Origin of the sequence: Streptomyces sp. NPDC050564, assembly GCF_044457265.1 — a bacterium.
Lineage (GTDB): Bacteria > Actinomycetota > Actinomycetes > Streptomycetales > Streptomycetaceae > Streptomyces.
On the sequence record NZ_JBITGS010000030.1, the window covers coordinates 1 to 57,395 of the forward strand.

Annotated in this window: 47 protein-coding genes and 3 pseudogenes (1 of these 50 running past the window's edge); 22 read left to right on the forward strand and 28 right to left on the reverse strand. The window is 69.0% G+C overall.

Annotated elements, in window-relative coordinates; genetic code table 11:
• The 3 genes from ACIBK0_RS36975 to ACIBK0_RS36985 all read right to left on the reverse strand — a co-directional run.
• The coding region (locus tag ACIBK0_RS36975; protein ID WP_399089667.1) for a transposase at positions 1-812 on the reverse strand (812 nt) is incomplete at its 3' end.
• A 455-nt stretch (positions 813-1,267) separates the two neighbouring features.
• The gene (locus ACIBK0_RS36980) at positions 1,268-3,223 is read right to left on the reverse strand and encodes a collagenase (protein ID WP_399089670.1); all 1,956 of its coding nucleotides are present in this window, start codon (positions 3,221-3,223) and stop codon (positions 1,268-1,270) included.
• 216 nt (positions 3,224-3,439) lie between these two features.
• Complete coding sequence (locus ACIBK0_RS36985) at positions 3,440-4,399, reverse strand: LysR family transcriptional regulator (protein WP_399089674.1); 960 nt, start codon at positions 4,397-4,399, stop codon at positions 3,440-3,442.
• Between the two features lie 639 nt (positions 4,400-5,038).
• Between ACIBK0_RS36985 and ACIBK0_RS36990 the strand changes: the two genes are divergently transcribed.
• Together ACIBK0_RS36990 and ACIBK0_RS36995 are read left to right on the forward strand one after the other, a co-directional pair.
• Positions 5,039-5,335, forward strand: coding sequence for a hypothetical protein (locus ACIBK0_RS36990; protein ID WP_399089677.1), 297 nt, complete (start codon positions 5,039-5,041; stop codon positions 5,333-5,335).
• Between the two features lie 379 nt (positions 5,336-5,714).
• Complete coding sequence (locus ACIBK0_RS36995; protein ID WP_399089680.1) at positions 5,715-5,996, forward strand: hypothetical protein; 282 nt, start codon at positions 5,715-5,717, stop codon at positions 5,994-5,996.
• A 123-nt stretch (positions 5,997-6,119) separates the two neighbouring features.
• On the opposite strand, the gene ACIBK0_RS37000 is transcribed toward ACIBK0_RS36995, so the two are convergent.
• Complete coding sequence (locus tag ACIBK0_RS37000; protein ID WP_399089683.1) at positions 6,120-7,664, reverse strand: glycoside hydrolase family 32 protein; 1,545 nt, start codon at positions 7,662-7,664, stop codon at positions 6,120-6,122.
• Positions 7,665-7,832: 168 nt separating this feature from the next.
• Here ACIBK0_RS37000 and ACIBK0_RS37005 point away from each other — a divergent pair, with 168 nt between their 5' ends.
• The 4 genes from ACIBK0_RS37005 to ACIBK0_RS37020 are packed head-to-tail and all read left to right on the forward strand — an operon-like array spanning position 7,833 to position 12,446.
• Positions 7,833-9,242, forward strand: a complete 1,410-nt coding sequence (locus ACIBK0_RS37005; RefSeq protein ID WP_399089686.1) for an extracellular solute-binding protein — start codon at positions 7,833-7,835, stop codon at positions 9,240-9,242.
• The gene (locus ACIBK0_RS37010) at positions 9,239-10,189 is read left to right on the forward strand and encodes a carbohydrate ABC transporter permease (protein WP_399089689.1); all 951 of its coding nucleotides are present in this window, start codon (positions 9,239-9,241) and stop codon (positions 10,187-10,189) included. Before ACIBK0_RS37005 ends, ACIBK0_RS37010 begins: the two co-directional genes overlap by 4 nt.
• A gap of 14 nt (positions 10,190-10,203) precedes the next feature.
• Complete coding sequence (locus ACIBK0_RS37015; RefSeq protein ID WP_399089692.1) at positions 10,204-11,058, forward strand: carbohydrate ABC transporter permease; 855 nt, start codon at positions 10,204-10,206, stop codon at positions 11,056-11,058.
• Entirely contained in the window at positions 11,055-12,446 is a 1,392-nt protein-coding gene (locus ACIBK0_RS37020; protein WP_399089696.1) for a glycoside hydrolase family 32 protein, read from the forward strand. Before ACIBK0_RS37015 ends, ACIBK0_RS37020 begins: the two co-directional genes overlap by 4 nt.
• On the opposite strand, the gene ACIBK0_RS37025 is transcribed toward ACIBK0_RS37020, so the two are convergent.
• The 3 genes from ACIBK0_RS37025 to ACIBK0_RS37035 form a co-directional block, all read right to left on the reverse strand.
• Positions 12,409-13,473 carry a LacI family DNA-binding transcriptional regulator gene (locus ACIBK0_RS37025; protein WP_399089699.1) on the reverse strand — a complete coding sequence of 355 codons (1,065 nt, stop codon included), beginning with the start codon at positions 13,471-13,473 and terminating at the stop codon, positions 12,409-12,411. The two genes, ACIBK0_RS37020 and ACIBK0_RS37025, sit on opposite strands and share 38 nt — an antisense overlap.
• A gap of 207 nt (positions 13,474-13,680) precedes the next feature.
• On the reverse strand, positions 13,681-13,947 hold the full coding sequence (locus tag ACIBK0_RS37030) for a hypothetical protein (RefSeq protein WP_399089702.1): 267 nt from the start codon (positions 13,945-13,947) through the stop codon (positions 13,681-13,683).
• A gap of 11 nt (positions 13,948-13,958) precedes the next feature.
• Positions 13,959-14,417, reverse strand: a complete 459-nt coding sequence (locus ACIBK0_RS37035; protein WP_399089705.1) for a MarR family winged helix-turn-helix transcriptional regulator — start codon at positions 14,415-14,417, stop codon at positions 13,959-13,961.
• Between the two features lie 124 nt (positions 14,418-14,541).
• Here ACIBK0_RS37035 and argG point away from each other — a divergent pair, with 124 nt between their 5' ends.
• The 4 genes from argG to ACIBK0_RS37055 all read left to right on the forward strand — a co-directional run bounded on the left by argG (position 14,542) and on the right by ACIBK0_RS37055 (position 20,388).
• Positions 14,542-15,987 carry an argininosuccinate synthase gene (gene argG, locus ACIBK0_RS37040; RefSeq protein ID WP_399089708.1) on the forward strand — a complete coding sequence of 482 codons (1,446 nt, stop codon included), beginning with the start codon at positions 14,542-14,544 and terminating at the stop codon, positions 15,985-15,987.
• Positions 15,988-16,127: 140 nt separating this feature from the next.
• A complete protein-coding gene (locus ACIBK0_RS37045) occupies positions 16,128-16,613 on the forward strand; it encodes a hypothetical protein (RefSeq protein ID WP_399089711.1) in 486 nt (161 codons plus the stop codon).
• Between the two features lie 326 nt (positions 16,614-16,939).
• Positions 16,940-18,859, forward strand: coding sequence for a glycoside hydrolase family 5 protein (locus ACIBK0_RS37050; protein ID WP_399089714.1), 1,920 nt, complete (start codon positions 16,940-16,942; stop codon positions 18,857-18,859).
• 743 nt (positions 18,860-19,602) lie between these two features.
• The gene (locus tag ACIBK0_RS37055; protein WP_399089718.1) at positions 19,603-20,388 is read left to right on the forward strand and encodes a CAP domain-containing protein; all 786 of its coding nucleotides are present in this window, start codon (positions 19,603-19,605) and stop codon (positions 20,386-20,388) included.
• A gap of 126 nt (positions 20,389-20,514) precedes the next feature.
• Here ACIBK0_RS37055 and ACIBK0_RS37060 read toward each other — a convergent pair whose 3' ends face one another.
• The 4 genes from ACIBK0_RS37060 to ACIBK0_RS37075 all read right to left on the reverse strand — a co-directional run bounded on the left by ACIBK0_RS37060 (position 20,515) and on the right by ACIBK0_RS37075 (position 25,391).
• Positions 20,515-21,276: an SDR family oxidoreductase gene (locus ACIBK0_RS37060; RefSeq protein WP_399089721.1), complete on the reverse strand. Its 762-nt coding sequence runs from the start codon at positions 21,274-21,276 to the stop codon at positions 20,515-20,517.
• A 252-nt stretch (positions 21,277-21,528) separates the two neighbouring features.
• Positions 21,529-23,169, reverse strand: a complete 1,641-nt coding sequence (pgm, locus tag ACIBK0_RS37065; RefSeq protein WP_399089724.1) for a phosphoglucomutase (alpha-D-glucose-1,6-bisphosphate-dependent) — start codon at positions 23,167-23,169, stop codon at positions 21,529-21,531.
• A 101-nt stretch (positions 23,170-23,270) separates the two neighbouring features.
• The gene (locus tag ACIBK0_RS37070) at positions 23,271-24,533 is read right to left on the reverse strand and encodes a PP2C family protein-serine/threonine phosphatase (RefSeq protein WP_399089727.1); all 1,263 of its coding nucleotides are present in this window, start codon (positions 24,531-24,533) and stop codon (positions 23,271-23,273) included.
• Positions 24,534-24,632: 99 nt separating this feature from the next.
• Entirely contained in the window at positions 24,633-25,391 is a 759-nt protein-coding gene (locus tag ACIBK0_RS37075) for an IclR family transcriptional regulator (protein ID WP_399089730.1), read from the reverse strand.
• A 533-nt stretch (positions 25,392-25,924) separates the two neighbouring features.
• On the opposite strand from ACIBK0_RS37075, the gene ACIBK0_RS37080 reads away from it, so the two are divergent.
• Positions 25,925-27,010, forward strand: coding sequence for a PP2C family protein-serine/threonine phosphatase (locus ACIBK0_RS37080; protein WP_399089734.1), 1,086 nt, complete (start codon positions 25,925-25,927; stop codon positions 27,008-27,010).
• On the opposite strand, the gene ACIBK0_RS37085 is transcribed toward ACIBK0_RS37080, so the two are convergent.
• Together ACIBK0_RS37085 and ACIBK0_RS37090 are read right to left on the reverse strand one after the other, a co-directional pair.
• Positions 27,007-28,017: a serine/threonine-protein kinase gene (locus tag ACIBK0_RS37085; RefSeq protein WP_399089737.1), complete on the reverse strand. Its 1,011-nt coding sequence runs from the start codon at positions 28,015-28,017 to the stop codon at positions 27,007-27,009. The genes ACIBK0_RS37080 and ACIBK0_RS37085 overlap by 4 nt on opposite strands.
• A 140-nt stretch (positions 28,018-28,157) precedes the next feature.
• Positions 28,158-28,601 (reverse strand): hypothetical protein, encoded by a 444-nt coding sequence (locus ACIBK0_RS37090; protein WP_399089740.1) that lies wholly within the window; start codon positions 28,599-28,601, stop codon positions 28,158-28,160.
• A 395-nt stretch (positions 28,602-28,996) separates the two neighbouring features.
• Between ACIBK0_RS37090 and ACIBK0_RS37095 the strand changes: the two genes are divergently transcribed.
• On the forward strand, positions 28,997-30,676 hold the full coding sequence (locus tag ACIBK0_RS37095) for a multicopper oxidase family protein (RefSeq protein ID WP_399089743.1): 1,680 nt from the start codon (positions 28,997-28,999) through the stop codon (positions 30,674-30,676).
• Positions 30,677-31,407: 731 nt separating this feature from the next.
• Here the strand turns inward: ACIBK0_RS37095 and ACIBK0_RS37100 are convergent.
• Both ACIBK0_RS37100 and ACIBK0_RS37105 read right to left on the reverse strand, forming a co-directional pair.
• A complete protein-coding gene (locus ACIBK0_RS37100; protein ID WP_399090011.1) occupies positions 31,408-31,767 on the reverse strand; it encodes a hypothetical protein in 360 nt (119 codons plus the stop codon).
• 229 nt (positions 31,768-31,996) lie between these two features.
• A pseudogene (locus ACIBK0_RS37105) lies at positions 31,997-32,654 on the reverse strand (DUF427 domain-containing protein); the annotation flags it as partial.
• A gap of 263 nt (positions 32,655-32,917) precedes the next feature.
• Here ACIBK0_RS37105 and ACIBK0_RS37110 point away from each other — a divergent pair.
• Positions 32,918-34,978, forward strand: a complete 2,061-nt coding sequence (locus ACIBK0_RS37110; RefSeq protein ID WP_399089746.1) for a SpoIIE family protein phosphatase — start codon at positions 32,918-32,920, stop codon at positions 34,976-34,978.
• 9 nt (positions 34,979-34,987) lie between these two features.
• Here the strand turns inward: ACIBK0_RS37110 and ACIBK0_RS37115 are convergent, their stop codons facing one another.
• Together ACIBK0_RS37115 and ACIBK0_RS37120 are read right to left on the reverse strand one after the other, a co-directional pair.
• Positions 34,988-35,230: a hypothetical protein gene (locus ACIBK0_RS37115; protein ID WP_399089749.1), complete on the reverse strand. Its 243-nt coding sequence runs from the start codon at positions 35,228-35,230 to the stop codon at positions 34,988-34,990.
• A gap of 211 nt (positions 35,231-35,441) precedes the next feature.
• Entirely contained in the window at positions 35,442-35,624 is a 183-nt protein-coding gene (locus ACIBK0_RS37120) for a hypothetical protein (RefSeq protein WP_399089752.1), read from the reverse strand.
• Between the two features lie 341 nt (positions 35,625-35,965).
• Between ACIBK0_RS37120 and ACIBK0_RS37125 the strand changes: the two genes are divergently transcribed.
• On the forward strand, positions 35,966-36,469 hold the full coding sequence (locus ACIBK0_RS37125) for a hypothetical protein (protein WP_399089755.1): 504 nt from the start codon (positions 35,966-35,968) through the stop codon (positions 36,467-36,469).
• A complete protein-coding gene (locus tag ACIBK0_RS37130; RefSeq protein WP_399089758.1) occupies positions 36,439-37,857 on the forward strand; it encodes a hypothetical protein in 1,419 nt (472 codons plus the stop codon). The genes ACIBK0_RS37125 and ACIBK0_RS37130 overlap by 31 nt, the downstream gene beginning before the upstream one ends.
• Positions 37,858-37,886: 29 nt before the next feature.
• On the opposite strand, the gene ACIBK0_RS37135 is transcribed toward ACIBK0_RS37130, so the two are convergent.
• Positions 37,887-39,083, reverse strand: coding sequence for an RNA-guided endonuclease InsQ/TnpB family protein (locus tag ACIBK0_RS37135; protein ID WP_399089761.1), 1,197 nt, complete (start codon positions 39,081-39,083; stop codon positions 37,887-37,889).
• 155 nt (positions 39,084-39,238) lie between these two features.
• Between ACIBK0_RS37135 and ACIBK0_RS37140 the strand changes: the two genes are divergently transcribed.
• Genes ACIBK0_RS37140 through ACIBK0_RS37150 form a run of 3 tightly spaced genes read left to right on the forward strand, consistent with a single transcriptional unit; the run spans position 39,239 to position 44,627 of the window.
• Positions 39,239-40,693 carry a VWA domain-containing protein gene (locus ACIBK0_RS37140; RefSeq protein ID WP_399089764.1) on the forward strand — a complete coding sequence of 485 codons (1,455 nt, stop codon included), beginning with the start codon at positions 39,239-39,241 and terminating at the stop codon, positions 40,691-40,693.
• A 23-nt stretch (positions 40,694-40,716) separates the two neighbouring features.
• Positions 40,717-41,829 carry an AAA family ATPase gene (locus tag ACIBK0_RS37145; protein WP_399089767.1) on the forward strand — a complete coding sequence of 371 codons (1,113 nt, stop codon included), beginning with the start codon at positions 40,717-40,719 and terminating at the stop codon, positions 41,827-41,829.
• On the forward strand, positions 41,826-44,627 hold the full coding sequence (locus tag ACIBK0_RS37150; RefSeq protein WP_399089770.1) for a hypothetical protein: 2,802 nt from the start codon (positions 41,826-41,828) through the stop codon (positions 44,625-44,627). The genes ACIBK0_RS37145 and ACIBK0_RS37150 overlap by 4 nt, the downstream gene beginning before the upstream one ends.
• Before the next feature lie 370 nt (positions 44,628-44,997).
• On the opposite strand, the gene ACIBK0_RS37155 is transcribed toward ACIBK0_RS37150, so the two are convergent.
• Entirely contained in the window at positions 44,998-45,177 is a 180-nt protein-coding gene (locus tag ACIBK0_RS37155; RefSeq protein WP_399089773.1) for a hypothetical protein, read from the reverse strand.
• Between the two features lie 263 nt (positions 45,178-45,440).
• Here ACIBK0_RS37155 and ACIBK0_RS37160 point away from each other — a divergent pair, with 263 nt between their 5' ends.
• Positions 45,441-46,502 (forward strand): alpha/beta fold hydrolase, encoded by a 1,062-nt coding sequence (locus tag ACIBK0_RS37160; RefSeq protein ID WP_399089776.1) that lies wholly within the window; start codon positions 45,441-45,443, stop codon positions 46,500-46,502.
• Between the two features lie 138 nt (positions 46,503-46,640).
• On the opposite strand, the pseudogene ACIBK0_RS37165 reads toward ACIBK0_RS37160, so the two are convergent.
• The 4 genes and pseudogenes from ACIBK0_RS37165 to ACIBK0_RS37180 all read right to left on the reverse strand — a co-directional run.
• A pseudogene (locus ACIBK0_RS37165) lies at positions 46,641-46,836 on the reverse strand (ABATE domain-containing protein); the annotation flags it as partial.
• A gap of 162 nt (positions 46,837-46,998) precedes the next feature.
• Positions 46,999-47,604, reverse strand: coding sequence for a GPP34 family phosphoprotein (locus ACIBK0_RS37170; protein WP_399089779.1), 606 nt, complete (start codon positions 47,602-47,604; stop codon positions 46,999-47,001).
• Positions 47,605-47,742: 138 nt separating this feature from the next.
• Entirely contained in the window at positions 47,743-48,912 is a 1,170-nt protein-coding gene (locus ACIBK0_RS37175) for a YbfB/YjiJ family MFS transporter (protein ID WP_399089992.1), read from the reverse strand.
• 379 nt (positions 48,913-49,291) lie between these two features.
• Entirely contained in the window at positions 49,292-49,594 is a 303-nt protein-coding gene (locus ACIBK0_RS37180) for a muconolactone Delta-isomerase family protein (RefSeq protein ID WP_399089782.1), read from the reverse strand.
• Positions 49,595-50,017: 423 nt separating this feature from the next.
• Here ACIBK0_RS37180 and ACIBK0_RS37185 point away from each other — a divergent pair, with 423 nt between their 5' ends.
• Positions 50,018-50,941, forward strand: coding sequence for a LysR family transcriptional regulator (locus ACIBK0_RS37185; protein WP_399089785.1), 924 nt, complete (start codon positions 50,018-50,020; stop codon positions 50,939-50,941).
• Between the two features lie 201 nt (positions 50,942-51,142).
• Here the strand turns inward: ACIBK0_RS37185 and ACIBK0_RS37190 are convergent.
• The 3 genes and pseudogenes from ACIBK0_RS37190 to ACIBK0_RS37200 all read right to left on the reverse strand — a co-directional run.
• A pseudogene (locus tag ACIBK0_RS37190) lies at positions 51,143-51,494 on the reverse strand (RNA-guided endonuclease TnpB family protein); the annotation flags it as partial.
• Positions 51,495-51,678: 184 nt separating this feature from the next.
• On the reverse strand, positions 51,679-52,878 hold the full coding sequence (locus ACIBK0_RS37195; protein ID WP_399089788.1) for a beta-1,3-glucanase family protein: 1,200 nt from the start codon (positions 52,876-52,878) through the stop codon (positions 51,679-51,681).
• Positions 52,879-53,177: 299 nt separating this feature from the next.
• The gene (locus ACIBK0_RS37200; RefSeq protein WP_399089791.1) at positions 53,178-54,977 is read right to left on the reverse strand and encodes a M48 family metalloprotease; all 1,800 of its coding nucleotides are present in this window, start codon (positions 54,975-54,977) and stop codon (positions 53,178-53,180) included.
• On the opposite strand from ACIBK0_RS37200, the gene ACIBK0_RS37205 reads away from it, so the two are divergent.
• Complete coding sequence (locus ACIBK0_RS37205; protein WP_399089794.1) at positions 54,976-55,110, forward strand: hypothetical protein; 135 nt, start codon at positions 54,976-54,978, stop codon at positions 55,108-55,110. The genes ACIBK0_RS37200 and ACIBK0_RS37205 overlap by 2 nt on opposite strands.
• A gap of 9 nt (positions 55,111-55,119) precedes the next feature.
• Here ACIBK0_RS37205 and ACIBK0_RS37210 read toward each other — a convergent pair whose 3' ends face one another.
• Complete coding sequence (locus ACIBK0_RS37210) at positions 55,120-55,956, reverse strand: hypothetical protein (protein ID WP_399089797.1); 837 nt, start codon at positions 55,954-55,956, stop codon at positions 55,120-55,122.
• 67 nt (positions 55,957-56,023) lie between these two features.
• Positions 56,024-56,896 (reverse strand): hypothetical protein, encoded by an 873-nt coding sequence (locus ACIBK0_RS37215; RefSeq protein WP_399089800.1) that lies wholly within the window; start codon positions 56,894-56,896, stop codon positions 56,024-56,026.
• A 207-nt stretch (positions 56,897-57,103) separates the two neighbouring features.
• Here ACIBK0_RS37215 and ACIBK0_RS37220 point away from each other — a divergent pair, with 207 nt between their 5' ends.
• Positions 57,104-57,395: the start of a response regulator transcription factor gene (locus ACIBK0_RS37220; protein ID WP_399089803.1), read on the forward strand. It continues 413 nt past the right edge of the window; only the first 292 of its 705 coding nucleotides appear in the window; it begins with the start codon at positions 57,104-57,106; the stop codon falls past the right edge of the window.

The following is a 57,395-nucleotide window of genomic DNA, read 5'->3' on the forward strand; positions in this document are numbered from 1 at the left end:
CGACCGGTGCGTTGGGCGACGGACACGATCTCCTTGCTGATCCGGTGGTTCACATCCGTGGCATGGCGGCGCTCGGTGTGTGCGCGGCGGGCGAGACGGCGGGTGGCCGAGCGCGTGCGCTTGGCCTGGAGCTCAGCGCGTTTGCGGGCCTGCCAGCGCCGGTAGCGCGACAGCCGCCGCCCCTGGTGGTTGGTGCCATCGCTGGTGGTGGCCAGGTTCACGATGCCCCGGTCCACCCCGATGAAGTCCACCGGCTCATACACCTTGGGCTCAGGGATGTCGCAGGTGGCGATCAGGAACCACTTGCCGCCCTGCCGTACGAGGTCGCTTTCGCCCTTGCGGTGGGCGACGAGCGTCTTGAGCTGGTCGGGTGAGCAGGCGAACCGGATACCCTTCATCCGCCCGTCCACGGTCCAGATGGAGACGGTGCGCGCGTCGTACTGCCACGACAGGCAGCGGTCGTCGAACGGCTGAGCCGCCTGCGGACGGAAGACGATCGGCGAGCCGACGGCCTTGCGGTACCGCTTCGAGGTAGGCGGACCAAGCCTTCCGGCCCGCAGGTTGGCCTGCAGGGTCGCGTAGGCGTCGATTACCTTCTTCACCGCTCGCACCGGCGGCTGCGCGGACAGCCCGAAGGTCGCCTTCAGGTCCGTATACACCTGCCTCTGCAGACCGTTGCGGTCCTTCAGGCCCTGGGCGAAGGCAACGGAAGAGGCCTGCGTAGCGGCCCGGTTGCAGGCGCGCAGGGTCGCCTCGAGCCCCGACGCCTGCACCGGCGTCGGCAGCAGCTTCACGCGCACCACCAACTTCACAAAACCGGACTGTAGTACGACATCCGTACACGCGGCCGCAGTTCACTCAGCAATCACCATGACCGGTGACCAGCGAGACAGACGTTCGCATTCCTCGGCTCCGCCGGGCAGCCCTGCGAGCGCTCCGCGCCCGTCAAGAGCAGACGCGGCGACGCTCCGCGTCGCAGCCACTGGAGGCGATTCCTCCCCGGCGTAAACGCCGGGGCATCCTCGCCAGAATCAGGTGAAATGAACGCATCACCCTGCAGAACCGTCGTCCGCCTGTCCCCTTCGAGCACGGCCAGAGCCCATCGAACGGTACTCGCTTCACGCATACGTCCAGGTCCCGCCAGACCGGCGGCCTGGCGGGACCGTGTCGTCGTTGGCCATGACAGGCCGCATCCGCTGGGTGATGCGCGGCTGCTGGAGTCGATCGGCCTGGCGGGCGGCCAACGCGTTGGACGGAGTTCGCCCTGTCAGCGGCCGCCGCCTGCTGCCGGCTCGGCGCAGGCGCCTGCGGCGCACGCGATGAGCCAGGCGTCGAAGTCGGCGTCGTAGCGGGTGCCGATGCCGGAGTTGTAGACGGCGTAGCCGCCCGTGTAGTCGCCGACTCGGAAGTGGGCGAGCATGCGTTGGATGTCCGCCGGGTGCTTCTCGAACATGTAGCGGACCGCGAGGTAGCCCCAGGGGTAGGTGCGGGTCACGTCGCTGTTGGCGTAGGTGTTCTGGAACAGCGTGCTCAGTGTGTAGGTGCGCCTGCCCGCCTCGGTGATCGCCTGGTCATCGGTGATGCCGCGGTAGCTGTAGGAGATGTATTCGGCCAGGCCCTCGATCCACCAGACGTCGGGCACGGAGGTCTGTCGGGCGAAATCGCCCTTCATGTCGTCACGGGCGTCGAGGTAGTGCGTGTACTCGTGGTTGAGGTTCCAGATCCGCGCCACGAAGCCGTCGTCGTAGTCCTTCTGATACATGATCGAAAGGGGCTGGTTGTGGGGGTCGGCCGGATCTCCCACCAGGGTTATGCCGCCATTGTCCGTGCTGACGCCGAAGATTGCCCCGGCGTAGGTCTGGTAGTCGGCGCGGCTGGCGAACACCACGAGTTGGATGGTTGATTCGTACTGGCCGGGTATGGAGCCCTCGTCCTTGACGAGGCGGTGGAAGTACGGGTCCTGGGCCAGCACGCCTGCGCATGTCGCGTCGAGGTCGGCGGCGGTCAGCGCCTGAGCCCGGATGGTGTGCGTCCCGTCGCAGGCGTGGGTGATCGGCAGCGCGGCCTTCGTCAACTGGCCTGCCAGGTCGCAGACGTCGTAGTACGAGCAACTGGCCTTGTCGTAGTAGTCCGCCTGGCTCGCGACCGCGACCCACAGTTGGGCCGTGGGGCCGGTGATCTTCGAGGCGTTCAACAGGCCCTTGACCAGTGGCCGGACGCGGGCCTGCAGCGCGGGGTGCTCGACGTAGCGGGCGAGGTTCATTCCCGCGTTGGATTCCAGGTAGGCACGATCGGTCCCCAGCAGGTTCATGTGGGTGAGTGCGAACCGGTTGAGGGCGTCGATGATGCCCGGGTCGGCCGTGACCGCGTCGACGTACGCGGAGTTCCAGTTGCCGCGCCAGAGGGGGGTGTAGACGTCGTTGACGGCTGCCACCATGCCGGCGATGGCGTCGTAGGAGCTGTTGTATCCACCCAGCACCCGCCGGTAGACGTTCAGGTAACGGTCCTGCAGGTCGGCACTGTCCGTGAGGATGATGACGTCACCCAGGATGTCGCCGTTCGCGGAGGTGACGTCCCTCGAGTGTGCACGGGCGAAGAACGCGTCCAGGCCGGCGGCCGTGGCTGTGGTCAGGGCCGGGCCGTAGGGGCCGACGTCCGACGGGTTGTAGAACTGCACGTAGTAGCCCGCGCGTACGAACAGCACGAGTTGCCACACATGGGCCGAGTTGTCGCCGCCGTACCTCTTGGCCGCGCCCGTGAAGGCTTTCGCGATGGTGACCATCTGGGCCTCGCGAAAGATCTTGTGCGCATCTGAACCGGTGACGGCGAACAGGCTGTTGACGCAGTCGATGGTCGACGCCTTGACGAACGCGACGAGTGCGGATCCGGTCCGGCTGCCGAAGTCGGCCGGAGTACACGAGGCCGCCCTCGGTGCGGCGTTCGGTCCGGACGTGGCAGCCGGGTCGTGCGGGGGCGTCGCCGGCCTGAGAGGCGGGAGTTGGGCGGGAGTCACCCGTCGGCCCTGCACGGCCCGGTCGGAGGGGCCGAGGGTCGAGCCCGTCGGCGGCACGGGCGACGTCGCGTTTCGGGATCCGATGGCGGCGTTGGTGTGGGCCGGTGGTGGGGGTGCGGCGAGCGCCGGCGTCGCCAGCAGGCCGGCCATGGTGACACCGGCAGCGAGAGAACCGACCACGCATCTGGGCAGGGGTAAGCGGTAGCGCATCTGGACTCCTTCACGGATAGATGCGCCTCGAAAGAGCTGATGAGGCGTGAGAGGCACCTTCTCAATCCCTGCCGCCTCCAACAATGGGGTGTGACATAGCACATTGCACGGCCGCTCCATAACATCCGGCCGGGCCTCACCATCCGGCACGACATCCGACCGGACGCCCAGTGCGGCAGACAGCCGCGCACAGCTCGGTGCGGCCTGAACCCGGCCCTACGGTCCGGCCACGCTCCACGTCCGCGAGACCCACGCCCTCAAGTGCGGCGATTGAGCGATGAGGTCGCGGTACGCCGCAGTGGCGGAAACGAAGAGCGTCTCGGCCACCTCGTCGGGAACCCTGTCGCGCCGCCAGGCCAGCACGTAACGGCACCACAGCGGTGTGCCGATCAGCGGTTTGATCAACACCTCCGGGGTCGGCCGGAGCGTCGCCTGTACCAAGGACACCCCGAGGCCATCGGCAATCATGTTCTGCAACTGCACTCGGTCGCCCAGGAATTCGTGCACCGCCACCGGCGAGAAGCCCGCCGCCTCACATGCGGCATAGAAGACTCCCGGCCAGCCGGCCCCGTCATCAGGTGTCACGAACCAGGCATCATCCGCCAGATCGGCGAGCGTCACCTGAGGGCGATGCCTGAGTCGGTGACGAGCCGACAGGGCCACAAACGTCGGCTCGGTGACGATGCCGCGATGCGCCACCGCGGCAGAGTGGCGCAATTCCATTCCGGGATAGTCCGCGGCGATCGCCGCGTCCACCTCGCCCCCCTCCAGGAGTTCGACGATCTGCGAGGAGGCGTACACACTGCTCACCGTCAGCGACACGTCCGGCAGCCGACTTCGGACCCCGACCACCATGCCCGACAGCACCGGTGAGTTGGTCGCGGCCACGCGCAGGATCCGGCGCGTACTCGCCGCGACCCCCACTGGTCGGAGCCCGATCGCCTCCGCGCGTGCGAGGACGTCTCGCGCCTGAACCACGACCTCCGCTCCGTATGGCGTCAGCTTCACACCAGACACGCCGCGCTCGAACAGCAGCTGACCGAAGAAGCGTTCGATCCGCTGAAGCTGAGTGCTCATGGCCGGTTGCGAGTACCCGAGCTCCGACGCCGCCCGCCCCAGGCTCCCCGCATCAGCGATCGCGCACAGCACGCGCAGATGCCGAAGCTCCAGCTCCATCCGCCCTCTCCCCGTCCGCATCACCGGGCCGCCGGCCACCCGGCCGTGACAACAATGCCGCCCTCTGGTCACACCAGCGGAGGGGAAGCGTTCCATCGCGCCGTCCCACCCACAAGATGCGGATGCGCCGCCATCGGGCACGGGAGTTGATACGCGACCGCTGGGGCGGGTCCGGTGGGTTGCCCAGTGGAAAGCTCGGGGGTGGGTCCGGTCGTCGCGGTGAGCACCCGGTGGAAGTCCCGGCGGCTGGAGCCGCCCTGCGCGGAGCCGCACGCCGACAGGCCCGGATTGCGGGTCGAGTCGGCTGATGTCGCTCACCCGCCGTTCGGCGCCGCCGTGCAGGACCAGGAGACTGGATGACGGCCGGGCTGATGGTGTTCTGGTTGATTTTCGAGATCGGCACCCCAGCATCGGGCCGAGCCCGAGCGGTCCGAGGTGCAGGCCTTCCACACGCCGCTACGGACGGTGTCGCGGCACGGGTCGTCCCGCGAACAGAAACGTCCGATGTCACCGAGCCGGCGCGGCGCGAACCCGCGCCAGTGATCCTCGAGACCGCCGCGCGGGCAGACGCGCTGTTGTGGACCTACGGTGATCTGAGAGAGACCGGCAAACCGAACTGGTACTACCGAGGAGAATGCGATGGAGGAGCACTTCGTCTGGGTAACGACGCGCCGCCTTCAGCCGGGCGCCCTGGAGGAGTTCGAGAGGGCATGGCGCCCGACCCCCTATCCGCAGGGCCTGCGTCGCGCCTTCGCGTACTGGTCCGAGGACGGGCAGGAGATCACCGGGGTGTCGTTCTGGGATTCCAGGGAAGCATGCGACTCCTGGCGGGCTTCGGAGCCTGAGGCGCAGCGGCGGGCGGCCATGGCCCCGTACACCGTCGAAGAGCGGGAAGGCTTCTACCGCGGACGTGAACTCTCCGTCCCCCAGCGGTAGCCATGGACGAGCGGAAGCGGCCCGAAGCCTCCGCGGCCCCGTGACCCGTATCGGAGGTCGTCGATCGGCACGTACGCGGAGCACGCGCCATCGCCCGTCGTTCCACCCACATCACGGGTATGCCACAGCCGTCGGAGATCACCGAGGCCTCACCTGAATGGCTCGAACCCGCCGTGACAGTGCACTCGAACGCGGACACACCTCGGCGGCCGCCACACGACCCGCCTGGGGATTCAAGCCCCACCGCGTCCAGGGGCGCATGTGCGGGCCGCCCGCCGAGGTCCGGATGGACTGGGCCGAGCCCGAACCGGCCCCCTGCTCCGGGCAGCCCGCCCGCTGCGACAAGCGGGGCGACGGCTCAGCCGCCTACCGTAGAGATATGAGCGAGATCGTCGTCGTGTACGAGCTCGGCCGGTCGGCGGCCCATCGCACCTCCCCGGGCGCACCACACGGTGCGGAACAGCCCGTCCGTAGGGTGCACGCAGCCCCCGCCGCCCCGGGAGAGCTCGCCGCGGCTGGACCGCGGTCGCTCTGTGGCAAGGACACCTTCGCCATGGAGACGAGCCACTGGAAGCCGTCCGAGCACCCCGGAGCGCCGTGGTACCCCGCGGAGTACGCGTCCGTGGTCTGCCCCGATTGCGACGCCGTGATGGAGATCTGACACCTGCTCCCTCACGCGTCACCCGGTCTCGCCGGCGCTGCCGTGCCGGGTGACCATGTCGGAGGCGGTGAGCGACCTTCTGGACAGGCTGATGGCCTCCTGGTCATCCTCGCGCAGGAGACCTCACACCCGGAACTCCCGTATCACCGTGTTCCGGAACACTGCCGCACCGCCGATCGTGAACAGCGCGAGCCCGGTGTCGACGAGGTACGGGAACACCTCCATCGAGTGCACGTACCGACCGTCGTCGATGAACACCTCGACGGACGTGCGGTCCACGAAGATCCGTAGCTTCACCTTGCGCGCGGAGGGGTCGAACGAGGTGTGGCTCTCCTGCCACTTGCCGGAGGTGTCGGGGTTGACGGCACCGCGTCGATTGACGAACGCGTAGTCGCCGTACACGCCCACGTCGATGTGCCGACCGCCGTCGGCCGAGCGGCGCAACTGCACGCCCGCGCCCGCGAGTTGGTCCCAGGTGATCTCGCAGGTGAGCTCATAGGCCACGCCGTCGTAGTCCAGCACTCGGCTGCCGTCGACCTCCAGGTCGCCGAGGCGTACCGTGCGCGAGACGTGGTCGTCCAGGACGGCGATCGGCCGCGAGGCCAGGTAGTACGTGCCGGAAGCGGCTCGCTCGAGCGTGATCTCGCGGATGATCGAGTCGGTTCCGTTGAAGCCGTCGCAGTCGATCGTGGGCGTGATGTTCGCGTAGTCCCAGTTGTTCAGCCAGCCCATGGCGTACCGGGTGCGCGGGTCGACGGAGCCGTCGGGCCGGCGCTTTTCGAAGGTGACGGCTCCGTACCAGTCGAAGCCATGGTCGAGCCACTGCGGGTCCGCGGCGTCGGCGCTGAAGGCGTTGCCGTCGAAGGAGCCCGTCCAGTACGCATAGGTGTTCGGCAGCCCGGAGCCCTTGCCGTTGGCGCTCACGCCCAGGACCCACTTCGCCGTACCGTCCGCCGCCGTGATGCGGAACAGGTCGGGGCACTCCAGCGTCCCGATCCCCTCCTTGACGAAGCCGCCCGCGTACGTCCACTTCTTGAGGTCGTCGGAGTGGTAGAGGCCGACCTTCGTGCCCTCGGCGAGCGCCATCGCCCATCGGCCGCGCTCCTCGTCCCGGATCACCTTGGGGTCGCGGAAGTCGCGCACGCCGGGGTTGGGCAGGACCGGATCGGTGCCGTGGTTCGTGAAGGTGCGACCGCCGTCGGTGGAGTAGTACAGGTACTGCGCCTGAGAGGTGGGCCCGTCGTCGTGGGACATCGTCGCGACGACGACGACCGCGCCCGCGCCGAAACCCGCCGTGTCGTCCGCGTCGACGACCGCCGAGCCCGACCAGACGTCCCCGTTGGGGGTCGTGTCCTTGGGGACGGCGACGCCGCGGTCCCGGAAGGCAACCAGGTCGGCGCTGGTGGCCAGGCGCCAGGCGGTGCCGACGGCTCCGGTGAAGTAGTCCGCGTTGTACAGGTAGTAGTAGTGGTACTCACCGTCGATCCAGACCGGTCGCTGCGGGTCGTTCTTCCACGCGTCGGGGACCGTGAAGTGGTACTCGGCGCGGTAACTCGCGCCGGATTTCCCGCTCTTGGGGCGGGCGGCGACCGGCACTGCGGGCAGCGCCACGCCGGCCGCTCCCGCGGCCGATCCGGCGAACAAGGCTCTCCTGGACATCCCACGCATCACGCATCGTTCCTCTCGTGCGAGTCATGCGAACGGCGGCTCATGTGGAATCAGGACTGTAGACCTAACTCGTTAAAGGTCAAGCGTTCGCGACCCTTGACAGGGCCGTGACCCGCTTCACATCATCTGGGGCATCACCCCTGAACTAACACGAGTTAGGCCCGTCAGATGACCGCCTCGCACCTCTCCCGTCGCGCCCTGCTGCGGTACGGCGCCTACGGCGCTGGAGCCGCCGCCTTGGCCGGCACCACGGCGAGCTGGGACCGGCTCACCGGAGCCGACATCCCCGGCCGCGACGACGGCTCCCTCGTCGTCGCCACCCTGGGCTCCGCCTTCGACCAAGCCGCCGTCCGCACCCTCAGCGAGGGCTTCCAGAAGCTGCACCCGGGCATCAGGCTCCGGATCAACGCGGTGCAGGCCGTCGACTGGTCGGACTTCTTCGCGAAGATCCTCACCCAGATCGCGGCGGGCACCGCTCCGGACCTCGTCTACGTCGCCACCGAGGGCGTCCAGCTCTTCGCCGAGCGCCTCGGCGTCCCCCTGGACCGCTGGGTGAAGCGGGACGCGGCGGAACTGCGCGAGTACTTCGCCGACGTCCACCCCTCGCTGGTGGAGTCGATGATGTACGAGGGGAGCCTCTACCAGCTGCCGGTCGAGTTCAACGCGGCCGACATGTATCTCAACAAGCAGGTGCTCAAGCGGGCCGGCGCGGACTTCCCGGCCGCCGACTGGACCCACGACGAATTCACCACGCTGCTACGGGACATGAAGCGCTCCAGCGGCTCCCACTTCACGCCGTACTTCTGGACCAACCGGCTGTGGGGCGGCGTTGTGCCCTGGCTGTTCGCGAACGGCACCAACCTGCTCGCCGAGTCCAAGGCGCCCGGCGGCTCCTGGCTGTGGGACACCTTCTACCCGGCCGCCGAGCGGCGCGGGCGCGGAGGCGGCTTCCGGTGGACCACCCCGCAGGCCACCGACCTCCGCGTGGAGGAGGCGTACGACTACCTCGCCTCGCTCATCCAGGAGGACCTGTGCACCCGCCCCGAGGGCGGCAACGGCAGCAACCTCGTCGGCGTCTTCTCCACCGGCCGCGTCGGCGTCACGCCGGCGGGCGGCTTCTGGGCCGGCGGTCTGCATCTGGCAGGCATGCAGCCCAGCGGCTACGACGTGCAGTACTTCCCGCGTTGGCGCGCCCGGCGCCACCAGTTCGGCGCGGCCGGCTACGCGTTGCTGCGCACATCCAAGAAGCAGGACGAGGCCTGGGAGTTCATCAAGTACGCCGCCCTCAAGGACACGCTGACCCAGCTCTTCAAAGGCAACCAGACCACCCCGGCGCGCCGCTCGATGCTCACCGCCGCCCGCTACCAGGAGACCGGCCCGACGCACTGGCAGGTCTTCTACGACACCCTCGACAAGTTCCCCGACACCGGGCCGATCCCCGCGCCGCCGCAGGTCGCCGAGGTCGAGCAGGTGCTGCTCAAGCACACCGGTACCGCCCTTGCCTCCCCGCGGGCGGTGCGCCCCGCGCTGCGCCGGATGCAGGGCGATCTGGAGAAGGCCATGGAGCGTGACGTATGACGAACACCCAGACCCCGGCCGTACGGACACGCCCGGCGGCACCTCTCCCCGTCGCACCGCGGCCCTCCGTCCGCGACCGCGGCACACGGCTGCTGGCCACGCTGTTCCTGGCACCCACGATCGTCGGGATCGTCGTCTTCACCGTCGTCCCCATCGCCGGCTCGGTCGTCCTCAGCCTGTTCCACTGGAACGTGATCGACTCGCCGAGCTTCGCCGGGGCCGACAACTACCGTGAGTTGCTGGGCGATTCGACCGTGCTGGTCTCCTTCCGCAACACCCTCGTGTTCATGGTGTTCGCGGTGGCGCTGCAGTTGCTGATCGCCCTGGTGCTGGCACTGGCCGTCAACGGGCGAATGCCGGTGTGGCTGCGGTCGGTCTTCCGCTCGGCGTTCTTCTTCCCGCTGGTACTGTCCGCCGCGTCCATCTCGGTGGTGATGAAGTACCTGTTCAACCAGGACTTCGGGGTCGTGAACTGGCTGCTCGGTCTCATCGGGATCGCCCCGGTGCCGTGGTTGACATCGGAGAACTCAGCGATGGCCGCCGTGATTCTCGTCTACGTCTGGCAGCAGTTCGGCTTCTCCTTCCTGCTGTTCGTCGGCGGCCTGAACAACATCCCCAAAGAGATCCACGAGGCCGCCGCCCTGGACGGCGCGACGGGCCTGCGCAAACACCTGACCGTCACGCTGCCCCTGCTGTCACCCACGCTGCTGGTCGCGTCGGTCGTCGGCATCATCAACGCGCTCCAGGTCTTCGAGCAGCCGTACGTCCTCACGAACGGCGGGCCCGGCGACTCCACCAGGACCGTCGTGATGGTCATCTACGAGAACGCCTTCGAGCAGCTGCGCTTCGGCGAGGCGTCCGCGGTGGGCGTGCTGCTGTTCGTGCTGATCATGGCGGTCACCGCCCTCCAGTTCCGGCTCAGCCGGCGTTTCGTCCACTACCAGTGAGCCGGGTGAGTCCCATGAGCCAAGCAACGCTGTCCCTGAGCCGTACGCGGCACTCACTCGCACCCTGGGCACGGATCGCCGCCCTGACCGTATGCGCCCTACTGACCCTCGGGCCGGTCATCTGGACCGTCTCCACCTCGCTGCGCACCCCGGCCGAGTCCTTCGACCTGCCGCCGCGGATCATTCCGACACACCCCACCACCGAGGCGTACCACGGGGTCTTCGACCAGATCGACGTCTGGCTGCTCGCCGTCAACTCCACGCTCGTGACGGCGCTGATCGCCGTGGGCCAGATGATCACGGCGGGCCTGGCCGGATACGCCTTCGCACGCCTCGAATTCCGTTTCAAGAAGCCGCTGTTCGGGCTCGTGCTGGCGACCATGATGGTGCCGCTCCAGGTCACCATCGTGCCCGTGTTCCTGGTACTGAAGTCGATGGGGCTCACGGACACCCTGCTCGGCCTGATCGTCCCGGCCTTCCCGACCGCGTTCGGCACCTTCCTGATGCGCCAGTACTTTCTGGGCATGCCGAAGGATCTCGGCGAGGCAGCCATGCTCGACGGCGCCGGGCCCTGGCGGATCTTCCGGTCCGTATACGCGCCGCTGGCCGCGCCCGGCCTGGCCATCGTGGGCGTGCTGGCCTTCAACTACCACTGGAACGAGTTCTTCCGGCCACTGATCCTCGAGACGTCCAGCCAGAACTACACACTGCCGCTGGGCCTGGTCTCCCTGCAGGGCAACCTCGGCACCGGCTCCATCTCGGTGGTCCTCGCCGGCGTCGTCCTCTCCATGATCCCCGCCGTCGCCGTGTTCGTCGTCGGCCAGCGCCCTCTTCGCGAGGGCATCACCTCCGCAGGAGTCAACCGTTGAGCCACGACCCTCATGCGCCTGACTTCCGGGTCCGTCCGCCGGCCAACTGGATCAACGACCCGAACGGGCCCTTCCGTTGGCGCGGCCGCCACCACCTCTTCTACCAGCACAACCCGGACGCGCCGGTGCACGCGAACATCCACTGGGGTCACGTCTCCAGCCTCGACCTCGCCCACTGGGACCACCACCAGGTCGCACTCACCCCGACGCCCGGCGGCCCGGACGAGGCGGGCTGCTGGTCCGGGTGCGTGGTCGACGACGGAGGGGTGCCGACCGCGGTGTACACGGGAGTCGACCGTGACCACACCGGCCTCGGCACCATCTGCCTGGCGCGGGCGACGGACCCCGACGACGACACGCTCACCGAGTGGAGGCCGCTGCCCACGCCGGTGGTGACCGGCCCGCCGCCCGGTCTGGACGTGGTGATGTTCCGCGACCCGTTCGTCTTCGTCGACGGTGGCCGGCGCTGGGCGCTCGTGGGGGCAGGACACGCGGACGGTACGCCGTCCGTCCTGCTGTACGACTGCGACGACTTGGCCGACTGGCGGTTCGCGGGGGTGCTGGTCGACGGCAACGACCCTGTCGCCACCGACGCGTTCGGCGACAAGGCGGTCGGCTGGGAGTGCCCGCAGATGTACGCGACGGCGAGCGGGGATTGGGGGCTGGTGGTGTCGCTGTGGGACGGAGATCCGTGTGCCACCGGCTACCTGACGGGACGTCTGTGGCGGGACGGCGAAGGAGCGTTGCTTTTCGAGGCGCGGGCCGGCGGCCGGCTCGACCACGGGCGGGACTTCTACGCCCCCGCCGTGCTCCAGGAGACGGACCGGGCCCTGATGTGGGGCTGGTCCTGGGAGGCACGTGAGCAGAGCGAGGCCGTGCGCGCCGGATGGGCCGGCGTCCTCACGGCGCCCCGGGTGGTGGATGTACACCCGGACGGGTCGCTGCGGGTCACCCCGGCCCAGGAGCTCGAAGTGCTGCGCGCCGCCGAGCCGTTCGTCACCGCACCGGGCCGGACCGCGCTCCCGGAGGCGTACGACCTCAGCGTCACAGCGCGCGACCGGACGACCGTGAGTCTGCTCCGGTCCGCCTCGGGCCAGGAGCTGACGGTCCGCCTGGACCCGGAGGCGGGCACCGTGACGCTGGACCGCGGCGGCTGGCCCCGGACAGACGCCGAGGGGGCCCCGCCGATCGAGGTACAGGTGCCACCCCGGGGAGAGCTGAAGTTCCGGGTCCTGGTCGACGGCTCCCTGTACGAGTTGTTCGCCGACGACCGGGCCACCGTCACCGAGCGGGTCTACCGGCGCCCCGACGACGTACCGGAGCTCGTCGTGACGGGATCGGCGGCGGCCGTCATGGGGTGGGAGCAGGTCCCACCGACGCGCGGCTGATCACGGGGCAGGCGATGCGCCGCGCGGAGGTGGGAGGCGTCCGGCCGGTGTCGATGGCGTCGAGGAGCAGCCGGGTGGCGGCCTCGCCCATCGCCCGGTGCGGCAGCGCGACCGTGGTGAGGGGCGGAGCGAGAAAGGCGGCCATGTGCTCCTGGTCGTCGTAGCCCACCACCGACAGGTCGTCGGGAACGGCGATCCCGAGCCGGGTCGCGGCGTGCAGGACACCCGCCGCGACCCGGTCGTTGTAGCAGAAGATCCCGGTGGGGCGCCGGTCGACGGCGGCCCCGTCGAAGAGCCGCGCCGCACCCTCGTAGCCGCTGGAGATCTCGCCTCCGGTCCGTACGACCCATTCCTTGGGAACGGTGATCCCTTCCGCCCGCAGCGCGTCCCGGAAGCCGCGCAGGCGCTCGACCGACGCGATGTCGTCCAGTCCGCCGACCAGCGCGATCCTTTGGTGTCCCTGCTCGAGGAGCAGGCGGGCCGCCGTACGGCCTCCGGCGCGTTCGGCGGGGATGACGGCGGGCAGGGAGTTGTCCTCGGGCAGGCAGTTGGCGAGGACGGAGTGGGTACGGTGCAGGCCCTCGGGGACGCGGACGCGGCGCAGGGACATGGCCGCGTAGATGATGCCGTCCACGCGGCGGTCGAGGAGTTCGGCGACCGCCGCGTCCTCCTTGGCCGCGTCGCCGCCCGAGTCGACAGTCAGGACGAGGTGCTCGCTGTCCCAGGCGGTCTCCATGGCGCCGCGCAGCAGCCGGCCCGCGAAGGGCGATGAGGCGATCTCGTCGGTGATCAGACCGATCACGGCGGTACGGCGGCGGCGCAGGCCGCGGGCGACCGGGTCGGGGCGGTAGCCGAGCTGGGCCGCGGCCTGGCGGATGCGTTCCTGGGTGGCGAGCGAGAGGTTGCCGTCGGCACGGCCGTTGAACACGAAGGAGACCGCGGTGTGCGACACACCGGCGAGCCGCGCGACGTCCCGGGACGTGGGACGCCCGGTTCCCGTCGTGTGGCTGTCCTCGGTGCTGCCCATACCGTCCGCTGCCCTCATCCCCCACCCGCCCGGTTGATCACTCCCCACCCTATCGGCGACCGGGACGCCGGCGCTGTCCGCCTGCCATCCGTGCGCGGGCCGAGCGGGCTCGCGTACTGGGCCAAGGGCGCAGCGGCGATCCGTGCCCGATTTCCTGCTGGAAGCACGGCTCGCCGTGCCGACGAGCAGGCTCTGCCCCCTGGGGGCTCATGCGCCGGATTCCAGCACCTGCTTCAGGGTGGCGAGTTCGGTGTCGACCAGCGCGGTCTGCTCGTCGAAGAACGTGTCGGTGAACGCGGGCGGCTGGAAGAAGGTGATCATGAATTCGCTGCCGGTGCCATTGGGGACGACCCGGGCGGGGACCTGACGGGTCCAGTTGGCCGCGTCGGCGAGGAATGCGAAGACGTCGGCGACGGGCCGGTCGATGCGGACCGTCTTGGTGACGGACCGGGCGGTGGTCGCGGTGGTGCTCATGGCAGGGCCTTTCAGATGTTCGTCCCGGGGGTGTCGTGCTGGGCTTCGCCGATGAGGCGGCGTATCCACGCCTCCAGCTGTTCGCGCTGCCGGGGGGTGAGGGAGTCGAAGAAGTGCGAGTCATTGCGGTCGGCGATCGCGGCCAGTTCGGGGACCAGCTCGTGCCCTGCCTGCGTCAGGGTCAGGCGCAGGCTGCGGCGCGAGGCCGGGTCCGGTTCGCGCGTCATCAGTCCCTTGGCGGCCAGTCGGTCGACCAGGCGCGAAACGGCGCCGGCGTCGATATCGATGTACCGGGCCACCTCACCCGCGGTCGTCGCGTCACCGCGATGGACGGTGACCAGCACTGCCCACTGGGAGACGGTCACGTCATGGCGGGCGAGTTCTTTCTCGAAGCGCCCGTGCACTTCGTCGGAGAGCCGACGGAGCCAGTAGCCGAGATGGTCACGCAGGCCGCTTGGTGGGGTCGTCACTCCTCCACCATGAATGTCGCGACAAGTGTTGTCAAGACATCAGTTAGCGGCGTCGAGCCAGGATGCGCGACTTAATTCCTGGAGCGCCTTTGCATGACCATGCGCGAAGATGCATACTCTTCCTATGTCTAAGGTCCTCACCTCCCTTCCCGCCGGCGAGCGCGTCGGTATCGCCTTCTCAGGCGGCCTCGACACCTCGGTCGCGGTCGCGTGGATGCGCGACAAGGGCGCCGTCCCGTGCACCTACACCGCCGACATCGGCCAGTACGACGAGCCCGACATCGCCTCGGTGCCCGGTCGCGCGAAGACCTACGGTGCCGAGATCGCGCGCTTGGTCGACTGCCGCGCGGCGCTGGTCGAGGAGGGCCTGGCCGCGCTCACCTGCGGGGCGTTCCACATCCGCTCGGGCGGGCGTGCCTACTTCAACACCACGCCGCTCGGCCGCGCCGTCACGGGCACCCTCCTGGTCCGGGCGATGCTCGAGGACGACGTACAGATCTGGGGCGACGGCTCGACCTTCAAGGGCAACGACATCGAGCGGTTCTACCGGTACGGCCTGCTCGCCAACCCGCACCTGCGGATCTACAAGCCCTGGCTGGACGCGGACTTCGTGACCGAGCTCGGCGGTCGCAAGGAAATGTCGGAGTGGCTCCTGGCCCACGACCTGCCCTACCGCGACAGCACGGAGAAGGCGTACTCCACCGACGCGAACATCTGGGGCGCCACCCACGAGGCCAAGACCCTGGAGCACCTCGACACGGGCGTGGAGACCGTGGAGCCGATCATGGGCGTGCGGTTCTGGGACTCCTCGGTCGAGATCCCCACCGAGGACGTGACCATCGGCTTCGACCAGGGCCGCCCGGTGACGATCAACGGCAAGGAGTTCGCCTCCCCCGTCGACCTGGTGATGGAGGCCAACGCCATCGGCGGCCGCCACGGCATGGGCATGTCGGACCAGATCGAGAACCGGATCATCGAGGCCAAGAGCCGCGGCATCTACGAGGCACCCGGCATGGCCCTGCTGCACGCGGCCTACGAGCGCCTGGTGAACGCGATCCACAACGAGGACACCCTCGCCCAGTACCACAATGAGGGACGGCGCCTGGGCCGGCTGATGTACGAGGGTCGCTGGCTGGATCCGCAGGCCCTGATGGTGCGCGAGTCGCTGCAGCGCTGGGTCGGCTCAGCGGTCACCGGCGAGGTGACGCTGCGGCTGCGGCGCGGTGAGGACTACTCGATCCTCGACACCACGGGCCCGGCGTTCAGCTACCACCCGGACAAGCTGTCCATGGAGCGCACCGAGGACTCTGCATTCGGCCCGGTGGACCGGATCGGCCAGCTCACCATGCGCAACCTCGACATCGCCGACTCGCGCGCCAAGCTGGAGCAGTACGCCGGGCTCGGCCTGATCGGCACCGGCAGCCCCGCCATCGGCGCGGCCCAGGCGGCCGCGACCGGGCTGATCGGCACCATGCCGGAAGGCGGCGCCGAGGCCATCGCCTCCCGCGGCGAAGTCACCGGTGACGACGAGATGCTGGACCGCGCCGCGATGGAGTCCGGTACGGACTGACCGGCCCCGCCGAGCGGAAAGCTCGACACCCCCGAAGAGACGCACCATCGGAAAGGCCGGCTCGACGCACTCGGCGTCGAGGCGGCCTTTTCCACTTCCACTGAGCCCCGATCGGAACTTACGTCACCTACGGTCAGGGCATGGAAATGGTCTGCGGCGTCGTCGGCATCGAGTACTCGCACTTCTATATCAGCGAACACGTCGAGCCCGGCATCGACAGTTCCACGCAGGAACCCGACTTCCGCACCGACGCCCCGGTGATCCTTACGCCTGGCCGGCTCACCATCGTCAGCAATGTGCAGTCGCACGACGCTTGGGTGACGCTCATGCTTTCCGAGACGGAGCCTGTCCAGCAGACGGAGCAGTGGCAACGACTCGGCAACTGGACCTACCGGCCGGTGCACGGAGGACGGATGGGCATATCCGGCCCCACCACTGGCCCCGCTACGCCTGCCATGGACTGGCTTTCCGGTGGGCAGGGCGATGACCGGTCGCTGCACCTCGACCCGGCCACGGCCTACGGCGTCCACGTCTACGCCAAGGGCCGCCAGGACTCCCGTGCCCGCTACGAGGCGGCCAAGAGCGCGGGGAATGGGGCATCCACGCGGGATTCGAGGACTACGTGATCGTGTTCATCCCCACCGAACGGCAGAGGACGTCCCGACCTACGAGTTGAATCACCCGTACCGACGGTGCTCAGAACCTTGGGCATGGAGCAGTCCGGGATGAGCCGACGAACACGCGTCGGCGCCGCGCCGAGCTCCGATGGCGCTCAACTCCGGTCCGGCAGCAGGTCCGACACGCGTCACCCGAAGTCCGCGCGCGGTCCCGCCTCGTACGCGCCGGAGGAAGAGCATGGTGGCGACAACTGACATCGACCCGGCCGGTGTTCCTTCGTAGGGTGGCAGCCACTGATCGTCCATTTCCCCACCGCGCGCCCGCAGAGGACCGAATGCCGACCAGACTTGTCCAGTACCTGACAGTAATTTCCGCGGTTCTCACACTGCTGACCACAGCCCCGACCGCGGTCGCCGCCGTCCCGGAGCCCGTCGCCTCCGAGGCCCCCGCACAGACCACTCCCCCAGCGGCCGACACCTGGCAGCCGCCGTTGTCCACCCGCGGCCGCTACATCGTCGACGCCCAGGGGCACCGGTTCCGACTGAAGTCGGCCAACTGGGACGGCGCGCAGGGCTCGTGGACAGGAAGCGGCAGCACCGCCGATCCCGCCAACCACCACGCCGGCCAGAACTCGTACGGCATCCCCCTCGGCCTGGACCGCACCCCGCTGCCCCAGCTGCTCACAGACTTCCAGGAACTCGGCATCAACAGCATCCGGCTGCCATTCTCCAACGAGATGATCCACTCGACGACCGCGGTGCCGGATGCCGCGGTCGCGGCCAACCCGCAGCTGCGCGGCAAGACGCCGCTGCAGATCTACGACGCCGTCGTGGCCGCCCTCACCGGCGACGGGTTCGCGGTCATCCTCAACAACCACACCAACTCCTCCCGGTGGTGCTGCGGGATCGACGGAAACGAACGCTGGAACAGCGGTCAGTCCACCCAGCAGTGGGCCGACGACTGGGTCTTCATGGCCCGCCGTTATGCCACCGACTCCGGTGTCGTGGGCGCGGATCTCTACAACGAAGTGCGCCGCGACATCATGGACGACCCCAACTGGGGCCTGGGCGACAGCCACGACTGGTACGCCGCGGCACAACTCGCCGCCGACCGCATCCTCACCGAGGCCAACCCCGATCTCCTCATTGTCATCGAGGGCATCAACTGGACCGGTCTGCCCGTCGACGGACTGCCGCACGACCGCCCCACCCTCACGCCCGTGCGCACGCTCTCGCACACCCTCGTGGACGCTCACAAGCTCGTCTACTCCGCACACTTCTACGGCTACACCGGTCCCCGGCACAGTGGCGCCACCGGAATCGGCGAGACCCACGATCCCCGCTATCAGGACCTGACCCGCGACCAGCTGTACCAAGTCCTCGCCGACCAGGCCTTCTTCGTCACCGCGGAAGGGCAGCACTACACCGCGCCGGTGTGGGTCAGCGAGTTCGGCATCGGCGCCAACGAGACGGGCACCGCCGCCCGCACCTGGTTCGGTAACGTCACCGACTACTTCGCCGACCATGACGCCGACTTCGCCTACTGGCCTTTGGTCGGCTGGGAGGGTCACGACGACTGGGCCCTGCTGCGCTACGACAGCGCGGGACGACGGTCCGGCATCCTCGACCAGGGCGACTGGCGCGGCACCGCCTGGGACCACCTCATGACGTCACCGACCCGCACCGGGTACATCACGTCGACACCTGTCTGGCGCATGCTGACCACCGACCACGGTGACCAGGTCCAGTCTCTGCGGGTGCGGGCCGGCGGCGACTGGGATCCGGGAGCCTACAAGGCCGCCTGCCCCGACGGCCTGCGGTTGATCGGCCTCAGCCACACGGGCGGCCGCGGCCTGTGCACCGACACGACCGGCGGAGACCTGCGCGCCGCGGGCAACGTCCACACAGTCGTCACCGACGAACGCTACGTTCCCGCAGGCGGCGACTGGGCCGGCGGCTACACCAAACTCCAGTGCCCCGCCGGGCAGTTCCTCATCGGCTACAGCCACCGCGGCGACCGTGTGTCGGCGGCCCTGTGCGCGCCCGCCCGCACCCCACTGGGCCACACCGGACGGACCGTCTGGTTCGACCGGTCCGACAACCGGCCCAACGACGGGGCCGGCGGCGACTTCGCCCAGGGCCACTACAAAGGACAGTGCGCCGCCGGCGAGTACACCGCCGGCATCGCCTTCACCACCCGCCTGGGCAGCACGCCAGGCCCCGCGGCTCTGTTCTGCAGCCCGCTGCAACGCTGAAGCACCCGCCCTCCTGACCGACGCCACCGGACAGGTGAAGGTGGACCCGGCCCTGGAGACGGCCGGGTCCACCGCAGCCTCAGCCATCGGTACCGGGAGGAACGGGGCCGACGGCGTCCGGGGTCAGCCGGAGCAGAGTGTCAGATGGACGCTGTCACTCCTGGATACCGATGCCGGGGTGCGGGGACCGGCCGCAGAGCTGGATCACAGGGCGCGGGCGGCACCGGCTCCCGCTCCGGCACCGGCTCGGAGCAGGCGTAAGACCGGATCGCACGGCCGAGCTGCGGACCCCGGCGGAAACCGCGCCCCGCACCTCCGCCGGGAATGGTTGCACCGGCACATAGTGACATCCGTCACCCCGGACTCCCGCGTCAACGCGGTTCGGTAGTACATGTCACCCGGGCGACATGTGGAGACTTGCCGCCCGGAAACAGACAAACGGCGCACATGATCCGGCGGCTTGCGCCCCATTCTGCTCCCTCGCGCCGCTCACCGGGCACATAAGGCGTCCTGACGAAGCGTCAGGTCTTGGCTCGCTCCGGTGAGCCGGGGCTGCACACCTGTGCGCCCGATTCAAGGGCGATCGAGGTCTACGAGGCCGGGTAGTAGTGCCGCTCGTTGCCGGTCGCTCACTCAGCTTTTAACAATGACGGCCCCAGCAGGCGTCACCGCAGCTCAGGCACCGCGTTCGTGCAGAGCCGAGCCCACCGGAGGCGCACCCGCGACGATGGAGCGAGGTCCGCATGAGCAAGCACCGCAGGAAGACGCGCCACCGGCAGATAGCCATCGCTGCCGTCGCACTGAGCGCGCTGGCCATACCGTCCGCCGCCATGGCCTGTAGCAACGATCCGGGCAGCGAGGACGCCGCGTCCCACGGTCACTGGAGGACCTGGAAGAACGCCTCCCTCAAGGAGCGGAGGGCCGGGGAGTGGATCTCGCACCGTTCGGCGCGGACTTGGCGCACAGCGGGGGCACCCGCCTCGACCGCAGCCCCTACCCCCAGCACGCCCGCCTCGACGGCACCCGCCAAACCCACGGCGCCCGCTTCGACGGCACCCGCCAAACCCACCGCGCCGGCCGCGACGGCACCCGCCAAACCCAGGACGCCCACCGCCTCGTCCCCGAGCGCCCCCAGCACGGCAGCCCCCGCATCCAGTGCCGTGGCTCGCGTCGTGGCGCTGGTCAACAGCGAGCGCAGCAAGGCCGGATGCTCCCCCGTGACGCTGAACGCGAAGCTCTCGAAGGCAGCCCAGGATCACAGCGCGGACATGGCGAGCCACCAGAACATGTCCCACACGGGCTCCGACGGTTCGGATCCGGGCCAACGGATCACGCGTGCCGGCTACACCTGGAGTGCCTACGGCGAGAACGTCGCGTACGGATACTCCACCCCCGAGCAGGTCATGGCGGGCTGGATGGCCAGCCCCGGCCATAAGGCCAACATCCTGACCTGCGATTTCAAGGAGATCGGCGTCGGCCTCGCGCAGCCCGGCAACTACTGGACGCAGGACTTCGGCCTGGCCCGCTGACCGCACGCGCCGGAATCCGTACCCCTGGCGAGGCGCCCCACCCCGCCCCGGGATCCGCCCCGGGATCCGTCCCGGGGCGGGGTCAATGGAGGGACTGCCCATCCCCGAGACGCTCCGTCCCAGTAGTCAGTGGGCGATGAGCTGCTGGCCCCCGTCGATGTCGTACGTCGCGCCGGTGAGGGCGTCGTTGCACATGATGTGTACGGCCAGAGCGGCCACGTCGGCCGGTTCGACGACCCGGTGGATGGGGAGCGTGGCGCGCAGTTCCTCGCGCCGGGCGTCGAGCTGATCGCCCAGGAGCGCGGCCGACAGGGGCGTGTCGACGAAGCCGGCCGCGATGAGGTTCACGCGGATCGGCGCCAGTTCGAGCGCCAGGTTCGCGGTGAGGGCGGGCAGCGCCGCGGTCAATGCGGACACGATGGTCATGCCGACACCGTGGCGCCGACCGCCGGTGCCGCCCATGAACAGCAGCGTGCCTCCGGCTCGGACCCTGTCACGGCTGTAGAGGGCCACCCCGAGCGTCGTGGCAAGGCGCTCGTCGACCTCACGGCGGGCGTCCGCGAGGTCCATGTTCGCCAAGGGCATGTAGGACGGGCTGCCGGCTGTGACCATCACATGGTCGACCGAACCGGGCAGATCCTGGAAGAACTGCTGGAGACGGTCGGTGTCGGTGGCGTCGAACACCGCTGTGCTCACAGGCTGAATCTCGCGTGCGGCTTCCTGCAGCCGCTCCGGATTACGGCCGACCATGACCACCCGACCACCTCCCGCGCGTACCTGGCGGGCGGTTTCCAGCCCGATACCCGCGCTGGCGCCGATCACCACAACAGTCTGGTCGGCGAGGTCGAGCCGGCGATGGGGGCCGGTGGCGTCGGGCGCTGCAGTCATGGCACAGCCCCGCCGCCGAAGACCGTCACACAGTCGTAGTCCAGGTCGCTGCCCGTCATCCGAACCCCCGGATATCAGTCCCTCGTCCCAGTGTCGCGCCTGGGGCCGCTGATCGCCTGTCTGCCATCCGGCTGCCTGCTCTTGCGAGAACGGGAGCGTCGGCAACCGCATGATCGGCCGGCACGGACAAAAGGGCCGCCAGGAGCGATACGCCACCGGCACGGCGCGGGCCGCGGGCGCGCAGCTCCGGGTTCAGCCGCCCAATGCCGCCTGGACCACCGCCTTGGCCTCCTCCTGCACCGTACGCAGGTGGCCCTGTCCGAGGAACGACTCGGCATAGATCTTGTAGACGTCCTCGGTGCCCGAGGGCCGTGCCGCGAACCAGGCGTTGGCGGTCGTGACCTTGATGCCGCCGATGGGCGCGCCGTTGCCGGGGGCGTGGGTCAGCACTGAGGTGACAGCTTCTCCGGCGAGGGTGTCCGCGCCGACCTGTTCGGGAGAGAGCCGGGCGAGGAGGGCCTTCTCCTCGCGTGACGCGGGGGCATCGATGCGCTCGTATGCGGGTGCGCCGAAGCGGTCGGTGAGCTTGGCGTAGTGCTCGGACGGTGTCTTGCCGGTGACCGCTGTGATCTCGCCTGCGAGCAACGCCAGGATGATGCCGTCCTTGTCGGTGGTCCACACCGAGCCGTCCCGGCGCAGGAAGGAAGCGCCGGCCGACTCCTCGCCACCGAAGCCGAGCGAGCCGTCGACCAGTCCGTCCACGAACCATTTGAAGCCCACCGGAACCTCGACCAGTCGACGGTCCAGGTCGGCCGCGACCCGGTCGATCATTCCGGACGACACCAGGGTCTTGCCCACACCCGCGTCCGCGGGCCAGCGGTCGCGGTGGGAGTAGAGGTAGGAAATGGCGGTGGCCAGGTAGTGGTTGGGGTTCATCAGCCCCGCGTCCGGTGTGACGATGCCGTGCCGGTCGGCGTCCGCGTCGTTGCCCGTGGCGATCCGGAAACGGTCACGCTGTGCGATGAGCGACGCCATCGCGTAGGGCGACGAGCAGTCCATACGGATCTTGCCGTCCCAGTCCAGCGTCATGAAGCGCCAGGTCGGGTCGGTGAGAGGGTTGACCACCGTCAGGTCGAGTTCGTGCTGCTCGGCGATGCGGCCCCAGTAGGCGACCGACGCCCCGCCCAGCGGGTCGGCGCCGAGAGGCACGCCGGCGGCGCGGATCGCGTCGAGGTCCAGCACGTTCGGCAGGTCCAAGACGTAGGTTCCGAGAAAGTCGTACCGGGCGGTGCTGGAGGCGGCGAGGGCCCGGACGTAGGGAAGGCGGCGCACGTCCTTCAGCCCGCCCGCGATGATCTGGTTGGCGCGGTCCTGGATCCAGGAAGTCGCCTCGGAGCCGGCCGGTCCGCCGTTCGGCGGGTTGTACTTGAAGCCCCCGTCGGCGGGCGGGTTGTGGGAGGGAGTGACGACCACACCGTCCGCGAGGCCCAAGGAGCGTCCGCGGTTGTGGGTGAGGATGGCGTGTGACACCGCCGGGGTGGGCGTGTAGCCGTCCGCGGCGTCGATGAGCACTGTCACCTCGTTGGCGGCGAACACCTCCAGGGCGGTGACCTTCGCGGGCTCCGACAGCGCATGGGTGTCGGCGCCCAGGAAGAGGGGACCGTCAGTGCCCTGGCCGGCCCGGTATTCACAAATGGCCTGACTGGTCGCGGCGATATGGTCCTCGTTGAACGCGGTGTCCAGTGACGACCCGCGGTGTCCGGACGTGCCGAAGGCGACGCGCTGGCCCGGTTCGGCGGGGTCGGGGTGAAGTGCGTAATACGCGGTGACCAGTCGGGCGACGTCGATGAGATCCTCGGGACCGGCCGGCCTGCCCGCTCGCTCGTGCACCATGTGCCCGCTCCTCCACATCAGTTGACCGTCCCTTGCGGTCCCATCTTTCCCTGTCACGACCGCAGTCCGCGAGTGCCCCTCCGCGGGGCGAAGCCCGGGGGTCAGGACGAGCGTGCCTGCACCCAGTAGGAGCCACGGCCGCGACCGGCATCGGACGCGGGTTCGGGAACGGTCGCTTCGGGAAAGGTCGCTTCGGGAAAGGTCGCTTCGTGAACCGCCGGTTCAAGCAGGGACGGTTTGCGGAGCAGGAGGAGCGCCGCGTCGTCGTGCAGCCGACCGCCCACATGCGCCAGCAGTTCGTCGTGGAGCGCGGTGAGGGTGCGCGCCGGCTCGTCGGACACGTGGCGCGCCAGCCCCTCGGCGAGCGGGTAGAACTCCCGGCTGTGGTTGCGGGCCTCGGTGACCCCATCGGTGTAGAGCAGCAGTTGATCCCCGTCTGCGAAGGGCATCACCTGGAGGCTTGCGGTCTCGCCCGTGAGGGCGCGCAGTCCCAGGGGCGGGGCCGGATGGGTGGGTTCTACCGCCACGACGTCTCCGGATTCGCGTACCAGCAGCGGCGGCGCGTGTCCGCAGTTGACCACCTCCAGATGCCCCGCCTGCGGGTATCCGGCGACTACGGCGGTGACGAAGTCGTCGAACCCGAGGTTGCGCGCCAGACTCCGCTCGATCCTGTCGACGACGTCGAGAAGATCGGGCTCGTCGTAGGCGGCCTCACGAAAGATGCCGAGCACAAGTGCGGCGGTCCCCACGGCCGGCAGCCCCTTGCCGCGGACATCGCCGACGATCAGCCTGACCCCGTACGGGGTGGGCACCAGTGCGTAGAGATCCCCGCCGATACGAGCCTCCGCAGCCGCGGCGCTGTAGCGGACGGCCACCCGGAAGGGCCCGACCGCCGCCGGTATGGGCGTGAGAAGCGCCTGCTGGGCGGCCTCCGCGACCGAGCGGACGGCGGCGAGCACCCGTTCACGACGCCCGCGCAGCGCGCTGGCCAGGCCACTCGCCACGGTCACGGCCACCACGGCGGACAGTACGGCCGCCAGCTCGCGTCCCGGAGCGGCGTCCCGGGTTCCGACCATCGCACCCAGCACCACGGCGAGGAGGCCGACACCGAGGACTCCGCGCAGCCCGCTGGTGGTGGCCGCCAGCGCGGGACCGGCGGCGAGCAGTGGCAGCCAGATCATCCCCGCTCCGCCGACGAGGTCGACAAACGCGATGACGGCGACGACCAGTACAGGCAGTACCGGTGCACCGACCGCCAACTGTCCTGCGACACGCCTACGGGCCGACGCCCCGGGACTGGCCACTCGCTTCCGGCACGGCCGTATCGGCCGGTGCTCGCCACCGTGGTCTCGGGCCTGACTCATGGTCTGTCTGCAGTCCTCACCTGGGCGCGGGGCGCATTCCTGAAATGCCTGTTTCATCCAGGAAACGTCCTCTGCTCCGGCGCCACAAGAACAGGATTTTCAGATAGTGAGCGAGAGGCTCCTGGTCACACGATTCGCGGTCGGCAGCAGCCGCGCCCGGAGCTCCTCAAGCCGGGAGAGCCGGTCCGCCGGCATGGAGAGGCCGAGCGAGCCGAGCGTGTCCCCGCTGTAGACGGGCACGGCGACGCAGACCGTGCCGAGGGCGTACTCCTCCAGGTCCGTGACGGCCGGGGCCATGGGTGAGGAGTCAAGTCGCCGGAGCAGTTCCGGAAGGCTGGTGATGGTCCGCGGCGTGAGGTCGGCGAGGTGATGCCGGGAGAGGTAGTCCATGCGGGAGTCCTCGTCCAGCTCGTGCAGCACGGCCTTTCCCAGCGCGGTGGCGTGCCCCGCGTCCTCCATTCCCACCCAGAGATCGACCCGGGGCGCCCGGGGGCCGTCGACGATCTCGGCAACCCGGATCTCGCCCTCCTCGTAGAAGGTGAGGTAGGCGGCCGTGGCGAGCTCGTCCCGCAGAGCGGCGAGCGTGGGACGGACCCGGCTGAGCAGCGCCTGCCTGCCGCCCGTGACGCGCAGCCCCTGGAGCTTGTCGCCCAGGATGAACCCGCCGTCGTCCAGCTTCCGTACGTACCCGTCGTGCACCAGCGTCCGCAGCAGGTGATAGGCGGTGGCCAGGGGCAGGTCCGTCTCACGTGCCAGCTGCTTGGCCGGCGCGCCGTTCTCGTGGGCGCTCACCGCTTCCAGCAGGCGGAAGGCCCGCTGTACGGAAGTGATGAGCGTAGGGCCGTCGTGAGAACCCATACGACCAGCGTGCGCCGGGAGCACGGCACAAGCAAGGCGCGCGACCCTCGGCAGCTCCGCGCCACCCGCGCAACGCGGTGGTGCCGACCGCGAGGAGCGCGGCCGAACGTGCGGATGTGCAGCGGCGGGTCTGCGGCCGGGGCAGGTCATCAGGTCGCCCGGGCCTCGAACGCAACAGGCCGGCGATCCGCGCACCGGGCCGACAACACGGAGGCCCTGACATGCCACCGCCGACAACTCGGGGACCCTGACATGCCGCCGAGTGGAGCAATGCCCCGTACGCCGTGCCGGGGCACAGCAGGCTGGTCCTCTTGCCGAAATCCGTGCCGGGAGTCCCGTGTGTGCAGGCTGCGTCAGTCGAACCGTCAGGTGCGTCGTCCGCTCACAGGCCCCGCCTTGGGACACCTCGTCCGTACGGCGGTATCCGGGCGCAGGAGGGGCCAGTGAAGTGGCCGGGCCGCGCCACGCAAGCAGGTCACCGTGAGCCTCGGCCGGTCGGCGGCGGTGAGGCGTTGCCGGCACCACCGGCATGGATGCGCTGGATGCCCGTTTTCTACGTCGCGGCCGTCCTGGTGATCGAGCCCGTCACGCCCGTGGAATGGCCCGTGAGCTTCCTGCTGATCGCTCTGCCACTGGTGGCCGCCTTCGCGCACGGACCCGCGGTCGTCGTCATCACCACCGCGTTCGCCATCGTCTTCGAGGCGATCCTGGCCGGCACCCCGTGCTGCGCGGGCCGTTCCGTCGGGTATCTGTGGGACCGCCACTATGTGGCGATCTACTTCTGCACCGCTCTGGTCGGCACCCTGGGAACCGTCCTTGCCACCCACCGCACACGACGCGAACGCACCCTCGCCACCGTGCGCTTCGTGGCCGACATCGCCCAACGCGTCCTGCTCAGGCCGCTCCCCCACCGGATCGGCAACATCCTGGTGGAGAGTTTCTATCTCTCGGCCGCCGCGGAGGCGCGAATCGGCGGCGATCTCTACGAGGCCGTGCCCACCACACACGGGGTACGTCTGCTGATCGGGGACGTACGCGGCAAGGGCCTGCTCGCCGTGGAAACCGCCGCCACCCTGCTCGGAGCGTTCCGCGAAGCGGCTCACGACGAGCCCGACCTCGCCGAGCTGGCGGGCCGGGTCGAGACCAGCATGGGCCGCAGGGCCGCCCAGCTCCCCGGCAGCGATATGAGCGAGCGCTTTGTCACGGCCGTCTTCGCCGAGATCGTCGCCGATTACCACCTCGTCCGCATCGTCAACTGCGGTCACCCACCGCCGCTGCTCATCCGTACGGACGGAGTGAGCGAGCTCGAGACGTCCCGGTCCGCGCCGCCCCTCAACCTCGGCATGCTCGTCGGGGAGCCGTACCACGTCGACGAACACGCCTTCCGCCCCGGCGACCAGTTGCTCCTCTACACCGACGGCATCACCGAAACCCGCGACCCGGCCGGCTCCTTCTACCCGCTCATCCAGCGCGTCCGGTCCTGGGGCCCCCTCCCGCCCCGACAACTCCTGGACCGCCTCCATCACGATCTGCTCGCCTACAGCGACAACCGCCTGCACGACGACACCGCCGCCCTCACGGCCTGCCTCCTCCCCGAAGAGGCACCACCACCGACCTAACCGGGCAAGCGGCCGAAGACCGGCCGCGCCCAGAACGGCGGATCCGGAGCCTGCACCGGCTGCCGCGCGCCCGTAGCACCCCCCGACCCCAGCTGCACCCGTGCATGCTCCCCCACGCCGGCACCGCCCGCAGCGGCCCGCATTGCCGCCACGAACTCCAGACAGGAGTCGTAACGGTCCTCGGGAACCTTCGCCAGAGCTTTTGCCAGAACACTGTCCAATGCAGGCGCGATCCCGGGCCGCTTCTCACTCAGCGCAGGCGGCTGATCGTATTGATGTGCCCACAGCAGCGCTATGTCCTCATCCCGCTGGAAAGGCGGTCCGCCCGCAAGAGTTTCGTAGACGACGCAGGCAAGGCTGTAGAGATCGCATCTGCCATCCACCGGACGTCCCGAAATCTGCTCCGGTGCCACATAGTCGAGTGTGCCGACGAACTCACCCACCGTCGTGAACCCGGTCAACGACAAGGACTTCTTCGTCAGACCGAAATCCGTGAGATAGACGTGCTCAGGGTGATCACTGTCGGTGCCCTGAGCGACCAGAATATTGCCCGGTTTGACGTCTCGGTGCACCAAATCATGCCCATGAGCCGCGTCAAGCGCCGACGCCACCTGAGTGGCAATACGCAGCGCGGTTTCCACCGACAACGCCCCGTCCCGGTCGAGCAGAGCGCGCAGGTCCAGACCCGACACATAGCGCATGGCGATATACAGGACGCCATCCACCTCACCGGCCTCAAAGATCGGCACAATATGAGGATGGTCGATCGCGGCGGCCACACGTGACTCATGCGTAAAACGACGCCGGAACGTGTCGTTGCGGGCCATCTCCGGGGCGAGCAATTTCAACGCAACCGTGCGCTCCAGACGCAAATCCCTCGCGCAATACACAACGGCCATACCCCCACGGCCGATCTCACGCTCCACGCGGTAACCCGCAATCTGCGCGCCGATCAGCCCCGAAGGCCGACCTGAATACGAACTCGTCCCGTCCCGCCCTGAATCCATCGCGCATCACCCCCGCTCCGCCGCACGACAACCGTGAACAAAACCGGACCGCCCGCCCGCATCCAATTCTATCGGGCCACCCGCCCAACCGTCCGATCAGCCTTTTTATTCGGCGAAGCGACCGGGAGACGCGCCGATCGTCAGTCCCAGAGTTTGTACGTCACTTCCCGCTGCTGCAGCCGCGGCGGCGTATTGTCGGTATAGATCAGCCGGAGCCGGGTGAAATGCTGCAGCCCAGGATGCTTTTGCCAGGTCTCCGGGCGGTCGAGCCGCACGGTGACAGGGAAGGTGTGGAATTTCCCGGCGGCGCAGTAGGGCAGACAGTCGTTCACCGCGTCCAGTCCGCTACCCACCGCGGACGACCGCCCCCAAGTGGACCACCGCAGTGCCGTCAGGCGGTTGTTGCCATCGCCGCAGGCCAGCAGGAAATCGCCGGGCCGTATCTGCGCCTTCGAGAAGCAGTCGACCGCCACCACTCGAGCTTGCGCAGGCGATTCCGCGGAAGCGGACGCCGGTACCAGTGCCCCTGCCAGCGCCGCGGCGGCGCACAGCAGAACCGCCGACTTGAGCTTTTGTTTCTGCATGTCGGCTCCCCAACTGCCTCATTGCCGGCCCACGCGGCCCTCGGTGCACACCTCATCCGCCCGCGCTCGGCGGTGGACGCGCCAGGAACAGTGGGTCCAGGACAACGGCGCCTCATCCAGCAATTGCTCCTCACTCGACGCTACGACCGCGTCCCGAGATACACCACCCGAACACGCCAGACCACGCAGAGGCCCAAGTCGACAGCGGTGCCCGCGTCGAACTGGCTCCGTGCCGGGACGCGCGGTCCGTCCTCCATTCAGCCGCGTTCCCCACCGGTTTTCGGCGGAATCCTCGTCGTGCGGGACCTGCACCCCCGTAAGGCGGAGCAGGCGATTCGCGAGACGCGCCGCTTCGGTTCTCTGACTCTCGAGCACAAAACGTGTGTTATTCATCCATGCACACACATACGCGGCGCACCTTGCTCGGTGCCTCGATCGTGGCCGTCGGCTCGGGAGTCCTGTCTGCCTGTTCCGGGTCGAGCTCCCCCACAGAGACCGACCCCCACCCCGGGGCCGGCTCCCCCTCGGCGTCCGGAGCCCGTCCGGGGCCCGGATCCCACCCGAGTACCGGTTCCCACTCGAGGACCGAAACGGCCGGGCACGGCGACAGGGGCTTCGTCCCCAAGGGACCCAAGGGATACGTGGACCCGTCCGACCCCGAGGTCATCGCCGTCGAGAAGGCACGCGGGCCCGGCCCCGTCCGCACCTTCAGGCTCACCGCCGCCGTGACGTCCCTCGACCTGGGCGGGCGGACCGTCAGGTCATGGGCGTACGGCGACACACTGCCCGGCAAGGAGGTCAGGATCACCGCGGGTGACATCCTCGATCTGACGCTCGCCAACCACCTACCGGTGTCGACGACGCTGCACTCGCACGGCGTCCGTATGCGCTGCGACATGGATGGAGTACCAGGTCTGACCCAGGACTCCATCAGGCCCGGCGCGGACTTCAGGTACCGCTTCGCCGTGTCACACCCAGGCACGTACTGGCTGCATTCGCACTCGGGAATGCAGCTCGACCGCGGCCTGTACGCCCCGCTGATCGTCGAGGACCGCAGGGAGCCCCTGTCCTACGACAAGGAGTGGGTCATCGTCCTGGACGACTGGGTGGACGGCGTCGCCGGCTCCACTCCGGACGGCGTACTCGCGCAGTTGCGCCACGGCAACGGTGCGTCGATGGACATGGACATGGGCGAGGACAGCGAGCGTGACGGACCTGGCCACGACAGGTCCAGCGGCCCCTCCCGCGTCCTGCGGAACTCCCACAGCCGCATCCTGCGCAGCGAGGGTGGCAGTGTCGACTACCCGTTCTACCTGATCAACGGCCGCCTCCCTGAGGCTCCTACGGTCTTCCGGGCCCGCCCCGGGGACCGCATCCGGCTGCGCATCATCAACGCCGGGGCCGAGACGGCCTTCCGTGTGGCGCTGGGCGGCCACGAGATGACGGTGACCCACACGGACGGCTACCCGGTTGAGCACACGACGACGGACGCACTCCTGCTCGGCATGGCCGAGCGCTACGACGTGCTGATCACCGCCAAGGACGGAGTGTTCCCGCTGGTCGCGCTCGCCGAGGGCAAGAACGCCCGAGCCCTGGCACTCCTGCGGACCGGCGGCGGGGCCAGTCCCCGGGCCGTCGTGCATCCGCGGGAGCTCGACGGCAAGATCGTGCCGGCCCGACGCCTCGTGCCACACGAATCCGTAGCCCTCTGCGGACGCAAGCCGGACCGCGAGATGCGCTTCAGGCTGACCGGCAATATGAGGAAATTCGACTGGAGCTTCGACCACCAGCCGTACGCCTCCAAAGATCGCCACCCGATCCGAGAGGGCGAACGAGTCCGCCTGACCCTCATCAACGGCACCGACATGTGGCACCCCCTGCACTTGCACGGCCACACCTTCGCCATCAGGGGCCTCGACGGAGTCGGAGCCCGCAAAGACACGTCCGTGGTACTGCCGCACCGCAAACTCGTCGTCGACTTCAACGCCGACAACCCCGGCCTGTGGATGCTCCACTGCCACAACCAGTACCACTCCGAATCCGGCATGATGACCATCCTCGGCTACCGAAAGTGACGATGATGTCGACCAGCCGTCCACCACCGCGTTTGTAGCCCTGCAATGGGCTTACCGGCCTCCGGAGTTGGTATGAAGTTGGTATGAAGACCTCCTGTTGTCGCGCGCAGAGCGTGGGGGGTGCCACCAGCTCCGGAGACACGGGAGAAGCCCAGGAATCGAAGGCGTGAACGACGCCTCGCCGCACGTCTTGCCAGGTGCACAGCCACAGACCGTCTCGTCGCGCACAGCGACGAGGAGTGAGGCCTCTTGCCGCCCGGCGCCCCGATCATGGATAGGGCATGCAGGCTGAGCAGGCGCCAATCACTCAACGATGAGCGAGAGTTGCACGCAGTGCGGTAGCCAACTTCCCGGGCGCCCGGGGGCCATTTGCCGCGCTTGACTTCCGCGCGATCTTATGCGTAAGTTAGAAGCGAATTGAACCAAATGTCCGTCTTTCACCTGATGAGACGAACAATCTCAACACGCGACCGACCATCCACCCGGTGGTCGGTTGCACGACGGACGAACGCCCCGCCGTGGGGACTGCCGCATTGAGCAGCCCCGCTGGGCCCGATGCGGCGCATTCAGCGCATGAGTCGGCGACGGCAACTCCCGTCACTTTCAAGGCCGATGTACCGGATCCCTTTGCGAACGTTTCAGCGCCTTCCCGGTGCTCACGTCGCCGCGACCGTGCGGGGCTGGGAGCCGTCAACGCTCCCGGGAAGGGGAACACCATGCGGGTAACAACATCAACAGCTTTCCGACTGTTCGCGAGTCTGTTCGCTGCCCTGGCTCTGGCCCTTGGCGGAGCGGGCATCGCCGGCGCCACCACCTCCGACCACCACGATTCGTCCGACGACTACTGCAGCAGCAGTTACTGGGGCGGTCATGGATCGTGCGATGACAACGACCACGGTGGGTTCAACAACGGTGGGCACGACCGCGGTGGGCACGACAACGGTGACCACGACAACGGTGGGCACGACAATGGTGGCCACGGCAACGGTGGACACGACGGCGGCGGACACGGTAACGGTGGCCACGGCAATGGTGGACACGGCGGCGGTGGACACGGCGGCGGCGGTGGACACGGCGGTGGCGGTGGACACGGCGGTGGCGGTGGACACTGACGCTTGATGTTTGACGGCGAGTCAACTCGGCAAAGCCAGTTGGACTCTCCCCGGTAGCCCCGCGTCGCCACAGCTGCGCGGGACTACTTATGCCACGCATGGGTGGCACCCCCACAACGGTGGCCGGGCACGGGGAATGTACTCGGATCCGCTGAGATTCGAACAAGGGGTCGGAGTCCTCAAGACTCCGGCCCCTTCCCATGGCAGCGCGATCCAGAAGTTCACCGTCCACGGTGATGTCGACTGCTTCGTTGTGGAAGGCAATGAGCCGTTCGATGCCGGCCACTGTAGGCAGCGGGTGCGGACAGCCCCGAGCAAGGTTCGGCGGGGCGTCGCCCTCGGTCTGCCGGGACCAGTAATCGGCGTCGCCTTCGCCCTGCCGGGACCAGTAACCGACGGTGCTCGTGCACCGGCAGCCGCTGGTGTGGTCCGTGTGCACGAGCAGATCGAGGCGGACGTCCTCGCGCGGAATCTAGTCGCGCACAGCCAGACCGGTCTCGAAGAGCAGCACGGGCGGCTGATGTCCGCGACGACCGTGCCGTTGATCTCCACCTTGACGTGCCGACTGCTCGGCAGCGCGTCCACCCGCTCGTGCGGGTCGCGGGGGTTGATGAAGATCGATCTTCGAGCCGGAGTGCTTGCCCAGCGGCGGGTTCCTGGGCCGCGCGCAACAGGTCGGCCCGGATCTCCTCGCGGGGAAAGGCGTACAGCGGGACCGGCCGACCGGGCTCCCGGACAAGCACCGGATGCCTGCTGTCGACGACGGTGATGTCGCCGATGCGACCACGGACCCAGCGTTCGCTCGGCTCCCACAGGATGCCTTCCGGCGTCGTCCTGAGGCGCCGCGCTGTGAGGAATGCGCTCATGACCGCCTCCCTTCGGCATGGGCCCAGAGAGTGACCATGGCGTAGGCGATGCCCGCGCCGGGCCGCGCCCCGGGGGGTCCGCACCGTCACCCGTACGGTCACGCATGGGGTACGGCGGCCACGCGCCACCACGCCCGCCACCTGCGGTTCGTGAACGGATCCAGGGTTCAGGTGTTGCCCTCCGGAGCACGTTGTGACCTAATCGGAGAACCTGCAGGACGGATCTTGGCAGTGCCGGTGCCGCGCCGGAGGGAGCGGCTGACATGCACGGGTATGGAACCGGAAGCGACGACGGGATCACCGCCGCGCCGGGCGGGCTGCTCGACCTGTTGCAGGTCGCGGCCGTGGTGCTCGACAGCGACGGGCGCATCGTGTTGTGGAGCCCCGAAGCCGAACAACTGCTCGGATACCGGTCGGAGGAGGCTCTGGGCCATGGCGCCGACGACCTCTTGGTGTCACCCGACAACCAGCAGCGGGCGCGCGAGCTGTTCGCACAGGTCCGGTCCGGAGCCCGATGGGCGGGTGTCTTCCCCCTGCAGCACAGGGACGGCACTAAACGCCCGGTGGAGTTTCGCACCATGCGGCTGCGCGACAGCCAAGGGCAGGCCCACCTTCTGGGCCTGGCGGCGGACGCCACGACGGTACGGCGCGTGGAGCGGGACCTCGCCCTTTCCCACAGTCTGGTCAATCAGACCCCCGTGGGCATCGCGGTCTTCGACACCGATCTGCGATGGGTGGGCGTCAATCCGGCCATGGAGCGGATCAACGGTCTGCCCGAGGAAGCGGTGCTGAGACGCCGTATCCGGGATGTGCTGCCGGGTCTGGACGCGGACACCATCGAGTCGCGCATGCGGCTTGTCCTGGCCAGCGGAAAATCCCTGTTGGACCAGCAGACCGTCGGCAGGACGGCGGCCGAAACCGAGGACCGTGCGTACTCGGAGTCCTACCACCGCATCGAGGACGCCCAGGGCCGCGTCCTCGGGCTGGCGGTTGCCGTCATCGACGTCTCCGAGCGGCAGCAGGCCGCGGCCGAGGTCGCCCAAGCCCGTGAGCGCCTGTCCGTGATCGCGGACGCCGGTGTCCGCATCGGCACCACGTTGGATCTTCAGCAGACCGCCCGGGAACTGGCCGACGTCGCCGTACCGGAGCTGGCGGACCTGGCCGCCGTCGATGTGCTCGAGGCGGTGGTCGCCCGCGGTACCACCACCGCGGTCATAGGTGACGCCCACGCCGAGTTCCGGGCGCTGGCCGTATCGGCCGGGTACCTGACAGACGCCATCCACGCCGCGGACCCGGTCGGTGAGCTGGCCACCTACGGCTCCACCCGGATCATCACCCAGTGCGTCCGGGAAGCCAGGCCGGTCCTGGTGGAGCGAGTGGATTCCGCGATGATGCGACGCATAGCCAGGGACTCCCATGCCGCCCAGATCCTGCGTACGGCAGGCGTCCACTCCTACCTGGCCGTCCCCCTGGTCGCCCGGGGCGAAGTGCTGGGCACACTCAGTCTGTACCGCACCATCAACCCTCGTTCGTTCAACGAACAGGACCGCATCCTCGCCTCGGAACTCGCCGCCCGGGCGGCGATCTGCGTGGACAACGCCCGGCTGTACGGGCGCGAGCGCACCGCGGCGCTGACCCTCCAGCGCAGTCTGCTGCCGGTCATGCCCGTGGACCACGAGGGCCTCGACATCGCCGTCCGCTACCTTCCGGCATTGAGCGAGGTCGGCGGAGACTGGTACGACGTGCTGCACCTGAGCGGGGGGCGGACCGGTCTGATCGTCGGCGATGTGATGGGCAAGGGCGTCCAAGCCGCGGCCATCATGGGACAGTTGAGCACCGCCACGCGAGCGCTCGCCCGTCTCGACCCCTCCCCCGCCGAGCTGTTGCACCATCTCGACGACATCGCCGGCTCCCTGGGTGAGACGATCGCCACCTGCGTCTATGCCGTGTGCGACCCCCGTCGAGGCACCTGCGAGCTGTCCAGCGCCGGTCACCTCCCGCCCGTCATGATCCGTCCCGACGGCAGTGCAGAACACCTGGACGTCCCGGGCGGCGTACCTCTCGGCGTCGGCGGCGTGCCCTTCGGCACCATGGAGCAGGAACTGCCTCCGGGCTCCTTGCTCGCCCTGTACACCGACGGACTGGTCGAGAGCCGTAGCCAGTCCATCGACGTCGCGCTGGAATCCATGACGAGGATCCTTCAAGGCACACAGCAGTCCTTGGAGAGGACCAGCGACATGCTACTCGGCACGTTGCGCCCCGATCCCGACGACGATGTGGCGCTTCTGCTGGTCCGCACGCTTGGGTCAACGACCCGGGACTAAGGTTCCGGGCTAGCACAACAAACGCCACTGGCTGTGGTGCTGCGTTTGCGTCCTGTCCCACGGCCGGGTTTCGGGGGTGGGTCTGGGGCGGTTGACTGCGCCCCGCGTCGCCACAACTCCCTGCCCCAGCTGCGCAAAGGACCAGCTGGCGTGGGTGGCCCGTTGGGGCTTGCGAAGCCGTACCCGCTCGCGGATGCCCGTCAAATCCTCCAGGGCGATGCCGCGACCGGTGCGTTCTGCCTCGGCCACCACATGCTTGGCGATCTTGTGGTTGATGTCTCGGGCCCGTCGCGCCTCCTTGCGCCTGCGCCTCCGGCCGGAACACGACCGGCTTCCCGGCCGCCTTCCGGTACCTCCGGGAGCCCGGCCTGCCCAGATGTCCGGCCCGCAGGTTCGCCCTCAGCGTCACGTACGGGTCACACGTCTTCTTGATGACGCGCTGGGCGGCCTGCGCGCCCAGCCCCTACCGCGCTTTGACCTGACGGTAGGTGTGCTCGCGCAGCGCGAAGTTGTTCTTCACATCCTTTTCGAACGCCACACCGCCGGCCCAGGTGGCCGCCTCGTTGCAGGCGCGCAGGGTCGCCTCAAGTGCCGCCGCCTGCACGGGCGTCGGCAGCAGCTTCACCTGCACCACCAGCTTCACCACCGCGACGCCACCCGGCCCCTCCACGCCTGCAAGAATCCCGCCGAAAGGCGACAGCGGCCGAGAGTCGAGGGGCGTCGACTCCTGTGACTGACACCTGGCACACGTCGTAGTGGATTCTGCGAGTCGGCTTGTGCGCGGCCCGCCCATGAGCACCGAGGCCGTCGGCCTCCCCGTCCGGGCGTCCGTACCAACCGGCGCAGCGGCTTCACGGGCCATCGGAACGAGCATGCCCGACGCGGCCGTGCGTCCGCGATCGGGCGTTGTCAGTGGTCGCCACTATGTTCATTCGTGTCCCACCACTGTGGTGCGGAAGTCCCCCTGGGTGCATAGGAGATGGTGCGTTGTCCGATTGGGAGAGGTCGAGCACGGCACGGGTAATAGCACCCGCACGGCCGCGCAAGCTGGCCAAAGTCCCGTTCGTCGAGCTGGCCGACGGACGCTTGCAGGGCGTGGTGTCCAGCGGTTCGGACATCGAGCGGGTCTACGTCTCGTCAGTGAGGGTCGGCACCTACGCGTTCGCTTGCAGTACGAACAACAACCGCCCGTGCGGCGGCGCGCGGGGTTCGTTCTGCAATCACATCCGGGCCCTGATCAACGAGGCGGCGCTGCAGTACGGCGCCGAGCGCGTCGCCCGCTACCTGAGGGTCGAGACCGTGGACGGCGAGCCCAGCGCGCAGACCATCGCGGCCGCCATGAGCAACACACGTCCATCGCAGGGGGACACCAAGGCCGCCGCGCCCGTCTTCAGCCGGTTCCTGCGCCATCTGGCCTATCTGGAACTCGCCCCGAGCACCGCGCCGTTGCCGGAGATGCAGTGGTTCCCGCCGACCAGGGCGGTGGCGTGATGCGCGCCGACCTGCTGTCCGAGCCCATCGCCGGGCTCGACGAAGCCCTGGCGGCCGTCGACGCCTTCGACCGGGCTCTCGTCGCCGGCCTGCTCCGTCCCCAACCCGCTCAGGCCGCCGGACTGTCAGAGTTCGCCCACGCTGTCGCGGGGACGCCGCTGGCCGCCAGGGTCGCCGAGGCGGCCGAGAAGACGGCGGCCGGAGCCGCCGACGAAGACCACTTCATCGCCCTCGCCGCCGCTCGCACGGCACTGCTCGGCTCCGTGCACGACGCCCTCGTGAGCCGCCTCGACGAGGCGACCGGCCGCACCCGCAGCGAGGAGACCGCCCCTTCGGCCAACGAGCCACAAGCGGTGAATCTGCTCGACGCCGCCCGTTCCTGGCTGTCCGATCTGGCGCGCGCGGGATGGCAGGGAATCGACCACGACGTGGTCTCCGGGTCGGCACAGATCATCTCCGCGATGCTTCCGGACCCGGCCCTGCGTCGCCTGGCAACGCTGCTCGACGGCTTCGCCGCCGAACTCGCCGCGTCCTGCCCGGGCGCGTCCCTGGAGCGTGTCCCGGTACGCCGCTGGGGCGACCTCTGGTCGCGCGCGATGCTCCTGACGCTGCCCGGCGCCGCCGACGGGCCCGCGACCGGTACTGCCACCGGCCGCCTCCTGCCCCTCGGCGTCGACCTGCAGGAACACGCGACCGCCGGACAGGCGCAGGTCCACGCGGTGTTCGAGCCCGCCGACGGAGCCGTGCCCCGTCTGGTGCGGGCCAGTGTGTCGGTGCCCAAGCCCGACACGGTCGTAGGAGCCGGCCTGTGGCAGCTGCTGCGCCCGCACATGTCGCTCCTCGCAGCCGTCAGCGAAGGCCGCTCGATGGACCTCGTGGGCATGCCGGTCACCGCCGAGGGCGACCTGATCTGGAGCGACGAGCACGCAGGCCCGAGCGAGCCCGCCGACGCCTTCGCCACCGCTCGCGTCGCGCTGCCGACCGCCACCGACGCGGCAACCGCACCGCTCGACCGGCACCCGGCGCGCATCGCGGTCCCCGTGTTCCTTGAGGGCTACGTCGCCCGGAGCGACGACGACGCTCTCACGTTCACCGTCGCCGGACACTCCCTCGTGGTCGACACCGACCGGATTCCGACCGCCGGGCCGCTCACCCCCGAGGCCGTCGCGACCTCCGGCGCGTGCATCGGGCTGCTCCGCTGGGACACCGGGGCGTATCGCGTCCAGCCGCTGGCCGTCGAGACGACCGTACGGAAGAAGGCTGTCGCGATCCACGCCGGAGGATGGGCCGGGGCCACCACCGACAAGGCAGGCGTCAAGGCCGAGAAGGCCGCCACCGACGCGGTGGCCGTGCTGCGGGAGCGGGCGGGGAGGCTGTTGCGGAATTGACTTACTCCCCCTCCTGAAGGAGGGGATTCCTACGGCTCGCGCCGTGGGGGTTTCTGCTTCATTGCCGACTGCCCCGTCCGGGAGGACTCCCGTTGAGGTCTCACACCAGCTCCACAGACAGACACCGCCAGCCCGGCGGCCAAAAGGTTCTTCGCGGCGTTGACGTCACGGTCATGGACCGTGCCGCAGTCACACGTCCAGGTGCGGACGTTGAGCGGCATCTTCTCGGCGAGGGTGCCGCAGTGGGAGCACAGCTTGGAGGAGGGAAAGAAGCGGTCGACCGCGATCACTTCCCGCCCGTACCAGGCAGCTTTGTACTCCAGCATGCTGCGGAACTCCGTCCACGCGGCGTCGCTGATGGCGCGGGCGAGGTTCCGGTTCTTGACCATGTTACGGACCGTCAGGTCCTCGATCACGAGCGTTTGGCTTTCACGCACGAGTCGGGTGGTCAGCTTGTGCAGGTGATCGCGCCTGCGGTCGGTGATCCGGGCGTGGATCCTGGCGACCTTGCGACGGGCCTTGGCACGGTTGGCTCCGTCGCCCTGGGCCTTCTTCGCCAGGCGCCGCTGCGCGAGCGCGAGGCGGGCGCGGTCGCGGCGCTCGTGCAAGGGGTTGGCGATCTTCTCTCCGGTGGACAGGGTGAGGAGGTGGCTGAGGCCGACGTCGATACCGACCGCCCTCCCGTTACCGGCAAGCGGCTGGATGGCCGGGTCCTCGACGAGGAGGGACACGAACCAGCGCCCGGCCGCATCCTGCGACACCGTCACCGTGGACGGCTTCGCACCCTCCGGCAAGGGCCGGGACCACACGATGCCCAGCGGCTCCGCCATCTTGGCCAGCGTCAGCTCCCCCTCGCGGAAACGGAACGCGCTGGTGGTGTACTCCGCGCTCTTACGGGACTTCTTCCGCGACTTGAACCGCGGGTACTTCGCCCGCTTGCCCAAGAAGTTCGTGAACGCCACCTGCAAATGCCGCAACGACTGCTGGAGCGGAACCGACGACACCTCATTGAGGTAGGCCAGCTCCTCGGTCTGCTTCCACTGCGTCAGCAGTGCAGACGTCTGGTGGTAGTTGACCCGCTCCTGCCGCTCCCACGCCTCCGTACGGGCCGCGAGCGCCATGTTGTACACCTTGCGCACGCACCCGAACGTGCGCGACAGCTCAGCCGCCTGCGCATCCGTCGGATAAAAGCGGTACTTCAACGCCCGCTTCACGTGAGTAGGCACGACTCACAAACTACCGCAACAGCCAGTGACTCTCTGCGGGTTCGTGTGAGCGGACACCGGTCCGCCCCGACGGCAAACCGGCTTACCCTGCCCTGCTCCGAAGGAGTCCGTTTCCTCCCCGGCCTGAAGGCCGGGATATACACGGAGGAATCCCGATGACGGAGCACGCGACCGAAGAATCGCCCCCGTACGCGTCCCCACCGAACGGCGAGGTGGACTCCCACGACAACCGCCGTCAGGTCCTGTACTGGCGGCTCCTCGCCCGCCTCTTCGACCACGAGGAGCAGGGGACGCTGGAATCGGCGAGCCTCGCTGTCGTAGAGGACATCGGTCTGCCGTCAGCGCTGCTGGACCCGCAGGCCTCCGTCGACTCGATCGTGCAGCGCCACCCGGAGCTGGCCTGCGAGTTCGACGGTCTGATGGCGCCCGAGCCCGCCGACGACGGTGCGCGCGACCGGGTAGCCGAAGTACGGCGCGCCGCCCTGGTGTCGAAGGTGCTGCTGAACGTCTTCGCCTCGGGCTCCGGCACCGTCACCGCCGGACAGCTGGCGCGCTGGCAGTCCGACGCGGGTTGGCTGGAGCTCACACTCGGCTGCAAGCCCGGCGAACTGCGCGGCGGCCGCGCCGGCGGACGGCCCGGAGCAGGCGCCGCAGGACCGGGCATCAGCCCGACCGGCACCGGCAACCCGCGCACGACGCCCGATCTCAGCCGGCTGATTCCGGCGATCGGCCCGGAACTCGGCGCCATCGAGGCCGACCTCGTCAAGCGGATGCATCTGCGCGAGGTGCTGGCCGACCCCAAGCTCGCCGCGCAGCTGACGCCGAGCATGTCGCTGATCGAGCAGTTGCTGCGGGACAAGAACAACCTCTCGGGCGTGGCCCTGGCCAACGCCAAGGCACTGATCCGCCGGTTCGTCGACGAGGTCGCCGAAGTACTGCGCACCCAGGTGGAGAAGACCACGGTAGGCGACCTGGACCGCTCTGTCCCGCCCAAGCGGGTGTTCCGCAACCTCGACCTCGACCGCACGATCTGGAAGAACCTCACCAACTGGAGCCCGGAGGAGGAGCGGTTGTACGTCGACCGCCTCTACTACCGGCACACCGCCCGCAAGACGACGCCCCAGCGGCTGATCGTCGTCGTGGACCAGTCGGGCTCGATGGTCGACTCGATGGTGAACTGCACCATCCTGGCGTCGATTTTCGCCGGGCTGCCGAAGGTGGACGTCCACCTGATCGCGTACGACACGCAGGCGCTCGACCTCACGCCGTGGGTGCACGACCCCTTCGAGAGCCTGCTGCGCACCAACCTCGGGGGCGGTACCGACGGCACGGTCGCCATGGCGCTGGCTCAGCCGAAGATCGCCGAGCCCCGCAACACCGTCGTGGTGTGGATCTCCGATTTCTACGAATGGCGGACCGAGCAGCTGTTCGAGAGCATGGCCGCCATTCACCGCTCGGGGGCCAAGTTCATCCCGGTCGGCTCGGTGACCAGCTCCGGCTGCGGCAGTGTCAACCCGTGGTTCCGGGAGCGCTTCAAGGACCTCGGTACGCCGGTGATCTCCGGCCACATCCGCAAGCTCGTCCACGAACTCAAGACGTTCCTCGCTTAATACCAGTTGAGAAAGGCCCTGACATGTCCGACCTGCTGCGCGCCCCTGCCGAGATCAAGTATGCCGAGGAACTGGACTGGCTGGAGTCCATCGACGACAACCCCAAGCCCTTCTCCTGGCGGCTGTCCCCGAAGATGGTCCGCCTGTTCATCCTGGGTTCCGAGCGCGCCGACGGCCTCGAGCGGGAGATCCCGCAGAAGTGGTACGGCGACCGCAGTTTCGTCGAGCGGTCCATCGTCACCCTGGCCTCAGACCGCGGCCTGCTGCTCATCGGCGACCCCGGCACCGGCAAGAGCTGGCTGGCCGAGCTGCTGTCCGCCGCGATCTGCCGCAATTCCACGCTGGTCGTGCAGGGCACGGCCGGCACCACCGAGGACCACATCAAGTACTCGTGGAACGTGTCCATGGTCATCGCCAAGGGCCAGTCGCGGGAGTCGATGATCCCCTCACCGATCATGACCGCGATGGAGGCCGGCGCGATCGGCCGTTTCGAGGAACTCACCCGCTCCACCAGCGACGTCCAGGACGCGCTGATCTCGATCCTTTCCGAGAAGTACATCTCCGTTCCCGAACTGGACAGCGACAACATCGTCTTCGCCAAGCCCGGCTTCTCGGTCATCGCGACCGCCAACAGCCGCGACCGGGGCGTCAACGACCTGTCCTCGGCGCTCAAGCGCCGCTTCAACTTCGTCCGCATCCCAGTGGTGACGAACAAGAAGAGCGAGGCGGAGATCGTCCGCTTCCGCACCGAGGAACTGCTGCGCCGTCACCAGATCGAGCTGGACGTGCCGCCGACGCTGCTCGACGTGCTGCTGCAGAGCTTCGCCGACCTGCGCGCCTCCGCGGCAGCGGCCGGCAGCGACGACGAGAAGCTGGAGTCCGCACTGTCCTCCGCCGAACAGATCGGCGTGCTCGAGGACGCCATCCTGCACAGCAACTTCTTCGGCGAACGCGCCCTGACCGCCCGTACGCTGGCTTCCTCGCTCGTCGGGTCACTGGCACGGCGCGAGCCCGAGGACCTGGCCATCCTCAACAAGTACCTGCACGGCGTCGTCGAGCCGCGCAGCAAGGAAGAGGGCGGATCCTGGCCGGAGTTCCTGGAGGGCGGCCGCGACGCGATCGCCACCCTGTCATGACCGGCATGCACGAGGGGACCTTCGAAGCACTGCGTGCACAGTTGCAGGGGGCCGCCGGGACGTTCGCCGACGGGCCCGACGCCCTGGAGGGCATCCTCCTCGGAATCGTCGACGACGTCGACCGCGCTGTGCGCGAGCCGCTGGAGATCTTCCCCGTCTGCCACCACTCGCCCGCCTCGGCGATCGCGATGGCACGTCGCCTGCGCGAGAAGCAGCCGAAGGTCGTGTACCTGGAGCTGTGCGAGGACATGGCGCCGCTGCTGACCGAACTGCGCAACTGCAGGCTGCCGGTGGCGGTCCAGGCGTTCGCGACCGAGGTCGACGGCTTCCCGGCCGACTGGTCCCCGCTGTCGGTGGTCGCACCGATCACCGAGGCCTCGGCCGAGTACCAGGCGATCGCCTACGCACTGGACACGCCGGGTGTCGAACTGGTTCTCGTCGACCGCTCCTCGGACCACGTCTTCCAGTGGGACGCACGCGCCGAACACGACGCCGAGCCAGCCGATCCGGACGCACCGCCCGCCGAGGAGGAGGCCGCGCTGCACGGTGACGCGGTCGGTGTGGAGATCGGCGATCTACGGCCGCGCTTCGCCGAACTGGAGGAGCACCTGCTGCGCCACGGCAGGGTGCGCCACTGGTCGGAGTGGTGGCACCAGTACGTCGAACTGCCGCTCGGCGACAGCGATCACGACACCTACCGCCAGGTCATGCTCCTGATCGGCAGCCTCTTCCGACGCCTGGCACCTGGTGACCCGCACCGGGTGCGCGTGGACGAGGACCGCGAGCGGTACATGTGGACCAGGATGCGCGAGCACCTCTCCGCGACGGGCACCGATCCCGCGGACTGCCTCTATGTGTGCGGCGCCTTCCATGCGGCAAGCCGTGTCGCGGAGTTCGGCGTCGAGGGCACAGACACCTTCGAGATCAGCCCGCGCAGCGCCACCAAGTGGCAGCACGGTCTGATTCCGTCCAGCCACGCGGCGATCGAGGCGCAGTTCGGCCTCGCCGCGGGCTCGGTGTCGATCGCCGCCACGGTCTGGGCGAAGAACGTGAAGCGCACGCGTGTGGAGCCGTACCGTCTGGCGGGTCAGGCCGGCGCGAGGAAGTCCAAGGCCAAGAAGAGCGCGGCTGCGCCTGCTCCCGTACCGGCGGTCCCGCCCTCGGACAAGCTGACCGGATTCCTGCGGCAACCGCCCGTCCTGGACAGGCTGGACGAGGCCGAACTGCTCGGTTGGTCGGTGGAGATCGTGCGCGCCGCGCGCCGCAACGGCTATCTCGCCTCCACGGCCGACGCCATCGCGGTGTTCGAGACGTCGATCCTGCTGGCCGGGATGCGCGACCGGGCCAAGCCGACGCCGTACGACTTCCAGGACGCGGCCGTCACCTGCATCGAGAAGGACGCCGTGCCCGGTCGGCGCGATGTGCGCCGGCTCGTGGAGATCATGATGGGCGGCGACCGTATCGGCCAAGTGGGCTACGACGCGCTGCCACCTCTGGCCCGCGACGTGCACGACCGGCTTGCGCCGCTGAACCTGAGGCTCCAGCAGCGCGGCGTACAACGGGCGCTGCTCGACATCGCCTCTCAGCCCGAACTGGAGCGCTGCTCCGACGTGTTGTGGATGTTGCGCTACCTGATGCCGCAGGGTGCCGCGCGGCCGATCATGGGTGAGCGGAGACTTGGCGAGCGGCCGATCCAGGAGTCGTGGGATCTGGCGCTGGGCACCCACCAGCGTGCGCTCATCGAGCTCGGCTACGAAGGCGTCAGCATCGAGCAGGTCCTGGAGCAGCGACTGCGCCGCGCGGCGTACGCCCCGCAGGCCACGGCTGCGACCGTTCTGGAAGCCGTGGAGGACGCGACGCTGTATCTGCGCAGCCGCCGCCTCGCCGACGAGCTGGGCACCCGCGCCCTGGAGGTGCTGTCGGCGGAGCGCAGCGTGGACGGTGCGCCGGACGTACTGCGCCGGGTCCGGCGGCTGCTGGCGTACTACCGCACCAGCGAGCCGGTGCTGCCACCGTGGATCGAGTCCTTCGTCAAGACCGGATACGCGCATTACTGCACCCTGCTGCCGACGGCGTTCACTGACGACGACGCCACCGTCCGCCAAGTGGCGGCGATGCTGGGCTTCCTGTTCAGCATGGAGAGCCTGGCGCTGTCGCTGGGCTGCGACCGGGCCCAACTGGAGCTGGCGGTCGCCCAGTCACACCCGCAGGAGCCGTCGAGGACGGCGCTGCTGTGGGCGGCTCAGGTGCAGCTCGGGCGCCTCTCCCGCGCGGACCTTCGGGCGAGGTGCGACGAGCTGCTGGCCAACCCTTTGGTGGTGCACGCCTATCCGCGCTATCTCAGCGGCTTCGTCCACGCCCTGGAGCCCGTCCCCGGCCTCACCGACTTCGTCGTGGAGGCGGTGTCGAACGCGTTCGGACGGCTGCCGGACCCGGTGCTCCTGCCGTGGCTGCCGACCCTGATCACCACCCTGCGATCGGGGGGCGCCGAGCTCGCCCCGCTGTTGATCCGTGAGGCCGGGCGGATCATTCCCGGCCGGCTCGCGATGCTGGACGAGTGGGTGCCGCCGTGGCGGGCGCAGCCGGAGCCGGTCGCCGCACAGCCCCAGTGGTGCGGGGACGGCAACCGCGGTGTCACGCTGCTCGCCGCCCACCCCGCGACGTGCGACGCGGTGGCGAGCCTGCTGGGCTGCGACGGGGCGTGGGAGCCGGCGGCTCCTCACTCGCGGGGCGCGGAACTGATCGGGCGCCATCCGGATACGGCCGTGGCGCTGGAGGTGTTGCTGGCCGACGCATGACATCGGCGGGGCGGCCTGCGGTGGAGGCCGTGACGTCCACCCCGCGCGGCCCGGACTCGGGGTTCGGGCCGCGCGGGCTCATCGGCTGGGGCGGTGCCGGGGCATCCGGACGCACCCGGCGGCATCTGATCACGCCGGAGCTTGCTCGTGGTGCGCACCAGGAGCGCGACCTGCGAGCGGGTTCCAGCATGCGCATCACCAGGTGGCCGTGCACCCGGTGTGTCCGACTGAGCCGTGAGCAAAGTCCGCGCTCCGGCGCCCACGTACTGCAGGGTGTCAGAAGACCTGCGCGAAGCAGCCGAAGGCGATCACCACCGCCGTGAGGACTGCCGCCAGGCTCGTGAGGATCTTGGGGATTTTCACGTTCGCCTCACAGGCAGGTTCGGACGAGCCACTCGTCGGGGTTGTAGGCGTGCTGCGCCGGATCCGGCGCCGTGGCCGGCTTCTCTTCCACCGTGTCCTCCAGACGGATTCGCTCCGGCAACCTGCCGAACCGTGCATGGCGCAGGACCTCGGCGGCGTCCGAAGTCTTCTTCTCCTCGCGCGTCATCTCGCCCTCCTCGGCTTGAGTGGTGAAGATGCTCGCACTGAATCTGTCACCCGTCAAGACAGTGACATGTAGAGGTGAAATACCTCTCTACTGCACAGAGGAGTGCAGCTGGTTACCTTCGTCACCGCTCTGACAGGTGTAAGGGATTCCGTCAGGGTCATTACCCACGGGTCATGACACATGCCAGGGGCCGCTGATCGAGCGCAAGCCCCGCAATCGCGCGAGGCTGGTACTGCCCGATGACGGCGGAGGGAAGATCCCTGATGTTCAACAGGCGAAGCTTTGGGAAGGCCGCTGGTGCGGGTGCGGTCGGAGCCTCGTGGGCCGGTTGGGCCACGGCTTCGACACCGGCGGAAGCAGCCACAGGTCAGGGGAGCTCGCCGACACCCTCGACGCCCGAGCAGCGGCACACGTCGTTTGCCTCAGTGCGGCAGATCAGGGCCGGTGTCCTCGACATCGGTTACGCGGAGGCCGGGCCCGCCCACGGCCCCGTCGTCATCCTTCTGCACGGATGGCCTTACGACATCCACAGCTATGTCGACGTTGCCCCGCTGCTCGCAGCACGGGGTTACCGAGTGATCGTCCCCCACCTGCGGGGCCACGGGACGACGCGTTTCCTCTCCAGCGCGACGTTCCGCAATGCGCAGCAGTCGGTGGTCGCTCTCGACGTCATCGCCTTGATGGACGCGCTGCGAATCGAGAAGGCGGTCCTCGCCGGGTTCGACTGGGGATCCCGGACGGCCGACATCATCGCCGCACTGTGGCCGGAACGCTGCAAGGCATTGGTCTCCGTGACGGGGTACGTCATCACCAACAGGGAAGCCAACAAGCAGCCGGCGCCACCCACGGCCGAGTGGGCTTGGTGGTACCAGTACTACTTCTCCACCGAAAGGGGACGGCTCGGGCTCGAGAACGAGGCATACCGGCACGATCTGGCGCAGCTCGTCTGGAAGTTCAACTCCCCGTCGTGGCACTTCGATGACGCCACGTTCGAGCGCACCGCCACGGCTTTCAAGAACCCCGACTACGTGGACATCGTGATCCACAACTATCGCTGGCGGCTGGGTCTCGCAGCGGGCGATCCGCGATACGACGCTCTTGAGCAGCGGCTTTCCCAAGGGCCCGTCATCAACGTTCCCACGGTCACTCTTGATGGCGAACTGGATCCGTTCACTCCCGCCGGGGACGGAGCGGCGTATCGGAACAAGTTCTCGGGCCCTTACGCACACAGGACCCTGAAAGGCATCGGACACAACGTGCCCCAGGAGGCCCCCGAAGCCTTCGCCGAAGCCGTGGTCGAGGCCGACGGCTTCCAACGCCGCTGAGCCCTGAGCGCCCCGAGCATCGACACCCCCCGCGACAACAACAGGTGCCGGGCTCCCGCCCGGTATCCATCAGCGCGCGGCAGGCTCGCGATGATGCTGCTTCTTGCGTGCCCGGTAGGCAGCTGCGTTGGGCTTGTCATAGATGGCCTCCCGAACGGCGACCGCCTCTTCGACATCGGAATCACGGCTCGGGGGTGACGGCGTCGACGATGCCGGACTCGATGTACCAGGCGTGCAGCCGGTGCGGCGACACGCGCATTTCGAACCGTGCCGACCGGCGGGCGCCAAGCGTCGCGGCGAAGTCGAGGGCGGGACTTCCGCACGGAAAGGCATGCCCAGGCTCGCGTCACCATTTTGACAGGTGACTGTGATTACCTGTAAGGCTCGCACAAGGGAGCCCCTGGCCCGGCCACACTGCCGCAACCCGCGCCGACGCCCCCGCCAGGGCGTCGGCCACATAGCCGTACAGGGCCGTCACGGCCTTGCCGACGCCGCGTCACGGGGCTCGCCAGATGTTGTCGAAGGCTGCTTCTTCGATGGCCCGCCGCTGTCGCACGGCCACCAGTTCCGTCACGGCGTCGTCGACGGCGGCCAGTACGGTCAGCACCGCGTCGTCAGTGACGCTCGGGAAGTCTTCCGCCGACTTGTCAGTGATGCCGACGACCGTCGCGAGAGCGGTGAGCACGGGCTCCTGCGAAGCCCAGCGGTCGGCCGCGCTACGGCGAGCGGGTGAATCAGCCGGCGCCGTGTGACCTGTCCGGGAAGGCAACCAACGGCGGCGTTTGCGCGTGCCCTGCCCCTCCGCCTCAAGGTCGGCCAGATACGCCGCGGACAGGCCACGCCCTCTGCGCCACAGCCAGTCCTCGACCGACTCGTAAGGCGTCTGTCGGGTGAGGGACGAGGCAGCCTCGGCCAACAGACGATCAGCCGGTTCCAACCCGCCACCGGGCACGAGGAGATCGCCGTCCAGCGTGAGGGCCTGGGCCGCGATGAGGTCGATCACCTCGGCTCCCGCGAGAGCGAGCGACAGGTCGCCCGGCTCCACGGGACGAGAGAGCTCCACATCCATGGCCACGACGAACAGGTCCCGCGGTGTGCTCATCAACGGCTCCACGTCAGGGGGGAGGCGACGGCGGCGGTTGCGCCGGGCGCGAAGTCCCGCCGGACGCCACAGAGGGCGTTTCGGAAACGGCACTTCACGTCCATGGTCACGTACAGGGTCGACTGTAGCGCGGGTTCTTCAGGGGCGGTCGGTCGAAGCCGCGGCGGCTGCTGCCGGTACGGACGGCAGTCCCGGAGCGGTGTTCCGAACGACGCGCGACCCGTGCGGGAAGCCGATGCGCAGAACGGCCGCCGCGACGGCTGCGGCGACGACTACGACCGCCGCGAGGACGAGGGCCTGGTGGTAGCCGTGGTGGAGGAGAGGAGCGACGGTCAAAGGCCCGAGGATCTGACCGGCGGAGTACCCGGTGGTCAGCAGGGCGACGGAACGGGGAAACTGCAGGTGGGCGCCTGCGGCCAGAGCGATGGTGCTGACACCGAGGAAGGTCGCGCCGAACAGGAACGCGGACACCAGAGCGGCTGCCACTCCCTCGACGAGGGCGGGCAGGACGATGCCAGCAGCCTGGACGACGAGCGCGGCGAGCAGCAGGTCTGGGCGGGACCAGCGGCGTCCCATCCGGGCCCACAGCGCCGAGGACGGCACGGCCGCGAGGCCGACCAGCACCCAGGCACCGCTGCCGACCCAGCCCGGTGAGCTCTGTCCGATCGCCGCGACCAGGAAGGTACCGGCGACGATGTAGCCGATTCCTTCCAAGGTGTAGCTGGTGAACAGGGCGCCGAACCAGCGGTGGGTGCGCTGCGCGGACGGGCTGACCGGTGCCGCCCCGGATTCTCCGGGGGCCGAGACACGGATTTCCGGACGGAGGTTCCACGAAGCCGCGGCGAGGAGTGCCGTGAGGCCGGCCGAGGCCCACCAGGCGGCCTCCCAGTCGGCGACGATTCGCAGGATGAGAACCAGCAGCCCGGACAGGGCGATACCGGCACCCACTCCTCCGAAGGCCCACCCGGGCAGATGGGCGGGCCGGTCCCGGAGGTGGCTGAGGAGGGAGCTGACCGCGATGACGAAGATCAGAGCGCTGGCTCCCCCGGCCAGCAGCCTCAGCATCATCCACACGGCCGTGCTGTGTGTGGCGGACATCCCGGCCAGAGTGCCGGTCAGGACGACCAGGGAAGCGCGCAGAACCGTGGGTGAGCGAACCAGCCCAGGGACCAGGATTCCAGCGAGCGCACCGACGAGGTAGCCGACGTAGTTGGCGGTGGCAAGGTTCGCGCCCGCACCGGCGGACAGCCCTGCACCACTGTGCATCAGGGGGAGGATCGGGGTGTAGACGAACCGACCGACGCCCATGCCGGCCGCCAGCGCGGCGGCGGCGCGGGCAACATGGGCCCACGGTGACTGGGGTGCGGTGCCCGTTTCGGGCATTCCTGTTTCGGACATTCCTGTTTCGGGGGTTGGTGTTTCGCGGGTTGCTGTTCCGAGCGTCTCTGATTCAGGGGCTGCCGTTTCGAGCGTTCCCGTGTCGGGGGTTTCAGTTTCAGAGGTTCCTGATCCGGGGGTTCCCGCACCGGCGGGAGTGGGGCGCCGTATCTGCGCGCTCATGACAACGTCCTCGTAAGGTGATCCCCGAATTCGGGGCAGGGCCTACCCCCACCGGCGCAGCCGTGTCCCTGCAGCGGCGAGTACGGGAAGTGGCGAGTACGGGAAGTACGGACAGCGGGGTGGATCGTCAGGACGCTGCGTCGGCCCTGCCCGGGTCGTTCGGGTGGGACTCGAGCGCGGTGACGTTGAGGGTCATCCACGGGCGCAGCGGCAGCGTGCCGAGCACCTTCTCGTGCAACTCGTCCTCGTCGGCAGCACGCCAGATACCGAGGCTGCGTAGTTCGCCGACCGGCCGCCACAGCCGCGCCAGGTTGCCGGTGGCGGCAAGTTCCTTGGCGCGGACGGCTTCGGCGGCGCGCCGCCGGTCGACCTCGTCCTGGCTGGTGCCCTCGGGAATGTCGGTGGTGATCTCGACCAGGAACTCTCGCATGATCTTTCTCCCAGGGACCGGGCGCTCGCCGGGGAGCGGGAACGCCGTGCGTGGTGAAGCGGGTCTGTGTTGTCGATCGATGGCCGATCAAGCGGTGCGGTACCAGCCGTCGTCCGCAGCTACGGCGACAACGGTGCCGACGCCCTGAGACTTGGGTGTCCGGTCACAGCAGCGCCGTCGGCGAACAGGAGCGCGATGGGCGAAGTGTTCGACGTCGCAACCGTCCGGCCCGGGCGGCGGGTGGGGCGCGGCCGGAGCGAGGTTGCCGGTCGACCGCATCGCGATCGCCGGCCGAGCGTCGGCCGGGGTCATTGCGGTGACGCGCTGTCGCGTTTCCATGAGTCCATCGTGGGCCCGACACCAGGGCAACCGCCACGACAGGGGTCCTCCCTGGTGGTAGGCCGAGCCTTCCACGGACGTAGCATGGCGAACGTGGAGCTGCGCCAGCTGCGGTACTTCGTCGCGGTCGCCGAGGAACTGAACTTCGGCCGGGCCGCCGAGCGACTATTGATCGCCGGCCCCTCACTTTCGCAACAGATCAAGGCGCTCGAACGCGACCTCGGTGTACGACTGTTCGACCGGGACCGTCGCTCCGTGGCCCTCACCCCGGCCGGCGCCTCTCTGCTCCCGCACACCCGGGATCTGCTGGAGCGAGCCGACGACCTCCAGCGCCGCGCGGGCCGGCTGGCCGGATCGGAGACGGTGCGTCTCGGCTATGTCAACTGGCTGCCCACGGACCTGACCACCCGCACCGCCGCGGTGGCCCAACTGCACGTCGACGCGTGGGTCGCCCCCTCGCACACCCAGGCCGCCCGGGTCGCCGACGGCAGCCTCGACCTGGCGGTGTGCTGGGCAGGGACCACGGAGCTGGAACGACAGGGGCTGGAGGCCCGGCTCCTCGGCGCCGACCGGCTCTACGCCGTCGCCACCGGCGACGACAGCAGCGACGTACGGACCCAGGACGCCGTCGTTCTGCTCGACGACGACACCACGTCGTGGGCGTCCTGGAACGCCTTCGCGGAACAGTTGTCCCACAGCACCGGTGTCCGCGCGGTCCGCATCCGCGACGGCGGCGTCACCGGTCCCGCGTTCTTCGACCACGTCCGCCGCAGCCGCCGCCCGGTCGTCAACTCTCCCAAGGGCCAGACCACACCGCTGCCACCCGACCTGGTCCAGCGTCCACTGATCGCGCCGAAGGTCTACTGGACCTGGTCGCTGGTCTGGCGCAGTGGGGAAGAACGTGCCGCGGTCCGGGCGGTCGTCGACGCCCTGACCAACGGCGTCGGCGACCTCGGCATCCACGCGCCCGACGCCTGGCTGCCCGACGACGACCCGCACAGGCAGTAGCCTGCGCCCGGCCGCGGCCTGGGCGGGGAGCACGCGAGCCCGTCGATCTCCTTGCGGGCCTGACGTATCGCCACATCGGCCGCGGCCAGCGGACGGTTCTCCTTGGGGAGCATCGACGCACTGGACGTCACGTTGACCACCACCTGCATGTCCACTTGGTATTTGTCACCAAGGTGCGACGCAAGGCGTTCCCGGACGAGACCGAGGCCTGCCCGCTCTGCGGTACGCCGGAAGACGGTCCTTGATGTCCCTGAGCGCCTTCGCACGGCACTTGCCGCAGTCGCGGATGAGCTGCTGCTGCGGAACCGAACTCCCCGCGCCAAACCACGGCGTTGTCCGCCGGGCCTCGGTCAACATCCGGTCGAGTGCCGCAGGACCGCACCTCTCACCGTCCCGGTGGGCCTTCTTCGCGCGGGCAACGCACTCGTTCCAGATCCACCGGCACCGGTCCCACTCCGCCAGGAGCCGACCCCCGCGCAGTGGACGACACACGCAGACGGTAGGTGTACCGGACGTACCCGGCATGCCCGCCCGTCTGCGCTCGTGTCGTCATGATTTCCAACCCACCCCGGAGGTACGACAGTTGAGAGTTACTGATCTACATGCAAATGCTCACCGCCATAGGACTGGACACCGAATCGCCCTGACGGCAATCCGCTGTCCCCGCCCTGCTCCAGGAATCCGATTGCACCCCGGCTTCAAGGCCAGGGCATCGACAGAGAAATCAGGTGACCGGCTCAGAAAGGTGTCACGGTGAGGCGGATCGCCGTGGGCGCGGTGTCCTGGATGTAGGAGGCGAAGTCGGCGACGTCGTCGAAGGCGAAGCCGTAGGCCTTGCCGTCCTCGGTCGCCGCGTGGATCGCCTTGGAGTAGTGATTGGTGAGCTCGGTCTTGTAGAAGTCGCCCGCGCTGGTGGTCGGTTGGGCCGGGTTGCTGAGCAATGTGGAGCGGTTGAAGCCGGCGCCGAGCACGGCGGCGACCGGGCCGGTCGTGCCGTCGTTGGGCGCGGCGAGGTTGCCGTCGCAGAAGAGGACGTCGCGGCTGGAGGGCTTGCCGAAGGAGACCGAGGCGGGGCCGTCGAAGGTGAACCTGTCGGCGCGCACCCGGCCGGTGAAGGTGCCGGCGTTGGTGGTGACGGTGAGGTCCTTTCCGGTGTAGGTGCTCCAGACCTCGTCGATGTACGGGGCGAAGTAGTCCTTGGCGAACAGGCCGGCGTCCAGGCCGTGCCCGGGGGCGATGACACGCACGTCGTCCACCACCAGCGGCGCGAAGTCCTCGATCTGCCGTACGGCGGCGAAGGCGGCAGCGCGTCCGCCGGTGCGCACGGTGCCCGTGGTCTGCTCCTTCTCGCCGTTCAGCCGGATGCTCATCGGCACGCTGAACATGTCGACCATCGTCGTGTTGCAGAACATGCCGGACGGGTTGTGAGTGAACTCGGCACAGTCGTGCAGCACGGCGTAGTTGGGGTCCGAGGTGACCCAGCCGGCCGGATACTGCAGGGCCGCGTTGCCATTGCCGTCCGCCACGGCCTTGAACTTCAGTTTCTCTCCCAGGGCCACGTAGATACGGCCCGACATGTAGGGCAGGGAGAGCTGTGTCTCCCCCCTGTCGGACAGCGCGAGGGCGTAGTCGGTGAAGCCGTCCGCGCCGTTGTCCGAGAGGGATATGGGCGCCAGGATGCCGTCCTGGGTGACGCGGACCTGCTTCCCGTCCTGGTTGCCGACGATGTAGACGTGCACCGACGCGTTGTCGAACGAGCCGCTGTTGTTGACGATCGTCAGGGGCAGCGAGCCGGCGGCCGCCCTGGTCGAGCCGTCGGTCGTTCCGGCAAGGGCGTACGGCGCGACGGCGGCGAGGGCTGGAGCGGCGACGGCCGCACCGCCCAGAGCGATGAACAGCTTGCGGCGACTGAGGTTGCGCTGGTGACGAGATGTCATGTGCGTTGTGCTCCTGAGTACTTGTGCCTCTACGAGGCGGTGGGGGGATGGGGAGAAGAGCGCGGTCGATGACGACCGGCTCCTAAGGCAACGTTGTCAGGGCCGTTCGCGCAGTGGTCGATCCTCACAGTCTTGAGAGCGCTCTCTTGCGAGCCGCGGGCGCCGCCGATGGGCCCCGATGCTACGCACGAACAACTCCGCGGCCAACCGCCGCGCGAGATGGTCAAGTCCCCCTGACCTGGGATTATTTGAGGTAACCAACACGACGGAAGATTGCTTAAGGCATGCTTAACCCGCCATTAAGGCTGTTCGCCCAGCGTCAGGGACAGGCGCTGTGCCGTGCTTGACATGGCCGTGAATTCACGGCAGTCGACCACGGCCCGCATGGCCTGCGTCGCCGCCCTGATGACGTCAAGTCGTGGCGGCTGGTGCGTATCGAGGACGAGGCGGGCCTCCATCCAGGTCGTGGCCGCGCTGACGTCGGTCCGTTCGGTGCGCCGCCCGGTGAGCCAGCGAGTCGTGTCGCTGACGTCGGTACTGCGCAGGACGGGGACACCGGCCACGTCTGCGCTCAGACTGCCGTCCCTGTGCAGTGTCCAGCGGGCTCCGCGGAGACGGTCGCCCAGGTCCTGGGCCTGAACCTTGGATCCGGACAGCGCTTCGACGGATGTGACGTTCAGGGTACGGAAGGTGCGCGGTCCGTCCGCCGGGTGCGGCGCCGACCCACCCGGCGCCGCCGGGCCTTCCCGGGTGAAGGAAGGGAGCCCGGGAGGACGCGGCGGATCAGCCGGGGCCGAACGGCTGGGGCACGCCGTCGACGTGCCGTCGGCCGAGCCGCCGCCCTGGCTGGGTACCCCCGTGGACGCGGTGGCGCGCCCGTCAGGACCGTCGGCGAAGACGTCCCCGGCCGGGCGGGACGTCAGGGGCAGAAGTCCGACGAGCAGGACAACCGCAGGGAACAGTGCGGCTGTCGCGTACACCCTCGGCGAGATGGAGAACGCGGGCCGGCCTCCGGCCCAGGATCGGACGCTGGTCGCCAGGGGCCACACAAGGACGGCGGCGAGCGTCGCCCACCATGCTGGGTCCGTCGTGAGCGTGTCGTGGGCCAGCGCGAGGACTTCCCTGGTGGCGCGATCCTGCGACGCGCCCAGCAGCACGTACGCGGGCATCGCGCCCAGCATGGCAAGCAGCGGCTGAGCGAGCAGAGCGGCCGGCCACAGCAGCGTCAGCAGGAGCTGCGCCCGGCCGCTTTCCCCCCGCGAGGCGAACCAGATCCGTGCCCTTACGGGCGGATGGTAGAGCCGGGCGAGCCCTCCGTGATCCCCCTGTTCCAGGCGACGCAGCGCGCGTACGAGCGTGCCGGGCCCCACGGCCTCGGCGGCGTACCGGTCCGCCCCCAGTTCCGCCGACCAGAGCGCGGCCACCACGAGGAGCAGCACCTTCGGCACGCTGAACAGGACCAGGACAACCTCGGCGAGCGTCAGGCGGGCGGTCGCATCGCCGGTGACGAACAACATGGTGACGGGGAGTGCGACCATGCCCCCGAGCACGTACGGCCAGACGCGGACGAGGGTGGTGAAGGGGCTGCCGAGCCCGGCGACATGCTGTTCGCCGCGGCGCAGATGCCCGAGCTCGTGGAGGAGGACCGCGTGGGCCGCCTCCACGTCCGTCTCCCACAGGTGGACGAGCGGAGCGAAGACGCCGACCCGGGTGCCGCGCCAACTGCTCGGGTACACGCGGGCGGAGAGGCCGGATTGGGTGCTCAGCCGCAGTTGGGTGCCCGGTGCGTGCTCATTCAGAAAGGCCGTCATCCGGTCGTGGAAGTGCGGTTCAGGGACTTCGCCGGGCGCCGGCGTGGGCCTTGCCGCCGGGGCCATCAGCGGATGGTCGGGCATCAGTCCGTAGCGCCGCTCCACGAAGTGGCAGCGCAACCGCGGTGCGAAGATCGCGATGACCGCTGCCAGGAGGAAGAAGAGGGGCAGGAACTGCGTCAGGCTGAGCATCGCTGTGACGAAGCGGCCCCGGTGCGCCCCGTCGAACTGGCCCAGCCCCGTGCCCACCCCGAAGGTCTGACCGATCAGTGAGGGGACCTGTGTCATGAACAGGAGCAACATCAGCCACAACCACGGAGGCGGACTGCACGAACGGGCGCGCCGGGAGGGCGGGGACCCGATCATGATGTCGTGCGGCGGTGTCCGCCGTGTCGACGCGAGGGGTGGAAGCGTCCAGTAGGCAATTGGCTCATCCGTGGTTCGTTCCGTCCGGACCGGACGACGGTCGGGGGCCCCTCGTGCGCGGCCGTCCGAAGCGAGAACGCAGGCCCGACGCGGCGGAAGTGAGCCGGTGCAGTCCGGTACGCCGGGGGTGGGCCCCGGGCACGGCCGGCTGCGGCGGCTCCTCGGCCACGAGGGCGTCGAGAAATGCCACCACCTCGGCCGGGTCATGGTGGGCGAGCAACTGGGCGCTCACCCGGGCGGCCAACTCATCGGCCTCGGACGGCTCGATCCCCCGGGCTCTGAGCCGTCCGCTCATCTGCAGGGCGGCTCGCATGACCTGCATCGTGGGCGCTGCCGATGCCCGGGTGTCGTCCGTGGTGGAATCCGGGCCAGGACTGTGCACCTGACCGGCCCGGCCCGCAGCATCCCCGCTCGCATTCCGATCCGCGCCGCCGTCCCCGTCCGTGTGTCGCGGCAAGGCCGGGTCGCCTCCCTCCCCAGCGTGTCGTGGCAACACCGGGTCACTTCCGTCCACGGTGTGTCGTGACGATTCGGACCGCTGCGCCCGCAGTCCGAGCAACAGCCCAGTGACGGACAGCGCGTTGCTCAACTCCGGGCTCCCCAAGGCCGACTTGATGGCCTCAGCTGCGTAGGCCAGCCCGTCCAGCACCGCGGGCAGGACGGAGACCGTCCCGCCGCCCATCCCGCCGGGTGCCTGTCCGCGCGAAGCGAAGAGATTCCAGCGCGTGCTGCCACCCGCGGCGTAGGCCCGAGTGGTCTGAGCGGCCAGCGCGGTCTCACCGGGCGCGGCCCACGCGGCGATCCGTACGCTCCACAGGTCGAGTCGCTCGGTCGTCGTCATCCGGCCTCCCCGCGTCCGGTCTCCTTGTGTCCCGTCTCCTTGATTCCGGTCCCCCACGCCCGGCGCCTCACGAGGCGGTCCCTTCAAACTCGAAGCGGAACTGGATCAGGCTGTCGGTGCTGCTGCCCTCCGCCGTCAAAGATGCTGTGGAGCCGTCGAGTTGCCCTGCGAAGGTCGTACCGGAGGCGAGTGCGTGCGGATAACCTCCGGGCAACTGGCCGAGGTCGGACCGACAGGCCACGACCGGGCTGGGCCAGTTGAGCAGATTGAGAGCCACGGCCTCGTGGGTGTGCGGGTCGGTCAGCCGGGCGTCCAGTTCGCCGTCGGACCAGCTCACATCCCAGTACGTCAACAGCAGTTGCGGATCCCTGGGGTTGCCCGCCAGGTCCTGGCCAGAGGTCGTGCCGACCGCCGAGGACCAGAACGACACCGCACCGGCCTGGGACGGATCGCCCGCCGCGAACAGCAGGGAGAACGGGTTGTCCTCGGTCTCGTCACCGCCGGTCCGCGGCCGGCTCAGGTTGAGCGTGCTCGCCAGGGAGTAGGTCTGGCTGTCGGCCAGGCGACGAGAGCCGTCGGCGTTGCAGTAGTCGTAGATGTCGACGGAGATGTCGGCCGTACCGCTGTACGCCTTGCCCCACAGCGCCGAGGCGTCCGACGCCTCGTCGGTCGCCGGTTCGTCCTGCGCAGACTGCGTGACCGGGTCGTCGGCCTCGGTCGTCGGTGCGTCACTGACCGAGGGCGTCGGTTCGGGTGGTGAGGGGGACGCCGTCGGACTGGAGGCGAAGGTGCTGGGTGGCTCCGACGACGCTGCGGCATGTGGTGAGCCTCCCTCCCCGCACCCGGTCAGCGTGGCGCATATGAGCCCCAGGCAGACCGCTGCGACCAGGCGAACCCGAGCGATTCCGGGCAGCCGTCGTACACCTGTCATGACGGACATGACATCCCCTCCCCCACGCCTGGTGGCTCCCCCACGGGCTCCCAGGACAGCGGACGTTACGCTTCGCGGTCGGTCAATTACGCCACACAAATCGTTCGTTACCGTTTCGTTCCCACGGGCGGCGAAGGAGCTCCCGACGGGGCTGATGCACCATGGGCGGGCCGGGCACGCGATGGCCGGTTTCCAGCGACCTGGGGGTGTGTGGCGATGAGCGGAGACCGAGGCCGTGTCCTGGTCGTCGACGACGACGCGGCGATACGGCGCTCGCTGGAACGCGGGCTGCGGCTCGACGGGTTCACCGTGGATCTCGCCGACGGCGGCCGCCCGGCGCTGGCCGCGGTCAGAGGGACGCCGCCGGACGCGATCGTGCTGGACATCTCCATGCCGGACCTCAGCGGCATCGAGGTGTGCCGGACGCTGCGCGGCGAAGACAACGACATACCTGTCCTGATGCTCTCCGCCCTCGACGAGACCACCGACCGGATCGCGGGACTGCAGG

Coding starts and splice junctions, on each gene's coding strand:
- ACIBK0_RS36985 (WP_399089674.1), bottom strand. CDS start 4,399: ATGGAGCTGGAGCTTCGGCATCTGCGCGTGCTGTGCGCGATCGCTGAT.
- ACIBK0_RS37080 (WP_399089734.1), top strand. CDS start 25,925: ATGCGCTGGATGCCCGTTTTCTACGTCGCGGCCGTCCTGGTGATCGAG.
- ACIBK0_RS37045 (WP_399089711.1), top strand. CDS start 16,128: ATGGAAATGGTCTGCGGCGTCGTCGGCATCGAGTACTCGCACTTCTAT.
- ACIBK0_RS37050 (WP_399089714.1), top strand. CDS start 16,940: ATGCCGACCAGACTTGTCCAGTACCTGACAGTAATTTCCGCGGTTCTC.
- ACIBK0_RS37055 (WP_399089718.1), top strand. CDS start 19,603: ATGAGCAAGCACCGCAGGAAGACGCGCCACCGGCAGATAGCCATCGCT.
- ACIBK0_RS37025 (WP_399089699.1), bottom strand. CDS start 13,473: ATGGGCAGCACCGAGGACAGCCACACGACGGGAACCGGGCGTCCCACG.
- ACIBK0_RS37010 (WP_399089689.1), top strand. CDS start 9,239: ATGACGAACACCCAGACCCCGGCCGTACGGACACGCCCGGCGGCACCT.
- ACIBK0_RS37090 (WP_399089740.1), bottom strand. CDS start 28,601: ATGCAGAAACAAAAGCTCAAGTCGGCGGTTCTGCTGTGCGCCGCCGCG.
- ACIBK0_RS37205 (WP_399089794.1), top strand. CDS start 54,976: ATGAACAGGAGCAACATCAGCCACAACCACGGAGGCGGACTGCACGAA.
- ACIBK0_RS37015 (WP_399089692.1), top strand. CDS start 10,204: ATGAGCCAAGCAACGCTGTCCCTGAGCCGTACGCGGCACTCACTCGCA.
- ACIBK0_RS37195 (WP_399089788.1), bottom strand. CDS start 52,878: ATGACATCTCGTCACCAGCGCAACCTCAGTCGCCGCAAGCTGTTCATC.
- ACIBK0_RS37170 (WP_399089779.1), bottom strand. CDS start 47,604: ATGAGCACACCGCGGGACCTGTTCGTCGTGGCCATGGATGTGGAGCTC.
- ACIBK0_RS37060 (WP_399089721.1), bottom strand. CDS start 21,276: ATGACTGCAGCGCCCGACGCCACCGGCCCCCATCGCCGGCTCGACCTC.
- ACIBK0_RS37030 (WP_399089702.1), bottom strand. CDS start 13,947: ATGAGCACCACCGCGACCACCGCCCGGTCCGTCACCAAGACGGTCCGC.
- ACIBK0_RS37175 (WP_399089992.1), bottom strand. CDS start 48,912: ATGGGCGTCGGTCGGTTCGTCTACACCCCGATCCTCCCCCTGATGCAC.
- ACIBK0_RS37070 (WP_399089727.1), bottom strand. CDS start 24,533: ATGAGTCAGGCCCGAGACCACGGTGGCGAGCACCGGCCGATACGGCCG.
- ACIBK0_RS37185 (WP_399089785.1), top strand. CDS start 50,018: ATGGCGAACGTGGAGCTGCGCCAGCTGCGGTACTTCGTCGCGGTCGCC.
- ACIBK0_RS36995 (WP_399089680.1), top strand. CDS start 5,715: ATGAGCGAGATCGTCGTCGTGTACGAGCTCGGCCGGTCGGCGGCCCAT.
- ACIBK0_RS37145 (WP_399089767.1), top strand. CDS start 40,717: ATGTCCGACCTGCTGCGCGCCCCTGCCGAGATCAAGTATGCCGAGGAA.
- ACIBK0_RS37005 (WP_399089686.1), top strand. CDS start 7,833: ATGACCGCCTCGCACCTCTCCCGTCGCGCCCTGCTGCGGTACGGCGCC.
- ACIBK0_RS37160 (WP_399089776.1), top strand. CDS start 45,441: ATGTTCAACAGGCGAAGCTTTGGGAAGGCCGCTGGTGCGGGTGCGGTC.
- ACIBK0_RS37155 (WP_399089773.1), bottom strand. CDS start 45,177: ATGACGCGCGAGGAGAAGAAGACTTCGGACGCCGCCGAGGTCCTGCGC.
- ACIBK0_RS37110 (WP_399089746.1), top strand. CDS start 32,918: ATGCACGGGTATGGAACCGGAAGCGACGACGGGATCACCGCCGCGCCG.
- ACIBK0_RS37210 (WP_399089797.1), bottom strand. CDS start 55,956: ATGACGACGACCGAGCGACTCGACCTGTGGAGCGTACGGATCGCCGCG.
- ACIBK0_RS37180 (WP_399089782.1), bottom strand. CDS start 49,594: ATGCGAGAGTTCCTGGTCGAGATCACCACCGACATTCCCGAGGGCACC.
- ACIBK0_RS37200 (WP_399089791.1), bottom strand. CDS start 54,977: ATGACACAGGTCCCCTCACTGATCGGTCAGACCTTCGGGGTGGGCACG.
- ACIBK0_RS37215 (WP_399089800.1), bottom strand. CDS start 56,896: ATGTCCGTCATGACAGGTGTACGACGGCTGCCCGGAATCGCTCGGGTT.
- ACIBK0_RS36980 (WP_399089670.1), bottom strand. CDS start 3,223: ATGCGCTACCGCTTACCCCTGCCCAGATGCGTGGTCGGTTCTCTCGCT.
- ACIBK0_RS37075 (WP_399089730.1), bottom strand. CDS start 25,391: ATGGGTTCTCACGACGGCCCTACGCTCATCACTTCCGTACAGCGGGCC.
- ACIBK0_RS37000 (WP_399089683.1), bottom strand. CDS start 7,664: ATGCGTGGGATGTCCAGGAGAGCCTTGTTCGCCGGATCGGCCGCGGGA.
- ACIBK0_RS37140 (WP_399089764.1), top strand. CDS start 39,239: ATGACGGAGCACGCGACCGAAGAATCGCCCCCGTACGCGTCCCCACCG.
- ACIBK0_RS37085 (WP_399089737.1), bottom strand. CDS start 28,017: ATGGATTCAGGGCGGGACGGGACGAGTTCGTATTCAGGTCGGCCTTCG.
- ACIBK0_RS37150 (WP_399089770.1), top strand. CDS start 41,826: ATGACCGGCATGCACGAGGGGACCTTCGAAGCACTGCGTGCACAGTTG.
- pgm (WP_399089724.1), bottom strand. CDS start 23,169: ATGGTGCACGAGCGAGCGGGCAGGCCGGCCGGTCCCGAGGATCTCATC.
- argG (WP_399089708.1), top strand. CDS start 14,542: ATGTCTAAGGTCCTCACCTCCCTTCCCGCCGGCGAGCGCGTCGGTATC.
- ACIBK0_RS37095 (WP_399089743.1), top strand. CDS start 28,997: ATGCACACACATACGCGGCGCACCTTGCTCGGTGCCTCGATCGTGGCC.
- ACIBK0_RS36990 (WP_399089677.1), top strand. CDS start 5,039: ATGGAGGAGCACTTCGTCTGGGTAACGACGCGCCGCCTTCAGCCGGGC.